At 36.7% G+C, this 57,671-nt stretch carries 47 protein-coding genes, 3 tRNA genes and 3 rRNA genes (2 of these 53 only partly in view); 26 read left to right on the forward strand and 27 right to left on the reverse strand.

Annotation, left to right across the window (positions count from 1 at the left end; genetic code table 11):
• Positions 1 to 580, reverse strand: partial view of a CidB/LrgB family autolysis modulator gene (locus tag DYE19_RS05490; protein WP_115322899.1) — the 5' portion only. 116 nt of this gene lie to the left of the window's left edge; the window shows 580 of its 696 coding nt (coding positions 1-580); the start codon lies at positions 578 to 580; its stop codon lies beyond the left edge, outside the window.
• Complete coding sequence (locus DYE19_RS05495) at positions 577 to 990, reverse strand: CidA/LrgA family protein (RefSeq protein ID WP_115322900.1); 414 nt, start codon at positions 988 to 990, stop codon at positions 577 to 579. Before DYE19_RS05495 ends, DYE19_RS05490 begins: the two co-directional genes overlap by 4 nt.
• Before the next feature lie 129 nt (positions 991 to 1,119).
• Between DYE19_RS05495 and DYE19_RS05500 the strand changes: the two genes are divergently transcribed.
• Genes DYE19_RS05500 through DYE19_RS05510 form a run of 3 tightly spaced genes read left to right on the forward strand, consistent with a single transcriptional unit; the run spans position 1,120 to position 3,181 of the window.
• Positions 1,120 to 1,608 carry a thermonuclease family protein gene (locus tag DYE19_RS05500; RefSeq protein WP_115322901.1) on the forward strand — a complete coding sequence of 163 codons (489 nt, stop codon included), beginning with the start codon at positions 1,120 to 1,122 and terminating at the stop codon, positions 1,606 to 1,608.
• Positions 1,605 to 2,804 carry an aminotransferase class V-fold PLP-dependent enzyme gene (locus tag DYE19_RS05505; RefSeq protein WP_115322902.1) on the forward strand — a complete coding sequence of 400 codons (1,200 nt, stop codon included), beginning with the start codon at positions 1,605 to 1,607 and terminating at the stop codon, positions 2,802 to 2,804. The genes DYE19_RS05500 and DYE19_RS05505 overlap by 4 nt, the downstream gene beginning before the upstream one ends.
• Entirely contained in the window at positions 2,804 to 3,181 is a 378-nt protein-coding gene (locus DYE19_RS05510) for a SufE family protein (protein ID WP_397230733.1), read from the forward strand. Before DYE19_RS05505 ends, DYE19_RS05510 begins: the two co-directional genes overlap by 1 nt.
• 79 nt (positions 3,182 to 3,260) lie before the next feature.
• Here the strand turns inward: DYE19_RS05510 and hldE are convergent, their stop codons facing one another.
• Complete coding sequence (hldE, locus tag DYE19_RS05515; protein ID WP_049215940.1) at positions 3,261 to 4,691, reverse strand: bifunctional D-glycero-beta-D-manno-heptose-7-phosphate kinase/D-glycero-beta-D-manno-heptose 1-phosphate adenylyltransferase HldE; 1,431 nt, start codon at positions 4,689 to 4,691, stop codon at positions 3,261 to 3,263.
• Positions 4,692 to 4,919: 228 nt separating this feature from the next.
• Between hldE and DYE19_RS05520 the strand changes: the two genes are divergently transcribed.
• On the forward strand, positions 4,920 to 5,861 hold the full coding sequence (locus DYE19_RS05520) for a Kdo(2)-lipid IV(A) acyltransferase (RefSeq protein WP_115322903.1): 942 nt from the start codon (positions 4,920 to 4,922) through the stop codon (positions 5,859 to 5,861).
• Positions 5,862 to 5,915: 54 nt separating this feature from the next.
• On the opposite strand, the gene DYE19_RS05525 is transcribed toward DYE19_RS05520, so the two are convergent.
• The 6 genes from DYE19_RS05525 to sstT all read right to left on the reverse strand — a co-directional run bounded on the left by DYE19_RS05525 (position 5,916) and on the right by sstT (position 11,318).
• Positions 5,916 to 6,476, reverse strand: coding sequence for a TorD/DmsD family molecular chaperone (locus DYE19_RS05525; RefSeq protein ID WP_174694533.1), 561 nt, complete (start codon positions 6,474 to 6,476; stop codon positions 5,916 to 5,918).
• Positions 6,476 to 7,084 carry an NAD(P)H-dependent oxidoreductase gene (locus DYE19_RS05530; RefSeq protein ID WP_115322905.1) on the reverse strand — a complete coding sequence of 203 codons (609 nt, stop codon included), beginning with the start codon at positions 7,082 to 7,084 and terminating at the stop codon, positions 6,476 to 6,478. The genes DYE19_RS05525 and DYE19_RS05530 overlap by 1 nt, the downstream gene beginning before the upstream one ends.
• 7 nt (positions 7,085 to 7,091) lie before the next feature.
• Positions 7,092 to 7,541: an NfeD family protein gene (locus DYE19_RS05535; RefSeq protein WP_115322906.1), complete on the reverse strand. Its 450-nt coding sequence runs from the start codon at positions 7,539 to 7,541 to the stop codon at positions 7,092 to 7,094.
• Positions 7,542 to 7,565: 24 nt separating this feature from the next.
• Positions 7,566 to 8,489 (reverse strand): SPFH domain-containing protein, encoded by a 924-nt coding sequence (locus tag DYE19_RS05540; protein ID WP_049215949.1) that lies wholly within the window; start codon positions 8,487 to 8,489, stop codon positions 7,566 to 7,568.
• Positions 8,490 to 8,535: 46 nt separating this feature from the next.
• A complete protein-coding gene (modF, locus tag DYE19_RS05545; RefSeq protein WP_115322907.1) occupies positions 8,536 to 9,987 on the reverse strand; it encodes a molybdate ABC transporter ATP-binding protein ModF in 1,452 nt (483 codons plus the stop codon).
• 89 nt (positions 9,988 to 10,076) lie between these two features.
• Complete coding sequence (gene sstT / locus DYE19_RS05550; RefSeq protein ID WP_049215953.1) at positions 10,077 to 11,318, reverse strand: serine/threonine transporter SstT; 1,242 nt, start codon at positions 11,316 to 11,318, stop codon at positions 10,077 to 10,079.
• Between the two features lie 368 nt (positions 11,319 to 11,686).
• On the opposite strand from sstT, the gene DYE19_RS05555 reads away from it, so the two are divergent.
• Positions 11,687 to 12,136, forward strand: coding sequence for a S24 family peptidase (locus DYE19_RS05555; RefSeq protein WP_049215955.1), 450 nt, complete (start codon positions 11,687 to 11,689; stop codon positions 12,134 to 12,136).
• Between the two features lie 162 nt (positions 12,137 to 12,298).
• Here DYE19_RS05555 and lpdA read toward each other — a convergent pair whose 3' ends face one another.
• The 7 genes from lpdA to rsgA all read right to left on the reverse strand — a co-directional run bounded on the left by lpdA (position 12,299) and on the right by rsgA (position 22,951).
• A complete protein-coding gene (gene lpdA / locus DYE19_RS05560; protein ID WP_049215957.1) occupies positions 12,299 to 13,720 on the reverse strand; it encodes a dihydrolipoyl dehydrogenase in 1,422 nt (473 codons plus the stop codon).
• Between the two features lie 120 nt (positions 13,721 to 13,840).
• A complete protein-coding gene (gene aceF / locus DYE19_RS05565; RefSeq protein WP_115322908.1) occupies positions 13,841 to 15,736 on the reverse strand; it encodes a pyruvate dehydrogenase complex dihydrolipoyllysine-residue acetyltransferase in 1,896 nt (631 codons plus the stop codon).
• Positions 15,737 to 15,805: 69 nt separating this feature from the next.
• Positions 15,806 to 18,469 carry a pyruvate dehydrogenase (acetyl-transferring), homodimeric type gene (gene aceE, locus DYE19_RS05570; protein WP_049215961.1) on the reverse strand — a complete coding sequence of 888 codons (2,664 nt, stop codon included), beginning with the start codon at positions 18,467 to 18,469 and terminating at the stop codon, positions 15,806 to 15,808.
• A gap of 576 nt (positions 18,470 to 19,045) precedes the next feature.
• Entirely contained in the window at positions 19,046 to 19,546 is a 501-nt protein-coding gene (gene crr / locus DYE19_RS05575) for a PTS glucose transporter subunit IIA (protein WP_049215965.1), read from the reverse strand.
• Between the two features lie 58 nt (positions 19,547 to 19,604).
• Positions 19,605 to 21,332 (reverse strand): phosphoenolpyruvate-protein phosphotransferase PtsI, encoded by a 1,728-nt coding sequence (ptsI, locus tag DYE19_RS05580; protein WP_115322909.1) that lies wholly within the window; start codon positions 21,330 to 21,332, stop codon positions 19,605 to 19,607.
• An 84-nt stretch (positions 21,333 to 21,416) separates the two neighbouring features.
• A complete protein-coding gene (ptsH, locus tag DYE19_RS05585) occupies positions 21,417 to 21,674 on the reverse strand; it encodes a phosphocarrier protein Hpr (protein ID WP_049215968.1) in 258 nt (85 codons plus the stop codon).
• A gap of 224 nt (positions 21,675 to 21,898) precedes the next feature.
• Positions 21,899 to 22,951, reverse strand: coding sequence for a small ribosomal subunit biogenesis GTPase RsgA (gene rsgA / locus DYE19_RS05590; protein ID WP_115322910.1), 1,053 nt, complete (start codon positions 22,949 to 22,951; stop codon positions 21,899 to 21,901).
• An 81-nt stretch (positions 22,952 to 23,032) separates the two neighbouring features.
• Here rsgA and orn point away from each other — a divergent pair, with 81 nt between their 5' ends.
• From orn to hflX, 9 genes are all read left to right on the forward strand, one after another.
• On the forward strand, positions 23,033 to 23,587 hold the full coding sequence (gene orn / locus DYE19_RS05595; RefSeq protein WP_115322911.1) for an oligoribonuclease: 555 nt from the start codon (positions 23,033 to 23,035) through the stop codon (positions 23,585 to 23,587).
• Between the two features lie 327 nt (positions 23,588 to 23,914).
• Positions 23,915 to 23,990 (forward strand) — tRNA-Gly (locus DYE19_RS05600).
• 23 nt (positions 23,991 to 24,013) lie between these two features.
• Positions 24,014 to 24,089 (forward strand) — tRNA-Gly (locus DYE19_RS05605).
• Between the two features lie 159 nt (positions 24,090 to 24,248).
• A complete protein-coding gene (gene tsaE, locus DYE19_RS05610) occupies positions 24,249 to 24,734 on the forward strand; it encodes a tRNA (adenosine(37)-N6)-threonylcarbamoyltransferase complex ATPase subunit type 1 TsaE (protein ID WP_115322912.1) in 486 nt (161 codons plus the stop codon).
• A 12-nt stretch (positions 24,735 to 24,746) separates the two neighbouring features.
• Positions 24,747 to 25,982 (forward strand): N-acetylmuramoyl-L-alanine amidase, encoded by a 1,236-nt coding sequence (locus tag DYE19_RS05615; RefSeq protein WP_115322913.1) that lies wholly within the window; start codon positions 24,747 to 24,749, stop codon positions 25,980 to 25,982.
• A 5-nt stretch (positions 25,983 to 25,987) separates the two neighbouring features.
• Positions 25,988 to 27,841 carry a DNA mismatch repair endonuclease MutL gene (gene mutL / locus DYE19_RS05620; RefSeq protein WP_115323583.1) on the forward strand — a complete coding sequence of 618 codons (1,854 nt, stop codon included), beginning with the start codon at positions 25,988 to 25,990 and terminating at the stop codon, positions 27,839 to 27,841.
• Positions 27,842 to 27,845: 4 nt separating this feature from the next.
• A complete protein-coding gene (miaA, locus tag DYE19_RS05625; protein WP_115322914.1) occupies positions 27,846 to 28,802 on the forward strand; it encodes a tRNA (adenosine(37)-N6)-dimethylallyltransferase MiaA in 957 nt (318 codons plus the stop codon).
• Positions 28,803 to 28,920: 118 nt separating this feature from the next.
• Positions 28,921 to 29,214: an RNA chaperone Hfq gene (gene hfq / locus DYE19_RS05630; protein WP_115322915.1), complete on the forward strand. Its 294-nt coding sequence runs from the start codon at positions 28,921 to 28,923 to the stop codon at positions 29,212 to 29,214.
• Between the two features lie 15 nt (positions 29,215 to 29,229).
• Positions 29,230 to 30,609, forward strand: coding sequence for a ribosome rescue GTPase HflX (gene hflX / locus DYE19_RS05635; protein ID WP_115322916.1), 1,380 nt, complete (start codon positions 29,230 to 29,232; stop codon positions 30,607 to 30,609).
• Between the two features lie 61 nt (positions 30,610 to 30,670).
• Here the strand turns inward: hflX and DYE19_RS05640 are convergent, their stop codons facing one another.
• The 3 genes from DYE19_RS05640 to DYE19_RS05650 form a co-directional block, all read right to left on the reverse strand.
• Positions 30,671 to 31,624: a sigma 54-interacting transcriptional regulator gene (locus DYE19_RS05640; RefSeq protein WP_115322917.1), complete on the reverse strand. Its 954-nt coding sequence runs from the start codon at positions 31,622 to 31,624 to the stop codon at positions 30,671 to 30,673.
• An 87-nt stretch (positions 31,625 to 31,711) separates the two neighbouring features.
• Complete coding sequence (locus tag DYE19_RS05645) at positions 31,712 to 32,800, reverse strand: TIGR01620 family protein (protein WP_115322918.1); 1,089 nt, start codon at positions 32,798 to 32,800, stop codon at positions 31,712 to 31,714.
• A gap of 17 nt (positions 32,801 to 32,817) precedes the next feature.
• Positions 32,818 to 34,224, reverse strand: a complete 1,407-nt coding sequence (locus tag DYE19_RS05650; RefSeq protein ID WP_115322919.1) for a YcjX family GTP-binding protein — start codon at positions 34,222 to 34,224, stop codon at positions 32,818 to 32,820.
• A 168-nt stretch (positions 34,225 to 34,392) separates the two neighbouring features.
• Here DYE19_RS05650 and DYE19_RS05655 point away from each other — a divergent pair, with 168 nt between their 5' ends.
• The 5 genes from DYE19_RS05655 to DYE19_RS05675 are packed head-to-tail and all read left to right on the forward strand — an operon-like array spanning position 34,393 to position 39,791.
• Complete coding sequence (locus tag DYE19_RS05655; protein WP_115322920.1) at positions 34,393 to 36,084, forward strand: ABC transporter substrate-binding protein; 1,692 nt, start codon at positions 34,393 to 34,395, stop codon at positions 36,082 to 36,084.
• A complete protein-coding gene (locus tag DYE19_RS05660) occupies positions 36,081 to 37,046 on the forward strand; it encodes an ABC transporter permease (RefSeq protein WP_115322921.1) in 966 nt (321 codons plus the stop codon). Before DYE19_RS05655 ends, DYE19_RS05660 begins: the two co-directional genes overlap by 4 nt.
• Positions 37,036 to 37,923, forward strand: coding sequence for an ABC transporter permease subunit (locus tag DYE19_RS05665; RefSeq protein ID WP_115322922.1), 888 nt, complete (start codon positions 37,036 to 37,038; stop codon positions 37,921 to 37,923). The genes DYE19_RS05660 and DYE19_RS05665 overlap by 11 nt, the downstream gene beginning before the upstream one ends.
• A gap of 8 nt (positions 37,924 to 37,931) precedes the next feature.
• Positions 37,932 to 38,981 carry a peptide ABC transporter ATP-binding protein gene (locus tag DYE19_RS05670; RefSeq protein WP_049214340.1) on the forward strand — a complete coding sequence of 350 codons (1,050 nt, stop codon included), beginning with the start codon at positions 37,932 to 37,934 and terminating at the stop codon, positions 38,979 to 38,981.
• Between the two features lie 12 nt (positions 38,982 to 38,993).
• The gene (locus DYE19_RS05675; RefSeq protein ID WP_115322923.1) at positions 38,994 to 39,791 is read left to right on the forward strand and encodes a peptide ABC transporter ATP-binding protein; all 798 of its coding nucleotides are present in this window, start codon (positions 38,994 to 38,996) and stop codon (positions 39,789 to 39,791) included.
• 19 nt (positions 39,792 to 39,810) lie between these two features.
• On the opposite strand, the gene DYE19_RS05680 is transcribed toward DYE19_RS05675, so the two are convergent.
• The 5 genes from DYE19_RS05680 to DYE19_RS05700 all read right to left on the reverse strand — a co-directional run bounded on the left by DYE19_RS05680 (position 39,811) and on the right by DYE19_RS05700 (position 46,292).
• Positions 39,811 to 40,593, reverse strand: a complete 783-nt coding sequence (locus DYE19_RS05680; RefSeq protein WP_115322924.1) for an SDR family NAD(P)-dependent oxidoreductase — start codon at positions 40,591 to 40,593, stop codon at positions 39,811 to 39,813.
• A 547-nt stretch (positions 40,594 to 41,140) separates the two neighbouring features.
• Positions 41,141 to 41,256: ribosomal RNA gene (gene rrf, locus DYE19_RS05685) — 5S ribosomal RNA — on the reverse strand.
• A 171-nt stretch (positions 41,257 to 41,427) separates the two neighbouring features.
• Positions 41,428 to 44,325 (reverse strand): 23S ribosomal RNA (locus tag DYE19_RS05690).
• Between the two features lie 227 nt (positions 44,326 to 44,552).
• Positions 44,553 to 44,628 (reverse strand) — tRNA-Glu (locus tag DYE19_RS05695).
• Between the two features lie 122 nt (positions 44,629 to 44,750).
• Positions 44,751 to 46,292 (reverse strand): 16S ribosomal RNA (locus DYE19_RS05700).
• Together the 16S, 23S and 5S rRNA genes with 1 tRNA gene alongside form the textbook arrangement of a ribosomal RNA operon.
• Before the next feature lie 411 nt (positions 46,293 to 46,703).
• Between DYE19_RS05700 and DYE19_RS05705 the strand changes: the two genes are divergently transcribed.
• The gene (locus DYE19_RS05705) at positions 46,704 to 47,543 is read left to right on the forward strand and encodes a DUF5718 family protein (RefSeq protein ID WP_115322925.1); all 840 of its coding nucleotides are present in this window, start codon (positions 46,704 to 46,706) and stop codon (positions 47,541 to 47,543) included.
• A gap of 77 nt (positions 47,544 to 47,620) precedes the next feature.
• Here the strand turns inward: DYE19_RS05705 and birA are convergent, their stop codons facing one another.
• Positions 47,621 to 48,559 carry a bifunctional biotin--[acetyl-CoA-carboxylase] ligase/biotin operon repressor BirA gene (birA, locus tag DYE19_RS05710; RefSeq protein WP_115322926.1) on the reverse strand — a complete coding sequence of 313 codons (939 nt, stop codon included), beginning with the start codon at positions 48,557 to 48,559 and terminating at the stop codon, positions 47,621 to 47,623.
• A gap of 169 nt (positions 48,560 to 48,728) precedes the next feature.
• Here birA and guaB point away from each other — a divergent pair, with 169 nt between their 5' ends.
• From guaB to guaA, 3 genes are all read left to right on the forward strand, one after another.
• Positions 48,729 to 50,192 carry an IMP dehydrogenase gene (gene guaB / locus DYE19_RS05715; protein WP_115322927.1) on the forward strand — a complete coding sequence of 488 codons (1,464 nt, stop codon included), beginning with the start codon at positions 48,729 to 48,731 and terminating at the stop codon, positions 50,190 to 50,192.
• A 74-nt stretch (positions 50,193 to 50,266) separates the two neighbouring features.
• A complete protein-coding gene (locus DYE19_RS05720) occupies positions 50,267 to 51,538 on the forward strand; it encodes a hypothetical protein (RefSeq protein ID WP_115322928.1) in 1,272 nt (423 codons plus the stop codon).
• Positions 51,539 to 51,605: 67 nt separating this feature from the next.
• A complete protein-coding gene (gene guaA / locus DYE19_RS05725; RefSeq protein ID WP_115322929.1) occupies positions 51,606 to 53,177 on the forward strand; it encodes a glutamine-hydrolyzing GMP synthase in 1,572 nt (523 codons plus the stop codon).
• Between the two features lie 105 nt (positions 53,178 to 53,282).
• On the opposite strand, the gene DYE19_RS05730 is transcribed toward guaA, so the two are convergent.
• The gene (locus DYE19_RS05730) at positions 53,283 to 53,636 is read right to left on the reverse strand and encodes a c-type lysozyme inhibitor (RefSeq protein ID WP_115322930.1); all 354 of its coding nucleotides are present in this window, start codon (positions 53,634 to 53,636) and stop codon (positions 53,283 to 53,285) included.
• Positions 53,637 to 53,913: 277 nt separating this feature from the next.
• Between DYE19_RS05730 and accA the strand changes: the two genes are divergently transcribed.
• The 3 genes from accA (at position 53,914) to tilS (ending at position 57,190) form a co-directional block, all read left to right on the forward strand.
• The gene (gene accA, locus DYE19_RS05735; protein WP_049215988.1) at positions 53,914 to 54,867 is read left to right on the forward strand and encodes an acetyl-CoA carboxylase carboxyl transferase subunit alpha; all 954 of its coding nucleotides are present in this window, start codon (positions 53,914 to 53,916) and stop codon (positions 54,865 to 54,867) included.
• 84 nt (positions 54,868 to 54,951) lie between these two features.
• A complete protein-coding gene (gene pdxY / locus DYE19_RS05740) occupies positions 54,952 to 55,812 on the forward strand; it encodes a pyridoxal kinase PdxY (RefSeq protein WP_115322931.1) in 861 nt (286 codons plus the stop codon).
• A 55-nt stretch (positions 55,813 to 55,867) separates the two neighbouring features.
• Positions 55,868 to 57,190 (forward strand): tRNA lysidine(34) synthetase TilS, encoded by a 1,323-nt coding sequence (gene tilS / locus DYE19_RS05745; protein ID WP_115322932.1) that lies wholly within the window; start codon positions 55,868 to 55,870, stop codon positions 57,188 to 57,190.
• A 46-nt stretch (positions 57,191 to 57,236) separates the two neighbouring features.
• On the opposite strand, the gene DYE19_RS05750 is transcribed toward tilS, so the two are convergent.
• A protein-coding gene (locus DYE19_RS05750) for an NCS2 family permease (protein WP_115322933.1) crosses the window boundary here: on the reverse strand, positions 57,237 to 57,671 show its 3' end. The gene runs 879 nt beyond the window's last position; the window shows 435 of its 1,314 coding nt (coding positions 880-1,314); its start codon lies off the right edge, out of view; it ends in the stop codon at positions 57,237 to 57,239.

A 57,671-nucleotide genomic window follows, 5' to 3' on the forward strand; every position in this document is an offset into this window, starting at 1 on the left:
TGCAAGTTACTGTACCTAAGGCATGAGAAATAGAGCCTATTGCCAAACCCAATGATTCAGAATGCTTGATTTTTAATGTTCTTAGGACCCATAAACCTAACACAGATCCCTGTAAACCTGCTAATACAACACCTACAGCCGCAATAGAGGGTATTCCACCTAAACTCTCTGCTATTGCCATTGCAATTGGTGTAGTAACGGATTTTGGTAGTACAGTCGCCACTATATCAGGCGTAGCACCTAAGATAAAAGCAAGTATTGCGCCTGATATCATCGAAAATAAAGAAGCCAAAAAAGTAACTGATAAAATCTGCTGCCAATGGCGGCTAATTTGATGAAGTTGTTCATATAAAGGAACAGCTAAAGCAACAATGCTAATTCCTAATAGATTATTTAACGGCGTATTACCTAATAAATATTGATCATAAGAGATATCTAGGCTTAACAATACAATAATTAAGATAATCATCGTTAATACAAAAGAATTAAATAAAATTGACTTCCAATACTGGCTAATTTTAATCGCCATCCCAAAAGCAACTAATGTTAAAACAGAATAAAGATAAATGCTGTAATTCATGGTAACTTCTCCATCCGTCTACGTGTAGCTTTCTTACGTAAATGCGTAAATGATTTACGTGAAAAAAGATAATCAGAGAATAACCCCACAAAAACCAATGTTAAACATGTACTTAAAATATTTGGGATAAGTAAGACCTTCATTTGTGCAAACAATATATCAGCATATTTCACAATCCCAACACTGACAGGAACAAAAAGTAACGCCATATAACGAATCAATAAACTTGAAGACAAAAGTACCCAATCTAATCTAATAACTCGCAGTGTTAAACAGAGAAATAATAACAACAACCCCCAAATACTAGCAGGAATACCTACATGAATATGAGTAGAAATCCTCTCACCCAGCCATAACATGGCGTATAAAATAGCGAATGAACGCATTAAATCAAACACTTTTTGAATCATTTTACTCTATCAGTTTCTGACAATTAAAAATCATTGTTTTATATAAAAATGAAGTAATATTTTACGCTTATTTTTCATATTTTGTTAGTTTTTAGGTAAAATAGCCTGACTTTATCAGGACTTTTTTCTATGTATAAAAAGAAAGCATTCATTGCATTTTATTGTTTACTATTGAGTTACGCTGCAGAAGCAAGCCACACTTTACATTGTAAAGTAGTGAGTATTTCTGATGGCGATACATTTAATTGCTTGTTAAAAAATAATAAACAACTGCGTGTACGTCTTTGGGGTATTGATGCACCAGAAAGAAATCAAGCATTTGGTCAAAAAGCTAAACAATTTTTAGGCAAACTTATTCATAAACAACAAGTCAAACTTGCTGTGACAGGCTATGACCAGTATCAACGGACTCTTGCTGAGGTGTATACATTACAAGGAAAAAATATTAATGTCGCCATAGTTAAAGCAGGCATGGCTTGGGTATATAAAAAATACAATGCTATGCCAATCTACTTACAAGCACAGCATAAAGCAAAACAGCAAAACTTAGGACTCTGGCAAGATCCTCATCCTATTGAACCTGAAAAATGGCGTAAACAAAAGAGAATAGCACAATGACATTTAATCCCACGATATTTCGGCAACATTTTCCTTATTTACAACAGGCTGACTCCGCCATTTATTTAGACAGCGCAGCAACCACATTAAAGCCGCAAACCTTAATTGATAGTACCGTCAATTTCTATCAATCAGCTGGCTCTGTACACCGCAGTCAATATGATGAAAAACAGACCGCACTTTATGAACAAGCCCGTGAACAAGTCAAAAAACTGATTAACGCTGAAAGCAGCGATGCGATTGTTTGGACCTCAGGGACGACGCAAGCGATAAATTTCGTTGCGCAAGGTCTTTTAGATCAAATTACTACCCAAGATGAAATCCTGATCAGTGAAGCAGATCATCATGCTAATTTTGTCACTTGGCATCAAATTGCCCAAAAGTGCGGTGCAAAATTACATATTTTACCCCTCTCTGAACAATGGTTAATTGATGAAACAACTCTACTCAATCTACTAACGAGTAACACCAAATTAGTTGCACTAAATTTTGTTTCGAATGTAACAGGTACACAACAACCTATTGAAAAGCTGATTAAACTCATCCGCCAACATAGTAGTGCATTGGTATTAGTCGATGCAGCACAAGCAATCAGCCATGTAAAAATTGATCTTGCCACGTTAGATGCTGATTTCCTTGTTTTTTCTGCCCATAAACTTTATGGACCAACAGGTTTAGGTGTGTTAGCAGGTAAATTGAATGCTCTTGAACAACTTCATCCTTACCAATTTGGAGGTAAGATGGTTGATAGAGTATCAAAAGAGCAGATTACTTTTAACAAGTTACCTTATCGTTTAGAAGCAGGTACACCGAATATTGCCGCTGTTATTGGCTTTAATGCAGTCTTAACATGGCTACAACAATGGGATTTTATACAAGCAGAGCAATACGCTGTGCAATTAGCAGAACAATGCAAAAAACACTTAATGCATTATCCAAATTGCCAATTATTTAGCTCTCCACAACCAAGTACCATTGTTAGCTTTGTTTTTGAGGGTATTGCTACTGTTGACTTAGCAACATTACTTGCTGAACAAAACATTGCCTTACGTGCGGGAGAACATTGCGCTCAACCTTACTTAGCACAGTTAGGACAATCATCTATATTACGTTTATCTTTTGCCCCTTATAATCAACAATCGGACTTAGATATTTTTTTCAACGCATTAAACAACGCCTTAGAGTTATTAACTTGATGATCAAACAACAATTAATACATAGTAAAACATGGGAAGAACGTTACCGTTTAATTATCCAAGCAGGGAAAAACCTTACCCAACCAACAGAACAACAACTCACCCAAATGCACTTTATTTCAGGTTGTGAAGCGAAAGTCTGGTTCCAAATTTTTGAAAAAAACGACCGCACTTTTGAGTTTACTGCGTTTAGTGAATCACGTATTATCAATGGGTTACTTTGGATTTTATTACAAGAAATCAATGGAAAAACGGCTTCTCAGTTAAAAAGTTTCGATTTTAAAACCTATTTTTCTGAACTAGGTATCGCACAACGTTTAAGTTCAACAAGACTGAATGGCTTAAAACAAATAGAAGCACTCTTACATCAACTATAAAAACACGATTAATTCATCGTTTAATACAATAAAAAATAAAAGCAATCATTTGATTGCTTTTATACTGACTCAAGATAATTTATTCTTTCAATTGTTTAATTTTAGTAATCACATTTGTTGTTGAACAGCCATTCTCGAAGTTAAGCACTTTCACATCTCCTCCATTTGCCCAAACTTCTTTACTCCCAGCAATCTCTTCTGGTTTATAATCCCCACCTTTAACTAATAGATCAGGCAATACTTCACTAATTAAACGTTGAGGCGTATCTTCTTTAAACTCAACTAACCAGTCAACTGAAGATAAACCTGCTAAAACAGCCATTCTTGCTTGTAAATCATTAATTGGGCGTGTCTCACCTTTTAGGCGTTTCACTGAGTCATCACTGTTTACTGCAACAATCAAACGATCACCTAATTTACGGGCATTTTCAAGATAAGACACATGACCTGGATGTAAAATATCAAAGCAGCCGTTGGTCATCACAATTTTTTCACCACGTGCTTTTGCTTGTGCCACAACTGCTTTTAATTCAGTTTCGCTCATAATACCAAACCCCGTATTTGAACGCCCATGAATCGCATTTTCTAATTCCACAGTAGATACTGTTGATGTACCTAATTTACCAACAACAATACCTGCTGCCACATTCGCTAAATAACAAGCTTCCTCAAAAGTACGCCCATCTGCTAACGCTGTCGCTAATACACTGATCACAGTATCTCCAGCACCTGTCACATCAAATACTTCTTTTGCTTCCGTAGCTAGATGGAATGCAGGCTGATCTGGTCGTAATAATGTCATTCCTTTTTCTGAGCGAGTAACTAACAATGCAGTCAATTCAAAATCAGCTATCAGTTTTAATCCCTTTTCAATAATCTCATCTTCAGAATGACAAGCACCTACAACTGCTTCAAACTCAGACATATTAGGTGTTAATAAAGTTGCACCACGATAGCGTTCAAAATCAGTTCCTTTTGGATCAATTAAAACAGGTATATTTGCTTGACGTGCAATTTGGATCATTTTTTGCACTTGATTTAAGGTTCCTTTACCATAATCTGATAACACTAATGCGCCATAATCTTGCACCGAACTAGCTAATTTTTCTAACAAGGCTTCACTCACTACATTGCGAAAATCCTCTTCAAAATCCAAACGTAATAATTGCTGATGACGAGATAAAATACGCAGTTTAGTAATAGTTGGATGCGTACCCAATTGAACAAAATCGCAATCAATACGCTGCTGAGTAAGTAAACGTATTAAAGCAGCACCTGCCTCATCTTGTCCAGTTAAGCCTAATAATTGAACAGGCACATTTAAAGATGCGATATTCATTGCCACGTTTGCTGCTCCACCAGCACGTTCTTCATGATCTTGCACTCTCACAACAGGCACTGGGGCCTCTGGTGAAATACGATTCGTTGCACCAAACCAATAACGATCGAGCATCACATCACCTAATACCAATACTTTTGCTTGATGAAACTCCGCTGAATATTGAAACATTTGACTTCTCTCTCTATGAAAAATTTTGTTAATTTTAACATAGGAGAGGGAGGATTTCCCTTAAAAATTCGATTAAATAGTGTTACTTTTCATGAGATGACTTTTATAATCATCTAAGAACTAGTAATATGCACGCCCTGTTTATACGATAATTTATGCTATTATAAAAAATTAGAGTAATATGCTTGCTCATATTTCATTGTTCACCCAAGATATTAAAACGATTTTATGGTAAATAATAAACTCCCCACATTTCAAAAAGCCTTTTTAAAACCAAAACATTGGGGATTTTGGCTTGGTATTCTTTTTTGGCGCATCATTTTACTGCTACCTTATCCAATTTTACTCAAACTTGGACATGCTCTCGGCTGGTTACTGACAAAATTTAATGTTGGCAAGCGACGAGCTACTATTGCTCGTCGTAACTTACAACTTTGCTTCCCTCATTATTCAGAACAAAAAATAGAACAAATTTTAGCAGCAAACTTAAAAGCGACAGGTATGGCAATTATTGAAACAGGTATGGCTTGGTTTTGGTCTGATGCACGTATCAAAAAGTGGTCAAAAGTGGAAGGGTTAGAATATCTTCAGCAATACAAACAAGACGGTATTATCTTTGTAGGTGTACATTTCTTAACATTAGAACTCGGCGCACGCATTGTTGGCTTACATCAACCTGGCATCGGTGTTTACCGCCCGAATGACAATCCTTTAATGGATTGGCTACAAGTCCGTGGGCGACTACGTTCAAATAAAGACATGCTCGATCGTAAAGATCTCCGTGGTATGATCAAAGCTATTCGCAATGGTGAAATCATCTGGTATGCTCCTGATCATGATTATGGGCGGAAAAATGCAGTTTTCGTACCTTTTTTTGCTGTTCCTGATGCAGCTACAACAACAGGAAGTTACTATTTATTAAAATCATCACCCAATAGTAAAGTGATTCCTTTTTCTCCATTACGTAATCCTGATGGTTCAGGCTATACTGTAAAAATTTCACCACCAGTCGATTTTTCTGATATCAGTGATGAAACTAGTATCGCAATACGTATGAATCAAGTCGTTGAGAAAGAAATCATGCAGGGTATCGAACAATACATGTGGTTACACCGCCGTTTTAAAACTAGACCAGATGATAGTCAGTCTAGCCTATATACTGATAAATAAAAGTGCGGTCAAAAAAAGCAGACTTTTATAGCCTGCTTTTAACATCATCCTTAATTATAGCGCCTCATCTAGTTCATCTGCCATTGCTGCAAGAATATCTTTACACAATATAGCAAGTGCTTTATAAAAAGGTAAGTTAGCTTTAGCTTCTACTTGAGGCAAAAATTTACTCGCACAAGGCAGTAAAAATCGCTCAAATAACTCTCGCTGTGCGACGACAGAATCAACATTATCTTCAATCCAAGATGCCGTAAGTAAAAGCAATGCAAAATGATCCTCATTCTGTACATCATGCATACCACGCATTTGGCGAAAATTAATAAACTCAACAACATCTAGCTGATAAGCTGAAATTTTCGTATTGACTAACGCATTCTCATTTACAAATAACCTTTGATATTCATTATCAAGCGCAGTCAAATCAACTCGCATTTGAATACTCGCAAGTGCTTGCTCGCTTGCCAAGTCTGTCGTTAACGGCCAAAGTTCGCTTAATCCATTTTGCTGTAACCAAGCAAATACATCTGCCAAAATAGGATCTGTTGGTGAACGGTACCATAAGTTACCGAATAAACGAGCAATCATCGAAAAATTATTCAACTGATTTTCTGCTATCATACTTTTTTCTCTAAAAGTGCGGTTAAATTTTGCTGAGTTTTATTAATAGCAATTTGCAACATTTGCTGGCGAGCCTCATCATCAATAATATGAATATCACCAAATAATTCATACTGAATATCAGTAATACCACAGTAGTTAAATAATCCATCAACTAAACAATCTTTTAATGAATCAGCAAAACCAATCTCTTGATAACGCGATACATTATTGCCAATCGTAATAAATTGCTGCATCTTTTTATTCTGTAACAAACCAATAGACACTCCATTTTCAGTCTTATATGCAAAACCATAACTTAAGACACGATCAAAATATCCTTTTAATATGGCTGGAAAGCCCATCCACCACAGTGGATAAATTAGTGTGATTAAGTGGGCACTAGTCATCAGCTTTTGTTCATGCTTTATTTCAGCAGGCACAATCTCTTGATAAGCGGCTTGCATTTCTTCCCATGATAAAACAGGATTGAAATTTAAGGTATAGAGATCTCGTACAATAGTTTCTATGCCTGCATTCTGACTAACGTGAACGACTGCATCTAAAATTGCGCGATTAAAACTATTTTGTATATTAGGATGTGCAAAAAGAATCAAATGTTTCATATCTGCTTTAATTTACTTTATTAACTAATAAAGTAATCCCCTCCACTGCAACCACTTCAACCAGATCACCAACTTGTAATTGACTCCCTTGAATTCGCCAAGTTGTATCACCGAAATGTCCTCGTCCAATACCATTATGACCTATTTCTTTTACTGTGCCTTTCGCACCAAGCATCGCATGATCACGTTGATTTAAAGAAGAGTGAGATTGATCACTTGTATCTTTATTATGTTGATATTTCCACCAAGCCACACTAAATAATAGTGCTAACATTGCATAACTAATTGAAAGGAATGTGAGAGATAACGAGGGAATTAGTGCCATAATACCTGCAATCACTAAAGCCGCTAGCCCCCACCATAATAAAAATACCCCAGGAATAATAATTTCAGCAATAAGTAGTACAAAACCTAACACCAACCAATGCCAAACGCTCCACGTTGAGAACCATTCCATAACCCACCTCACTCTCCGACCAAATTAGGCTTTTTTATCACCTTTTAATAATTCTGCAATACCTGCTATCGAGCCAATCAAATTACCAGCCTCTAATGGCATTAATACGACTTTACTGTTTTCTGAACCACCAATTTCTTTTAATGCTTCAGTATATTTTTGTGCAATAAAGTAATTAATTGCTTTAGTATCGCCACTTGCAATCGCATCTGACACCATTTGTGTTGCTTTTGCTTCAGCTTCAGCTGCACGCTCACGTGCTTCCGCTTGCAAGAACGCTTCTTGACGTTCACCTTCAGCTTTCAAAATACGCGCTTGTTTATCACCTTCAGCACGTAAAATCTCTGCCTGACGTACACCTTCTGCTTCTAAAATATCTGCACGTTTATTACGTTCTGCTTTCATTTGTGCATTCATTGCAGCAATTAATTCTTGTGGTGGACGAACATCACGAATCTCAATACGTGTTACTTTTATTCCCCACGGATTTGTTGCTTCATCTACGATAGACAATAAACGACTATTAATAGAATCACGCTGTGAAAGCATCTCATCTAATTCCATCGAACCCAATACGGTACGAATATTAGTCATTGTTAAATTGATAATCGCTTGCTCTAAATGATTGACTTCATAAGCAGCATTACGTGCATCAATCACTTGAACGAAGCATACTGCATCAATAGATACATTCGCATTATCTTTTGAAATCACTTCTTGTGATGGAATATCTAATACCTGTTCCATCATATTAATACGACGGCCAACACGATCAATAAAAGGTACAACAAAGTTCAAACCTGGTGTGAGCGTGCGAGTATAACGCCCAAAACGCTCAATCGTCCAATGATAACCTTGAGGTACTGTTTTAAGCGTTGAATATAAAACTACAATCACTAATACAATAAAGAAAATAGTTGCGATTGGTAAACCATCAATAAAATCCATTGTTATTCTCCCAAATAAGTTATAATTCATACGAAAGTCTAGCAAACTAAGCCGCACTTTGTATATAAGAATATTGTCCTGATTCAGTAATAAATTCAAGTATATGGGTAATACAGCTAGGGGCGTCCTGATCTTGATGTGAAACAAAAAGTAATTGAGTTTGGTTATTCTTCACTAATTGCTCAATAAAATATTTGACTAATTTGCGATTTAAACCATCTAACCCTTGAAATGGTTCATCTAAAACTAATATCGGTGGATGTTTAACCATTGCTCGAGCAATCAGTAACAAACGCTGTTGTCCCCAAGACAATGAGCGAAAAGGTTTCGTTGCTAAACTACTTAAATGCAAACGTTGTAGCCATTGCATCGCTTTCAACTTCAATATATTAGGTACTTGCTGATAGACACCTATACTATCAAAATACCCTGAGACAATCACATCAAGCGCTGAACAATTCACGCGATAATCCATATGCAACTGGCTGCTCATATAACCTATTTTTTGTTTAATCTCCCATATAGTTTCGCCACTTCCTCGCTGCCTACCAAATAAGACGACGTGATTTGAATATGCTTGTGGATGATCACCAGTTAAAAGAGATAATAATGTAGACTTACCTGCACCATTAGGTCCTTTTACCCACCAATGCTGCCGTTGTGCAACAGTCCAACTTAAATTATTTAAAATTTTTTTATCTCCATATTGAATAGTTACATCTTTTAACTCAAATGGATTTACCCCAGCTGGTAATATAATGGGTTCATTGACTGGCTCAGGGAAAGGAATATCAACGGATGTTTCTGCATGTTTGAGTTGTTGGTACATTGACTGCTGTTCAACTTGCTGTCTTGGTCCCTGTAAAATCAATTCACGATGATCTAATAATGCAATATGGCTTGCTATATCTGGGATATCTGAAAAACGGTTGGCAATGAGTATCAATCCTATATTATTTTTCAATTGGTTAAATAATGTTAACCAATCCTGCACTGATTTTTTATCTAGTCCCTCAAAAGGCTCATCTAGAATTAATAGGTCAGGCTCACTCACTAAGGCTTGGCAAAGTAATACTTTTCGACTTTCACCTGTCGAAAGTTGAATAAAAGGACGATCTAATAAATGTTCGATATTTAGTATATTGGCATAATACGAACAAAGAGAATCCTTTTTAGAATTCTCTAAAATCATCTGTCGTGCTGTTTTGCCAAACTCATCAGGACTGACTGCATCGTTATTACGTAATTTAAAGGTTTCCTCGATAATATCCTGCTGCTTCTCAAAAGATAATGTCGCTATACATTGAAAATGATTCTCATACTCTCCAGACATAAGCTCTAGCTTATTCTGTAACGCTAAAGCAAAAGCACTCTTACCACTTCCATTACTCCCAACGATAGTCCAAAACTCACCTTTTCTCAAAGTAAAAAAAGGGATATTTAGATATTGCCATTTTGCTAGTTTAAAGTGCGTTTTTTCAATATATAATCTGCTCATAAACATCCTTCGTAAGTAACTATTTCCCACATTAGTGATATATAAAAAAAGCGGATGATAAATCCGCTTTTAATATAGTATATATCAAATTATATTTGTTTATTTTCTTCGGCAATACAAGCTGCAGCAGTAAATAAAACATCAGTCGATGAATTTAACGCAGTTTCTGTTGAATCTTGTAAAATACCAATAATAAAACCAACACCGATCATTTGTGCTGCCACATCATCAGAAATACCAAATAGGCTACAAGCTAGTGGAATTAATAATAATGAGCCACCTGCCACACCAGAGGCTCCACAGGCACATATACTTGCAACAACACTCAACAATAGGGCACTAAAGAACGACACTTCCAGATTTAATGTATGAACTGCGGCTAACGTTAAAATCGTCACAGTGATTGCAGCTCCAGCCATATTAATCGTTGCACCTAATGGAATAGAAACAGAATAAGTTTCTTCATCTAAATTTAAACGCTTTGCTAAATTGATATTGACGGGAATATTTGCAGCCGAGCTACGTGTAAAAAATGCTGTCAAACCGCTCTCTCGAACACACGTCCAAACTAATGGATATGGATTACGACGAATTTTCCAATACACTAAAATTGGATTGACAACAAAAGCAACAAATAGCATTGAACCAACTAACACTGCCAATAAATGAATATAACCGCCTAATGCTGCCAATCCTTTATCTGCTAATGTTTCACTTACTAAACCAAATACACCAATTGGGGCAAATGCAATAATCACATAAACAATTTTTGATACAGCTTCCGCTAAATCTGAAACCATTACTTTAGTTGTTTCAGATGCATGGCGTAAAGCTAAACCTAAACCAATAGACCATGCTAGCACGCCCACAAAATTTGCTTTAAATAATGCATTTAAAGGATTATCTACAACGTTAAAGACCAAAGTAAGTAATACTTGCCCAACCCCTTGAGGCGCTGATGTCATGTCTTCTTTTGTTGTTAAAGCTACTTCACTTGGGAATAAAAAGCCTGCGATGACAGCTGTTAATGCTGCTAAGAAAGTACCTAAAAGATATAAAATCACAATGGATTTCATATTACTTTTAGTGCCAATTTTTTTGTTTGCAATCGCCGCCATAACAAGCACAAAAATCAAAATTGGCGCAACTGCGCGTAGTGAACGAACAAAAATCGTCCCTAACACACCCACTTTTTCCGCTAAATTAAAATCTAATACACTCTGTAATGTAGGTGTAATTAATGCCACGATAAGACCTAAAATAAGACCAATAAAAATGCGTTTAACCAAATTGCCTTGGAAAAACAAACTAAGTAAACGAGATGTGTTCATAATTAAATCACATATTTTTGTGCGAATGCACTCATTACCAATATTTAGATCAAATATTTGATCCCCCTAATAAAGCCTAAAGATAGCTTACTTTTTAAGTAAAGAAAATATCAATTTTTATATTTTTGCTATATTGCTGATTCTATATTAAAAATAATGAAGCTCTCATTAGAAAATATTTTATTTCTAGTAGCATTTTTTAGATAAAACTTACATGACTAACAGTCATCGAAACAACAATCAGAACACAACATAAACAAAAAAAGTTCAATTTTTTTACAAAAAATACTAACAACCATTGACAAACTGTATATAAAAACAGTAAACTAAACCTGTATAAATAACCAGTTTAATTTGAGAGGTATATGATGAATTATGCAAATAATGATACCGCACAAAATGATAATGCCTTATCTTATCGCCCTGTACCACTTTATGACGATATCCAGAGCTCACGCTTTAATTTTAGTAAAAAGCTAGATCTAAACCTTTATTGCGTAAAACGTCCACAGCAAACTTGCTTTATACGTGTAACTAATCCCAATATGTTAGCTTGGGGAATTGAAATAGATGATATGCTAGTTGTAGAAAAAAATGAGAGTTTATCATTAGGTGACTTGGTTGTATTAGAAACAGAAAAACAATTCCATATTTATGAATTGATTGCTCATCAAAATAATGAATTTGTTTTCCTTTCTCTTGATTCGAAACAAGCTAATATTAAAACTGAAAATTGGTTATCTTTACCGATTGTGGGAACAGTCACTAATACGATTCATCAAATTAAGCCTAAAAGTAAAATGCGCTTTGCAGCTTAAATAGAATAAAAGTGCGGTTAAAATTTAAAAAACCTCGACATCACTCTTATTCTCTGCTCAAAAATAAACTAACTTATAATAAATTTTCTTATACAGAATATAAAAAAATACCGCACTCTATATAAGTGCGGTAAAATTTTTTATTTTTAATCCAAGTAAAAATTATTTTTTCTTCGCTTTTGGATTTGGTAAATCAGTAATTGAACCTTCAAATACTTCTGCAGCTAAACCAACTGATTCGTGCAATGTTGGGTGAGCATGGATAGTCAATGCAAGATCTTCAGCATCACAACCCATTTCAATCGCCAGTCCAATTTCGCCTAATAGTTCACCACCATTAGTACCTACAATTGCACCACCAATTACGCGGTGAGTATCTTTATCGAAGATCAATTTAGTCATACCATCTGCACAGTCAGATGCAATAGCACGACCTGATGCAGCCCAAGGGAATTTAGCTACTTCGTAGTTAATACCCTCAGCTTTACATTCTTTCTCTGTTTTACCTACCCAAGCCACTTCTGGTTCAGTATAAGCAATTGAAGGAATGACTTTTGGATCAAAGTAATGCTTCATACCTGCAATTACTTCTGCTGCAACATGTCCTTCATGTACACCTTTATGTGCTAACATTGGTTGTCCAACAATATCACCGATAGCAAAAATATGAGATACATTTGTACGCATTTGCTTATCTGTACGAATGAAACCACGATCATCAACTTCAACGCCAGCAATACCCGCATCAATTAATTTACCGTTTGGCACACGACCAATAGCAACAAGTACTGCATCATAGCGGCGAGTTTCTGTCGCAGCTTTACCTTCCATTGAAACATAAATACCATCTTCTTTTGCTTCAACTGCCGTAACTTTTGTCTCAAGTAATAAATTGAATTTTTTAGATATACGTTTTGTATAAATCTGAACCATATCTTTATCAGCGGCTGGAATAACTTGGTCAAACATCTCAACAACATCAATTTTTGATCCTAATGCATGATAAACCGTTCCCATTTCAAGACCGATAATACCACCACCCATAATCAATAAATTTTCAGGCACTTCTTTTAACTTAAGTGCATCTGTTGAATCCCAAATACGAGGATCTTCATGAGGAATAAATGGTAATTGAATTGGGCGTGAACCTGCTGCAATAATGGCATTATCAAATTTAATTGTCGTTTCACCCTCTTCCCCAGCAACGATAATCGTATTTGGACCAGAGAATTTACCATAACCATTCACAACTTGAACTTTACGCTGTTTAGCCATGCCAGCTAGACCACCGGTCAATTGAGCAATTACTTTTTCTTTCCAGCCACGGATTTTATTCACATCTGTGTTCGGTTCACCAAAAACGATACCATGTTCTGCAAGTGCTTTAGCTTCTTCAATCACTTTAGCAACATGTAATAATGCTTTAGATGGAATACAACCAACATTTAAGCAAACACCACCTAATGTTGAATAACGCTCAACGATCACCGTTTCTAAACCTAAGTCCGCACAACGGAAAGCTGCAGAATAGCCTGCAGGACCAGCACCTAATACCACAACTTGAGTTTTAATTTCTTTATTCATTTTAACCTCGTTAAACGATGTGATGTGATTCTGTAAAATATTGCGATTTGTTACCGCACTTTCACCACATTTAGAGTTGATAAATAATCCGTTCAATTCTTTATTGAACGGATTACAGGATTACATAACTAAGCGGCGAAGATCAGACAAGACACCATTAATAAATGTGATAAATCTCGCACCATCCGCACCATCAATCACACGATGATCGTAAGATAATGATAGCGGTAACATTAAACGAGGCGTAAAGTCTTTACCATTCCAAACTGGTGTCATTTCAGATTTAGACACACCTAAAATTGCCACTTCTGGCGCATTCACAATTGGTGTGAAATGAGTACCACCAATTCCACCTAAGCTTGAAATAGTAAAACAGCCGCCTTGCATGTCAGAAGCAGTCAGTTTACCTGCACGGGCTTTTTTAGAAATTTCTGCTAACTCACGAGAAAGCTCAATAATCCCTTTCTTATTTACATCTCTAAAGACAGGTACTACTAAACCATTCGGGGTATCTACTGCAACACCAATATTGATATATTTTTTCAATGTTAAGCGTTGACCATCTTCAGATAATGAACTATTAAAACGTGGATATGCTTCTAATGCTTTAGCGACTGCTTTCATAATAAACACTAATGGCGTAATTTTAACATCCAATTTTTGTTTTTCAGCTAAAACATTTTGTTCTTTACGGAATTGCTCTAAATCAGTGATATCCGCTTTATCCCATTGAGTAACATGTGGAATCATCACCCAGTTACGGTGTAAATTAGCACCAGAGATTTTTTGAATACGTCCTAACTCAACTTCTTCTGTCTCACCAAATTTGCTGAAGTCTACTTTCGGCCAAGGTAATAAGCCTAGACCCGCACCATTTGCAGCACCATTTGATGCTGGTGTTGCAGATACTGAACCAGACTCAACAGCTTTAATTGCCGCTTTCACATACGCTTGAACGTCTTCTTTTAAGATACGACCTTTACGACCAGTACCTTTTACTTTATCTAAGTTAACACCAAATTCGCGTGCTAAACGACGAACTACTGGTGTTGCATAAGCAAATACTGAGCTACCTGTTACTTCCGCATCACCCGCTGGTGCAGTTGCTGCAACTGGTGCTGCTGGCGCAGACGCTTGTGGAGCTGGCGCAGCTTGTGCTGGAGCCGCTGCTACTGCGGGTGCTGCACCAGCAATTTCAAAGCGCATAATTAATGAGCCAGTTGATACTTTATCACCTGATTTCACTAAAATTTCTTTCACCACTCCACCGAATGGAGCAGGTACTTCCATTGATGCTTTATCGCCTTCAACGGTAATTAATGATTGTTCTTCAGTGATGGTATCACCTACTTTCACCATAATTTCAGTGACGTTTACCTCATCGCCACCGATATCAGGAACATTTACATCTTTAACCGCACTTTGTGCCGGTACTGCTGGAGCAGCCACCGCTGGTTGTGCTTGAGTTGATGCTGCAGGTGCTGCACCAGTTTCAAATTTCATAATTAATGAACCAGTTGAAACCTTGTCACCTACATTAATTAAGATTTCTTTTACAACACCTGCGATTGGTGCTGGAACTTCCATTGACGCTTTATCACCTTCTACATTGATGATAGATTGTTCAACTTCAACTTTATCGCCTACTTTCACCATTATTTCAGTTACGTTGACTTCATCACCGCCGATATCTGGCACGTGAACTTCAACTACTGCGCTTGCTACTGGCGCCGCAGCAGGTGCTGGAGCGGCTTCTGTTTTTGGTGCTTCTGCTGGTTTTGCATCTCCAGCTTCTAATACAAACATTGGCGAGCCAGTAGACACTTTATCACCAACTTTAACTAAAACTTCTTTGATCACACCCGCTTCTGGAGAAGGCACTTCCATTGACGCTTTATCACCTTCTACATTGATTACGCTTTGATCTACTGCAACTGTATCTCCAGCTTTTACCATTACTTCTGTAACGGTAACTTCATCACCACCAATATCTGGCACTTGAATTTGTTTTGACATTTATTTCATCCTCCAGTCATTCCTCAAAACGCTCCCTAAATTCAGGGAGCGAGAAATGTTAATCGTAAATTAGGCGTAAAGTGGGTTCACTTTATCTGCATCAATACCGTATTTAGCAATTGCTTCTGCAACAACTTTCTTATCGATAGTACCTTGTTTTGCTAACTCAGATAATGCAGCGATTGCAACATAACGCGCATCTACTTCAAAGTGTTCACGTAAGTTCTCACGGCTATCTGAACGACCGAAACCGTCAGTACCTAATACACGATAGCTTGTAGCTGGTACGTATGCACGAACTTGTTCTGCGAATAATTTCATATAGTCAGTTGCAGCAACTGCCGGTGCATCATTCATGACTTGTGCAATGTAAGGAATACGAGCTTCCGCTTCTGGGTGTAATAAGTTCCAACGATCTGCATCAGCACCTTCACGAGCCACTTCAGTGAATGACGGTACGCTGTACACATCTGAAGTTACGCCGAAGTCGTTAGCTAATAATTGAGCAGCTTCACGAACGTGACGTAAGATTGCGCCAGAACCTAATAGCTGAACTTTACCTTTACCTTGACCAGTTACAGTTTCAAATTTATAGATACCTTTACGGATACCTTCTTCAGCACCTTTTGGCATTGCTGGTTGATCATAAGTTTCGTTCAAGGTTGTGATGTAGTAGTAAACGTTCTCTTGCTCTGGACCGTACATACGGCGTACACCATCTTGCATAATTACAGCCACTTCGAATGCAAATGCTGGGTCATAAGAGATACAGTTAGGAATTGTTAATGATTGAATATGGCTGTGACCATCTTCGTGCTGTAGCCCTTCACCGTTTAACGTTGTACGACCAGATGTACCACCAATCATGAAACCACGAGCTTGTTGGTCACCGGCTGCCCACATTAGATCACCAATACGTTGGAAACCAAACATTGAGTAGTACACATAGAATGGAATCATTGGAAAATCATTGGTTGAGTAAGATGTTGCAGCAGCTAACCAAGATGCTGTTGCTCCTTGTTCATTAATCCCTTCTTGTAAAACTTGGCCATCAATTGCTTCACGATAGTAAGAGACTTGCTCACGATCCTGTGGAGTATAATTTTGACCATATGGATTGTAGATACCAATTTGACGGAATAAACCTTCCATACCAAATGTACGAGCTTCATCTGCAAGAATAGGCACAATACGTTTACCCACAGATTTGTTTTTCAATAATACGTTTAATGAACGAACAAATGCCATAGTGGTTGAAATTGGACGTGCTTGCGCTTCAAATAATTGAGCAAATTCTTCTAATTCTGGTACTTCTAACTGTTCAGTAAAGCGTGGCAAGCGAGTTGGTAAATAGCCTTGTAACGCTTGGCGACGCTCATGAAGATATTTATATTCCTCTGACCCTTCTGCAAACTTGATATAAGGTAAGTTTTCAACTTCTGCGTCAGAAATATCGATGTTAAAACGATCACGGACATGTCTTACGCCTGACATATCCATTTTCTTCACTTGGTGAGCAATATTTTTACCTTCAGCAGCATCACCCATACCATAACCTTTGATTGTTTTCACAAGTAATACAACTGGTTTGCCTTTAACTTGTTTCGCTTTGTTAAATGCTGCAAAGATTTTTAATGGATCATGACCACCACGATTAAGTGCCCAAATTTCATCATCTGTCATTTCAGCAACTAATGCTTCTGTTTCTGGATAACGACCAAAGAAATGTTTACGGACATAAGCACCATCTTTTGATTTCATCGTTTGGTAATCGCCGTCAACAACTTCCATCATTAGTTGTAATAATTTACCTGAAGTATCGCGTTGTAATAAACGATCCCAACGACGTCCCCAAATAACTTTAATCACTTCCCAACCTGCACCATTAAACAGACCTTCTAATTCTTGAATAATTTTACCATTACCTGTTACTGGCCCATCTAAACGTTGTAAGTTACAGTTGATGACAAAGACTAAATTATCAAGCTTCTCACGTGCAGCAACAGAAATCGCGCCACGTGATTCTACTTCGTCCATTTCACCATCACCTAAGAAGGCATAAACAGTCTGATCTGCTGTATCTTTTAAACCACGATTATGTAAATATTTTAAGAAACGAGCTTGATAGATTGCATTTAATGGTCCTAGTCCCATTGAAACTGTTGGGAATTGCCAGAATTCAGGCATTAATTTAGGATGCGGATAAGAAGAAAGACCTTTACCATGAACTTCTTGTCGGAAATTATCCATTTGTTCTTCAGTCAAACGTCCCTCTAAGAAAGCACGAGCATAAATTCCTGGAGAAATATGACCTTGGAAGAAAACTAAATCGCCACCATTTTTTTCTGAGCGAGCTTTAAAGAAATGATTAAAGCACACTTCATAAATAGTTGCTGAGGATTGGAAAGAAGACATATGTCCACCTAATTCCAAATCTTTTTTCGAAGCACGTAATACCATCATAATTGCATTCCAACGAATAGCACCACGAATACGTCTTTCTAAATCTAGGTTACCTGGATAATTAGGTTCTTCAGAGGTTGGAATAGTGTTGATATAGTCGGTAGTAATACCTGTCGGTAAAGAAACATTATTTGCACGAGCATGTTGCATGAGTTGTTCAATAATAAATTGTGCTCTTTCAACACCCTCTTCGCGAATGACCGCATCAATAGCTAACAACCAATCATTAGTTTCGACTGGATCTACGTCATTCTTTAACATATCTGACATAGTCTTTTCCTTATTTTGTTAAGTTAAAAGTAAGCTTAATCTTAGTTAAGATTAAGCGATGAGTTAATAACTAAATTGATAAAATTGAATACAATTTGCAAAGGAGCAATTAAGAAGAACCGCTTCACAAATTTTTAACAAATTTTATAAATATTATTAGATTTTTTTAGATAAAGATAGTGATTTCTCTCACAAAACAGAAAAAAGAATACTTTTGAGGTAGCTTTTTTCTTATCTAAATGAGCTTTTCTAATACAATAATGAAATTCGAAATATCTCTCTTTTAATACAATGAAGAAAATGAAAACTATTCTCATATTATAACCTTCATTTTATAAAATACGTATAGTTGTATCAAAAAATGAATAAATGAATCTTAATTAAGGAGAATAATAATGATATATCGACCCAAGCACAGTAAATATTAGCAAGATCTTTTAAGTGAGAGAAACGTTGTTACCTATATCAGATTACAATTTATCTATTGACTACAATATAAATTTCAAAAGATTTTAGTACAAATAAAAAAGTCTGCCTTATAATTAGACAGACTTTTCATTTAGAAAATTTCAAAGATTATTTTTTCAATACTAAAACAACAGATTCACCAGCAACAACTTCACCAGTTTTCTTTTCAATATTACTTATTTCATCCATATTTGAAATCACAACTGGAGTAAGTACTGATTTTGCTTTTGCCTCCAGCATTTCCAAATCAAATTCAATAACAGTATCACCACGCTTTACTGTTTGACCTTCTTGGGCAATGCGTTTAAAGCCTTCACCTTTTAATTCAACAGTATCAATACCGAAGTGAACAAATAATTCTACGCCATCTTTTGACTCCATCGAAAACGCATGATTAGTTTCAAAAATTTTACCAATCACACCATCAACAGGAGCAACCATTTTATTGCCTGTAGGACGAATAGCGATGCCATCCCCAACAATTTTTTCAGAAAAAACAACATCTGGTACATCTTCAATATTCACAATTTCACCAGAAAGCGGAGCAAAAATTTCCACTTCAACGGCTTTTTTGTCTTTTGAACCAAATAATTTGTCGAATAAACCCATTTTAGTCTCCTACTAAGTAAATGCGTTTATATTTTAGCGTAAAATTTTAAACTTGTATCTAATTTAATGCTTTTTCAGCTAAAAAATCTTCTACTAATTGTTCAATTTCTGCAGCCGTCGGCAGCTGTAACGCTTTAGCTGCTAATGTCTTCGCATCTGCATAGTCGACATTACGGATCAATTTTTTGATACGTGGTACAGAAATAGCACTCATACTAAATTCATCTAATCCCATGCCAAGTAACAAAATAGTTGCTTTTTCATCGCCCGCTAGCTCTCCACACATCCCCGTCCATTTCCCTTCAGCATGTGAGGCATCGATCACTTGTTTAATTAAACTTAAGACAGGTGGCGACATTGGATTATAAAGATGAGAGATTAATTCATTACCACGATCTACAGCTAAAGTATATTGTGTTAAATCATTTGTACCAATACTAAAGAAATCAACTTCTTTTGCTAAGAATTTCGCATTTACTGCAGCGGCTGGTGTTTCTACCATTACACCTATTTGAATCTCATCATCAAAAGTTTTGCCTTCACTACGTAATTCTTGTTTTAATGTATCAATAACCGCTTTTAATTCACGAATTTCTTCAACAGAAATGATCATTGGGAACATAACAGCTAGTTTACCAAATGCTGAAGCACGTAATACAGCTCTTAGTTGTGCATGTAGAATCTCTCGACGATCTAATGCGATACGTACTGCACGCCAGCCTAAAAAAGGATTCATTTCTTTTGGCAAATTTAAATAAGGTAACTCTTTATCACCACCAATATCCATCGTACGCAACACAACTAATCGTCCATTCATTGCTTCAACAACGTCTTTATAAGCGATGAACTGCTCTTCTTCTGTTGGTAATTGGTCACGATCCATAAATAAAAATTCTGTACGATATAACCCCACACCTTCAGCACCATTACGATCCGCACTTTCAACATCACGAATTGTCCCAATATTGGCAACAACATCAACACGGTGTCCATCTAAAGTTAATGCGGGCAAATCTTTTAATTTCGCTAACTCTGCTTTTTCTTCCGCGAGTTTTTGTTCTAATGCTTTTAAGCGTGTAATTTCTTGCTGTGAAGGATTTACATAAATCGCATTATTTACAGCATCAAGGATCAAGTAATCGCCTGTATTTACACGCTCGGTAACATTATTTGTACCAACAATCGCTGGAAGTTCTAAAGAACGAGCCATAATCGAGGTATGTGAAGTTCTACCACCAATATCAGTAATAAAACCTAATACTTTCTCTAAATTTAACTGTGCGGTTTCAGAAGGTGTCAAATCATAAGCAATCAGAATTGCTTCTTCATTAATATCGCCGAGATCAACAATATGCATGCCTAAGATATTTTTGATCAAACGATTACCAATGTCTCGAATATCTCCAGCACGTTCTCTTAAATATTCATCATCAATTTCAGAAAGCATTACAACTTGTTGATCTATAATCTTACTTGCTGCCACACCAGCATTTACTTTATTTGTTCTTATATAATCAATGATTTCTTCTTCTAATTCCTCATCTTCTAAGATCATTAAATGACCTTCAAAAATAGCGGCTTTCTCTTCACCTAATGTTTTTTCTGCGCGATCTCGAATTGTGCTTAGCTGCTCAACAGCAGCCTCACGTCCTTGATAAAAACGTGCTATCTCAGCTTCAATTTGAGCCTCACTAATTTTTTGCATATCAAGTACAATTTTTTCTTCTTTAAGCACTAATGCTTTACCAAAAACAATACCTGGTGAAGCTGGAATACCTGAAATCATATATAACCCTTCCGAAATATATTTAATTTTGATGATAAAAGAAAAGAATAGCCATAATATTCATGACATTATGGCTATAAACAATTATTCTAATGTTGGGATAAGAGCAACTAAATGTTCCACTGCTTTTTGCTCATCCTCACCTTCAGCTGAAATTGTAATAACTGTACCTTGTGTTAATGCTAAAGTTTGTAATTTAAATAAACTCTTCGCACTTGCACTTTTACCCGCTGAAGTCACAGTAATGTCAGATGCAAATGCTTTTGCTTCTTTTACAAACTGTGCCGCTGGACGAGTATGTAATCCATTTGGCGCAATAATTTCAACTTCTTTTGAGTACATGATTTTTTCCTCTAAACAAAATAATTAAAGTAAAATAAACAATAAATGATTATTTGCTCATTCTTTGCATATCACATTTATTTTTAAATAAAAAATAAATATATAGCTAGTATCAATCTTAGCAAGTAAATAATCAAGGTTAATCAAATAAAAACTTGAGGAAGATCACAAAAAAACACTCAAAAAGAGTGTTTTTTAGTCCTTTATTAACATTCAATTAACGACTATAGGTCGGCAGCAAAATGACGCTGGGATTTTGTTTCATTGAGGCTAGCAATAAGACGGTGATAATTATCAAAACGCACCGAATGAATCTTGCCTAATGCTACTGCTTCACGTAATGCACAACCAGGATCGGATAAATGTTTACAATCCCTAAATTTACATGTTCCTAGAAAATATTGAAACTCACGATATCCTCTCGTAATTTGCTCTTGTTCTAAATGCCATAATCCAAACTCACGTATACCTGGAGAATCAATTAAATTTCCTCCCTGAGGCAAATGATATAAACGAGAAGATGTTGTAGTATGCTGTCCAAGTCCTGAGTTTTCACTAATGCCTCCAATCTGTGCGTTAACATCAGGCAAAATATGATTAATCAAACTTGATTTTCCTACACCAGATTGTCCAACAAAAATAGATGTACCTTCAGATAAAAGAGCGGTGAGTTTTTCCATATTCTCACCTGATTGTGCTGACAAGATTATCGTTTGATAGCCAATTTTCTGATAAATTTTCAATTGTTCTTCCACTTGTTGGTATTCTGATTCTGTCAACAAATCTGACTTATTCACAATAATTACAGCTGGAATATTCGCAGTTTCACAGATCACTAAATAACGATCGATAATATTTAACGATAATGTAGGTAGCACCGCGGAAACAATGATGATACGATCAATATTCGCCGCAATTACTTTTAAACCATCATAGTAATCAGGACGTGATATTTCATTTTGGCGTGGTTTAATTGCTTCAATAACTCCGCTAATTCCTTGTAATTGTTCATTTCCTTTTCGCCAAACAACCCTATCGCCCACAACAACATTGGATAAAGTACGACGTAAATTACAACGAAATACTTCACCATGAGTATCTTCAACATCAGCATGAATCGAGTAACGAGTGACAATTATCCCATCTTGTGACTCACTTAACATATCATCTTGCCACTCAACCACTTGCTTTTCTTTACGTTGATGGCGATGTAAGGCTTTTATATTGTTTGATTGAATGCGACGTTTTTGATTCTGCGTTAATTTACGTTTACTCAATGGCTTATCCTTTAAAGTGCGGTCGTTTTTTTACAAGTTTTCCGCTAAAATACAGAAAAAGTATTTTCATAGGATAACATTATGCAATTAGATAAACAAAATCTCATTTGGATTGATTTAGAAATGACAGGCCTAGATCCTGAAAAAGAACGTATTATCGAAATAGCGACAATTGTAACAGATAAGGAGCTAAATATTTTAGCTGAAGGTCCTGTTTTAGCCATCCACCAATCTGATGAATTACTCAGTAAAATGAGTGAATGGTGCATAAAAACACATACAGCAAATGGTTTAGTTGAACGTGTTAAAAACAGCCAGTTTACTGAACGTGCAGCGGAGTTACAAACTATTGACTTTCTAAAAAAATGGGTTCCGAAAGGCGCTTCACCTATTTGTGGTAATAGCGTTTCTCAAGACAAACGTTTTTTATTTAAGTATATGCCTGAACTTGCAGAATATTTTCATTACCGTCATTTAGATGTCAGCACGCTAAAAGAGCTTGCTTCCCGCTGGAAACCCGAAATACTCAAAACATTTCAAAAGAAAAATACTCATCTTGCTTTAGATGATATTCGAGAATCGATTGCTGAATTGGCCTACTATCGAGAACATTTCATTAAGTTAGAAGAAAAATGATCTTTAAATATCACCTAACAAGTACCCTAGTACAACAATAGTTGATAAAACATTATTGCAGTCGTTTGTTATCAAACAATTCTTCTGGAATCATACAGAAATTGTGCGAAGATAACATTGCAATACAAACTATCACTACAGATATTGAACTGGAGATAAACATATCAAATAAAATATAGCGACACGATAATAATGTCCTATTTTTTTATTACCTCGTTGAATATCTAAGCAAACCGACTTTTTTCTACATTTTACACTTGCTCCTTCAAAAATTTTTCGTATAATACAGCCCTATATATCACTGTTAAGCAGTTTTGATAATGTGATGCGGGAATAGCTCAGTTGGTAGAGCACGACCTTGCCAAGGTCGGGGTCGCGAGTTCGAGCCTCGTTTCCCGCTCCAATTACAATATTTTACTCTTCAATGCGGGAATAGCTCAGTTGGTAGAGCACGACCTTGCCAAGGTCGGGGTCGCGAGTTCGAGCCTCGTTTCCCGCTCCAAAATTATATTTTTCTTAAAAATAAACTTTATTCCTTATTATTCTTTTACTTGTATTTTTATTAAAGAAAATACGCTTTTAGTCTATGTTATCCAATAAAAGTGCGGTACAATTTTGGGCTATTTTGAAATGTAATTTAATAGTAAAAAAGCATAAATCTATGACTAAAGTATCTTGCTATACCCAGTATATCCGCGATGAAAATGCAATGTGTCAATTTGGTGCCCAACTTGTCAATGCAATTCATGAGCTTGATATACCAAAAGCAATCACTATCTACTTAAATGGCGATTTAGGTGCAGGTAAGACGACGTTAAGTCGTGGAATTATTCAAGCACTAGGCCATCGCGGTAATGTAAAAAGTCCTACTTATACTTTAGTTGAAGAATATCATTTACCCACTAAAACTGTTTATCATTTTGATTTATATCGTTTAAGTGATCCTGAAGAGCTCGAGTTTATGGGAATTCGTGATTATTTTAATAATAATTGCTTGTGTTTAATCGAATGGGCCGAAAAAGGTCAAGGTTTGCTTGCAGAAGCTGATTTATTAATCAATATTATCTATGTAGAGAGTGCTCGTAATATTGAATTAGTGGCAAACACCATAGTAGGTGAACAAATTATTGGCAAATTAACACAATAACACTGTAATACGATGAGAAAGCATAATTTTATTTCATTTTTCTTAGTTATTTTCTTTTTTATTTCAATACCATCATTTGCTAATAATGTGTGGATTATTGCAATTGATCCTGGTCACGGAGGAACCGATCCTGGTGCCATTAGCCGTAATTTAAAAATGTATGAAAAAAATGTGACGTTATCTATTGCGAGAGAATTAAAAATATTACTTGATAAGGATCCAAATTTCCGTGGTGTATTAACTCGAACTGGTGACTATTTTATTTCTGTTCCCAAACGATCTGAAATTGCGCGTAAACATAAAGCGAATTTACTCATCTCTATCCATGCAGACTCTAATTTATCCCCTAATTTACGGGGAGCCTCTGTATGGGTTTTATCCAATCGCCGAGCTAATAGTGAAATGGGGCAATGGTTAGAAGATCATGAAAAACGCTCAGAGTTACTTGGCGGTGCTGGTACAGTACTTTCCTCACATAACGAAAAATACTTAGATCAAACAGTGCTTGATTTACAATTTGGTCACAGTCAACGTGTTGGCTATGAACTAGGTTCAATTGTGCTAAAACGTTTTGCTAAAATCACGGCTTTAAACCGTAGCACACCTCAGCACGCAAGTTTAGGTGTATTACGCTCACCTGATATACCTTCAATATTAGTAGAAACAGGTTTTTTATCAAATACAGATGAAGAAAAGAAACTCAGCTCGCTAGCCTACCGTAAGAAAGTTGCTTACATGATTTATGAAAGTCTAGTCGAATATCGCAAAAAAAATGTAGTCAATGAACCTAAAATACCAACGAAAACAGCATCTGGAAAAACAACTGAGAATAAATCAACCATCGCTGATAGTGGTATTCGTCATAAAGTAAAAGCAGGCGAAACCTTAAATGGCCTTGCTAAAAAATACGGCGTAAAAGTGAATGATATTACTGCATTAAATCAATTAAAACGCCGTGAATTATGGATTGGTGAAACGTTAAAAATTCCAGGAGATACAAAAAATACAAGTCAATCCGATAAAGTAAAAAAGAAAGCTGCTGAAACTAAACATGAGAAGCCTACACAAGGAAAAATCGGTTCTCAAACAAGCTCGAATACCCCGAAATATCATACCGTGAGAAAAGGACAAACATTGTATGCTATTGCACGAGAATATAATATTCCACCAACACAATTACTGAAATTAAACCCGAATTTAAAAAATGGGAAAGTCCTGATAGGACAAAAAATTAAGTTAAGAGATTAATGCCTATGCCGATTCAAGTTCTCCCTCCGCAATTAGCTAACCAAATCGCTGCTGGTGAAGTGGTGGAGCGTCCTGCTTCGGTAGTAAAAGAACTAGTAGAAAATAGTTTAGATGCTGGTGCAACACATATTCAAATTGATATCGAAAATGGCGGTAGTACATTAATACGTATTCGAGACAATGGAATGGGTATACCTAAAGCAGAACTTTCTCTTGCACTGGCTCGTCACGCCACGAGTAAAATCACTAGTTTAGAAGATTTAGATGCAATTTTAAGTTTAGGTTTTCGTGGTGAAGCATTAGCTAGTATTAGTTCAGTTTCTCGCTTAACACTCACTTCACGTATAGCTGAACAAAATGAAGCATGGCAGGTTTATGCGCAAGGACGAGAAATGGAAACGACTATTAAACCAGCCTCACATCCAGTAGGTACAACAGTTGAAGTAGCAAACTTATTTTTCAATACACCCGCACGCCGAAAATTTTTACGTACAGATAAAACCGAATTTTCACATATTGATGAAGTTATTCGTCGTATTGCTCTTGCTAAACCCAATATTACTTTTAGCTTAAGTCATAATGGAAAAACCTTGCGTCAATATAAAAATGCACAGAATGGACAAATGCTAAAACGTGTTGCTGCAATTTGTGGTAATGATTTTGTTCAAAATGCATTGCAAATTAATTGGATACATGATGATCTACATTTATCAGGCTGGGTAGCATTACCTAGTTTTGTACGCACACAAAATGACCTAAGCTATTGTTATATCAATGGTCGCATGGTGCGTGATAAAATCATAAACCACGCTATTCGTCAAGCTTATGCAGACTATTTAACCACTGAGCAATATCCCGCTTTTATCTTATTTCTTGATTTAAATCCTCATGAAGTTGATGTTAATGTTCATCCAACCAAACACGAGGTCCGTTTTCACCAACAGCGCTTAATTCATGATTTTATTTACCAAGGTATAACTCATGCCCTCAGTTCTGAACAAGCTGAGAAGAATACTTCAGAATTGAAATATGCCGCAACCAAGCCAAATCAAATTCAAGAACCAATACCACATTGGGCAACTTCAACACAAATTAGGCCGAATCGAGCTACTGCTGGGCAAAATATCTTTACATCTACTAATAGGACTGGGAATCATATCTCACTAAATAACACTCAAATTAGTGAAAATCGACCGCACTTTCTACCTAAATACTCACAAGAAAAAACAGCTAAAACGGAACGACTAGCATACAATGAACTCCTAAAGTCAACCAACACGGATTCAATCAGTACAATTCATCTTGTAGACTCCACTAAAGAGTATACAGGAAGTTATATTTTAAAAGCTCTCGCTTTAGTAGCAGAAAAAGCATTATTACTTCAGCAACATCAGCAATTCTATTTATTATCATTAACTAAACTTCAACAGTTAAAAATAGAGTTTTTATTACAACAACAGCCAATATCACAACAACCCTTGCTTATTCCCATCATATTTCGTTTGAATGAAGCACAGCTTACTCACTGGCTACAACAAAAAAACTTTTTTACACAAGTGGGCTTTGAATTTAGTGAAAATCTTAGTCAGAAACGGATTACTTTAATTAGAGTCCCGACCTGTTTGCGTGAACAAAATTTACAAAAATGTGTGATTGCGGTGTTATCACAATCAATCTGTGAATTTTCCTTATTTTTGACCGCACTTTATAAAACGCTAAGATCACATCCTATCAGTATATTTGCTGATGCTGTAAGCTTACTCACTGAAACAGAACGATTGCTAAGTCCTCAACAAACAAATAGATTATCAGAGCTGTTAATCCCTATTGATTGGCAACCTTATTTAGAGCAAATTTAAACAAATGTCTTTAACAAAACCAACTGCAATTTTCTTAATGGGGCCAACTGCTTCTGGAAAAACTGACTTGGCAATTAAATTACGCCAAGTATTGCCTGTAGAAGTAATCAGTGTCGATTCTGCTTTAATTTATAAAGGGATGGATATTGGTACAGCAAAACCAAACGATGAGGAGCTTGCTTTAGCTCCTCATCGTTTGATTAATATTTGTGATCCTTCAGAAAGTTATTCCGCCGCAAACTTTCGGCAAGATGCACTACGTGAAATGGAACAAATTACTGCACAAGGTAAAATCCCACTGCTTGTTGGCGGTACAATGCTGTATTACAAAGCATTACTTGAGGGCTTATCCCCCCTTCCTTCTGCGGATGAAAATATACGAGCAGAAATTGAGAGTAAAGCACAGCAATTAGGCTGGGCTGCTTTACATCAAGAGCTAACTAGAATTGATCCAATCTCTGCACAACGTATTAACCCTAATGATTCACAACGAATTAACCGAGCTTTAGAGGTTTTTTATATCACGGGTAAAACACTTACAACGCTCACTGAGCAAAAAGGAGATGCTTTACCTTATCAAATATTACAATTTGCAACCACTCCAAAAGATCGCCAGATACTACATGAACGCATAGCGATACGTTTTAAAAAAATGATTCAATTAGGTTTCCAACAAGAAGTAGAGAAACTCTATCAACGTGGTGATTTACATGCTGATTTACCAGCTATTCGCTGTGTTGGCTACCGCCAAATGTGGGAATATTTACGTGGCGATTACTCGCATGAAGAAATGATTTTCCGAGGCATTTGTGCAACACGCCAGCTTGCTAAACGCCAAATTACTTGGCTTCGTGGTTGGAAATATCCTATTGAATGGCTAGATAGCCTAGAAATAGAAGAAGCAAAGCAAAAAATCATAAACTCGCTGATTAATATTGATTATTCTCTGCACGAAAAATAATTGAGGTTCAATGATGACAATAAATTAATTTATTGTTATATTGGCATTTGGAGGGAAGACAGAGTTATCTGTATTCGGCTTTTTATATTCATTTTTATTTATACAGAAGGAAAAAAAAATGGCAAAAGGACAATCTTTACAAGATCCTTATTTAAATGCGTTACGTCGTGAACGTATTCCTGTATCTATTTACTTAGTAAACGGCATTAAATTACAAGGTCAAATTGAATCGTTCGACCAATTTGTAATCTTATTAAAAAACACAGTTAATCAAATGGTGTATAAACACGCAATTTCAACTGTTGTTCCAGCACGTTCTGTATCTCATCATAATAACAATAATTCTAACCAACAGAATTATCAGCAAGCTCAAGAGCAACAAGCTGAATCAAATACAGACAAAACTGAATAATCATAAGTTGAATTAATGTTAAATAAATCAATTTCAAGTGCGGTGGATTTAAACCAAGAATCCACCGCACTTTATTATCTTAAAACGTTATCAAAACAGTCTCTCAATATTAAGCATTCGATTGCTGATCAAGCAATTATTGTCCATTGCTTTTTATCCCAACAACATGATGAAGATGATCTCGCCGAGTTTTGCTTACTTGCCCAATCAGCAAACGTTGATATTCGTTCAATTATCACAACTACAAGAGCAATACCACAAGCAAAATATTTCGTTGGGCAAGGTAAAGCTGAAGAGATTGCGAATGCAGTCAAAGAGCATAATGCTGATGTTGTACTCGTAAATCACAGTTTAACACCTGCTCAGACACGTAATCTAGAAACGCTTTGTCAGTGTCGTGTAGTAGATCGCACAGGCGTCATTTTAGATATTTTTGCACAACGTGCTCGCTCACATGAGGGTAAACTCCAAGTTGAATTAGCACAACTAAAACATTTATCAACACGTTTAGTACGTCGAAAAACAGGTTTGGATCAACAAAAAGGTGCCGTTGGTTTACGTGGTCCAGGTGAAACACAACTGGAGACAGATCGTCGCTTAATTAAAGTACGTATTGCTCAATTACAAAATCGCTTGGCTAAAGTAGAAAAACAGCGCAATCAAAACCGCCAAACACGGCAAAAAGCAGATATTCCCACTATTTCATTAGTCGGCTACACTAATGCGGGTAAATCCACTCTATTTAATCTCATGACACAAGCAAATGTCTATGCAGCTGATCAACTTTTTGCCACACTTGATCCCACATTACGCCGTTTACAAATCCAAGATGTTGGCACAACTATTTTAGCTGATACAGTTGGTTTCATTCGCCATTTACCACATGACCTCATATCTGCCTTTAAATCAACTTTACAAGAAACAACAGAAGCCTCTCTGTTATTACACGTAATTGATTGTGCAGACCCACACAAACAAGAAAATATTGAGGCAGTTAAAGCTGTATTAGAAGAAATCAAGGCTCATGATATTCCAACTTTATTCGTCTATAACAAGATCGATCAAATAGAAGAAGTAGAACCGCATATTGAATATGATCATGAAAATAGACCAAGTGCGGTCTATATTTCAGCACATTCAGGACAAGGTTTAAATTTGTTACTCAAGGCAATAAGAGAACTATTAAAAAATGACATTTTAACTTTATCCCTCACTTTACCACTTTATTGCGGAAAAATTCGTCATCATTTATACCAGTTAAATTGTATTCGAGATGAAAAAATGAGTGAACAAGGCGAGTTCCTGCTACACATTCAAATTGATAAAGTCGAATGGCTAAAATTAGTTAAACAATTTACAGAACTAGAAAATTTCGTAAATTCAAGCGCATTTTGATTCTATGAGTAAGCCTAGTTGTTATAAAGAGAAAGCTAAAGTCTAAATTGTCCTTTATACGTTACTTGCTAATACCGTATTGTCTTAATTTATTAGCAATAGCAGTATGTGAAATCCCTAAACGTACTGCTAGCTTTCTGGTACTTGGATATTGTTCATAAAATTTTCGCAAAACACTTGCTTCAAATTTATTCATAATCTGTTCTAATGTTTCATGGCCAAATTGATCTAATATGACTGGCACAATTTCTTGCTCTACTAAATTCAAGCCAGCAATTGTTAATTCATCATTTTCAGCTAAACTACATGCACGATATAACGCATTATGCAATTCTCTAACATTACCAGTCCATGGATAACCTTGTAAATATTGAATAAATTTCTCACTAAAATATGGCTTATTTATTTGTAGTTGTTCACTAATTTGTGCAACAAAAATATTGACTAAATCAGGTATATCTTCCTTTCGCTCCCGTAAAGAAGGGATATTGAGTGTCAATACATTAAGGCGATGAAACAAATCACTACGCATTTTTCCTTCATCAACGTAATGTTGTAAAGGTATCTGAGAAGTACAAATAACACGTACATTAGCGTAGTGTTCCTGTTCTTCGCCTACTCGTCTAAAAGTACCATCATTTAAAAAACGTAATAATTTTGCCTGTAATTCAAGCGATAACTCAGCAATACTATCAAGTAATACTGTTCCACCATTAGCATATTCAAAAAAGCCAACATATTCTTTATCATTATCTCGACGGCCAAACATTTCGCTTTCAGCATCTTGGCTTGGTAATCCTGCACAATTCACTGCAATAAATTTATTTTGAGATCGAGGTCCTGCAAGATGACAAGATTTAGCAATCAAATCTTTCCCCGTTCCAGTTTCACCTTGAATAAGCAACGGAGCATCACTTGCAGAAAATTTAATCGCCTGTGCAAGTAAATTTTCCATTTTAGGACTTTTCGCAACAATCTCAGTAAATGCTGAATTATTCACATTATTCAAGGACATCTGTTTTCCTCATTAAGCATAGATAGGCTTATCATATCATTAAAATATGTAAACTTTAAACAATGGTGGAAATAAAAATTTACACGGCTAAACTTTTTGTTTCTCTTTTGATTTAGTTGAAGAAAAAATAGTTGTTTTTAAATGGCTTAATAAAGTTTGGTGAATATGTTTAATACGAGGTTTCTCATCTTGGCGAAATGCTAAAGGGCGACAAAACTCCATTGCTTTGACACCTAATCTTGCAGTTAATAAACCTACACCAATACCTTGTGCTGCTCGAGCTGAAAGTTTAGCAGTGAGATCCTGTGATAACCAATCCATACCAATATCTTGTACAATTTCTGTAGCACCCGCAAAAGCAAGATTAAATAACACCATTTTTAATAAACGTAATCGGCTCCAATAACCTAGTTCAATACCATAAAGTTGTGCAATTTGATTAACTAGACGGATATTACGCCAAGAAAGAAAAAACATATCAACAATTGCTAAAGGACTCACTGTCACAATCATTGTAGCCTCCACTGCACTTTTACTAATGAGCTTTTTTGCCTGTTTATCAAAAGATTGAAGTACCGTCTGGCTGAATAAATAAGCTATCTCTTGTGCAGAATGTCCATCTTGAATTTGTTGTTGCCATAACATCAGTTTTGGATCTTGTGAGGATAATTTCAACATTTTTGCCATTGATAAACAAAGCTGCTTTGCTTGTTCATGTTTATTTGCTGAAAAATTTTGCTCAAAACTTACCGCACTTTCTAGCAGTAATTGTTCGCTTTGCTGCTGTAAATTTGTTCTTTGTTTTAATCTAAGTAAACGGAACCATTCACGGCTAATTGCCAATACACCAAATACCACAGCAAAACAAGCTACTAACGAAAAAGCGAAATAAATCCATTGATTTTGTTGCCAAGTATTGATTAGCCATTGAACTGATTGAGCTATAGTCGCAATAAGAAATAATAATACCGTTAACCCTATCCCTTTTTTCCACCAAGTTGATTTTGGCGCGACAATGTGTTCAAACTGCTTATCTAACAACTCTCCCTCTATCTCTATAGGATCTGAATTATCAATTTCAATTTCTATGTCTTGTTCAATAAATTCACGTTTCGGTGAAAATTGGTGCACAAAATCAGCTTGTTCTGTTTCTGTAAAAATACGTTTTTCGGTCATTTATTATTACTCTACAATTAAAATTTATCACCTAGCAAGAATTGTAACACTGAATCCATACGTAAATGAGGTATGTTTTCTCCCAATACTAACTGTTGTGGCTCAAATTGATCAAATTCAAATTGTTGATTTTGCCAAAATTCTGGCTTTGGTAATTTACTCGGCACAGAACCTGGATAAACAGTCACTTTCTGTTTATCACTTGAGCGTACTCCTCTTAATGCTTTAAAGCTATGTCCATTTTGGTTAACCAATACTTGCTGTGTAGCACGGATAGCTGCTATTGCAGTATACTCAGTATGAATACCCTCATATTCCACATGGCGCCCACCTTCTTGTACTAATTGACGCAGCAAGCTGACTAAATTTGGTAACTGATCATTTGTAATATGATCAGCTTTAGTAGCAATAAACATCAGTTTATCAATACGTGGTGAAAATAAACGATTAAGTAATGTGCGTTTACCATAGTGAAAATTCTTAAATAATTGCTGTAACCCTATTTGCATATCAATAAATGCTTGATCGCTATGATTTAATGGCGTTAAACAATCTGCTAAGATCACTTGACGATCAAAAGTGGAAAAATAATCTTGATAAAATTTTTTCACTATATGTTGACGATAATATTCATAACGCTGAGTCAAAACCCTAAAATAACTGTTCACTCTTTTCTCATTTTTTAGTTGCTGCCATTCTGCATCATTTAAATGGATAAGAGGGAAAAATTGTAATACTGGCGCTCCCTCTAATTCACCTGGTAAAACAAAACGCCCAGGTTGAATAAAATGTAATCCTTGTTGCTTACAAGCTAATAAATAGTTTGTATAGTCTTGTGCTAATTGTGCCAAAACATCTTCATCAGCTACTGCTTTTAAATCCAATTTTTTGACTTTATCTAACCATAATTTAGCAAATTCTGACCGTTGACTCTCGATAATATTTTGTGACTCTTGTGACCATTGCTGATAGTTCGAGGATAATAAAGGCAAATCAAGCAGCCATTCACCTGGATAATCAAAAATATCAAGATAAAGTGTCGTTTTCTCTTTCAAATGACGCATTAAGCCAGTATGACGCTGATAACGAATGGCCAAACGAGTTTCACTTACTCCCCGAGTAGATTGAGGCCAAACAGGAGGCTGTTGCATTAAAGATTGTATATTTGCCTCATAATCAAACCGAGGAATGCTTAAATTTAGCTGTGGCACACGTTTCACTGCAATAATAGATTGATTTCGGGCTGCTTCAAAGAGTGGAAGATGATGATTATCTACACGATTAATATGTAATAACTGATTAATTAAACTAGTAATAAATGCTGTTTTTCCACTCCGACTTAGCCCAGTAACCGCAATACGTAAAGTGCGGTCAAATCCACGATTAATTATTTCATTTACTTCTTTCTGTAGATAATTCAACATATTAGTATTCTTTTATAGATTAATAATATCACTTAACTCAAGATAACATAGAAACCTTAATTTTTACTTAAAGTTTTTCATACTCAATTCTACTCAAAGTAAAAAGGATAGCTTATCAGAACAATATATTTTACAATCCCTCGATAATTTATCACAAATGCACTAATTATGTTGATGAGAAAAGTCATATTTACTGGTTTCCTACTACTATTATCACATTTTGTTACTGCGGCGCCGAGAGTGCCAAAAGAATTAACACAAAATGGATTGATTTACTGTACTCACTCTACAGGACTTTCATTTAACCCACAAACAGCCGATGCAGGCACCAGTATGAATGTGATTACAGAGCAAATTTACAATAAACTATTTGAGGCAACTAATAATAGTGCAACAATTATACCTTCACTTGCCGAATCTTATTCTATCTCTAATGATGGAACACTTATTACGATTAACCTACGCAGAGGTGTCAAGTTTCATCATACAGAATGGTTTAAACCAACGCGTGATTTTAATGCCGATGATGTGGTATTTTCTATTAATCGTATGTTAGGTCATAATTCTTATTTACCTACATTAGAAGATGAATCAACTCACTATTCAAATCCCCAGCACAGTATTTTCCATAAACAGGCAAAAAAAGTACGCTTCCCCTATTTTGAAAGTATTAAATTAAATCAAAAAATAGAATCGATAAAAGCACTCGATCCTTATCGAGTTCAAATAAAACTTTTTAAGTCTGATGCTTCAATTTTGTCTCATTTAGCAAGTCAATACGCTATCATCTTTTCACAAGAATACGCGCTGCAGCTCAATGCAGACGATAACCTTATGCAACTTGACTTGTTACCTGTAGGTACAGGCCCTTATAAAGTGCAGAATTACTTTCGTAATCAATATGTTCGCTTTATACGTAATGAACATTATTGGAAAAAAGAAGCACAAATTGAGAATATTATTATTGATCTATCAACAGATCGCACTGGGCGGTTAATTAAGTTCCTTAATGGCGAATGCCAAATTGCCTCTTATCCCGAGGTGAGTCAATTAGGTTTATTACAAGATAAAAATGAACATTTTTATATTAATTCTGTTGAAGGCATGAATTTATCTTACCTTGCTTTTAATTTTAAAAAGCCTGAGATGAAAAATACAAAATTACGCCGTGCCATATCACAAGCAATTGACAGAAAACGTATTGTTCAAACTATATACCACAACACTGCAACAGTTGCGAATAATATTATTCCTAATATTTCATGGGCTTCTAGTGTTAATACGCCTGATTTCGCTTATGACTATAATATAGAAAAAGCAAAAATGTATTTACAAGATAGAAAGCTTGATTTAACAATGTGGGTGATTAATGAAGAGCAAGTATATAATCCTGCTCCACTCAAAATGGCAGAATTAATAAAAAGAGATCTTGCTAAAGTTGGGGTTAAAATTACTATCCAACCTGTTACACGAACTTATTTAATTAAACGCTTAAAAGATCATTCAGAAGATTATGATATGATTTTAGCTGGCTGGCTTGCAGGAAATTTAGATCCTGATAGTTTCATGAGACCTATTCTAAGCTGTAGCACTGTTAATGAGATTACTAATTTTTCTAACTGGTGTGATCCTCTATTTGACCATTTTATGGATAATGCTCTTAATACATCTCATTTACGATTAAGGGCAAGCGAATACAATTTAGCTCAAGAATTAATTTTATCTGAAGTACCAATTGTCCCTATCGCAAATGCAAGAAGAATGTTAGTGATCAATGCTAATGTTCATGGTGTCAAAATGAGTCCATTTGGCAGTATCAACTTCGAAAATTTATCGTTGCAAAAAGGTATAAAACCATGATTGTTGCTTTATTACGCCAAGTTTTTCTGATTATTGTTACTTTACTTATTTTATCTTTGGTAAGCTATATCATTCTAATTCAAGATCCCCTTAATGAAGAACTCACTAATCCAAATTTTTTTCAAAGTTACATTAATTATATTCAACATCTTATCAAGTGGGATTTAGGTATTACTTACAATGGTGGGGATTCATTAAATGAAATTATTCAAACTGTTTTACCACCAACCTTAGAACTCTGTTTTACTGCTATTTTATTAGCAATTCTTTTTGGCATTCCATTAGGATTAATAGGAGCTATGAATCGCCATAATATCATGGGCAAAAGTATTCATACCATTGCTGCATTAGGACTATCAATGCCTGTATTTTGGATTGCGCCTATTGCTCTCTACTTTTCTGCAATCCATAGCTGGGAAATTTCTGCAATTGGGCAGTATAACTTGTTATATGCGATCAAACCCATTACTGGGTTTCCAATGATTGATGTTTGGTTTATGGAGGAGTTCTATAAAACAAAAGTTATTCAGAATGTACTACAGCACCTCGTTTTACCAACACTCGTTTTAACAATTCTACCGACTATGGAAATTACACGAATTGTTCAACAACGTGCTGAAGAAGTTGTCATGAAAAACTATGTAAAAACCGCAACAACACGTGGTTGGTCACAACATAAAATTTTACGCAAGTATATATTACGCAATACACTACCTCTTTTAATCCCACAAGCAACACGTTTATTCACATTGGTACTTACTCAATGTATGCTCGTTGAAAGCACATTTGGTTGGCCTGGTATTGGCCGTTGGCTCATTGATGCGGTTACTCAACAAGACTATAATAGTATCTCTGTTGGGGTTATTGTTATAGGTTTATGCATTATTATCGTTGATATTTTCTCTGATACTGTAGCGTTTATCCTTGATCCATTTAATAAGAAAGGCTGGTATGCAAGATAAAGAACCTGATGAGTTTCGCGATAGTGCAACACTAAAGAACATTTGGTTGTTATTTCGCCAAAATCGTATTGCATTATTTAGTTTTTATCTCTTTGTTATATTTATTTTAACCGCGCTTTTTAGCCCATGGATTGCACCTTATCCAAGTAATATGCAATTTGTTGGTAGTGAACTCATGCCACCATCTTGGGTAGATAAAGGACAAATATCCTTCTTCTTTGGCACGGATGATTTAGGTAGAGATGTATTTAGTCGAATTATCATAGGCACAACTTATACTATAGGAGCCTCCCTGATTGTCGTATTTTTTACTCTCATTATTGGTAGTGTAATAGGTATTTGGGCTGGTATTTCACATAGTATTAAATCAAAAATTCTCAGTCATTTTCTTGATACATTTTTATCTATTCCAAGCCTACTTATAGCGATCATTATTGCAACATTAATGAAACCGAGCCTAATGAATGCAATCATCGCCACAACATTAGCTCTCCTCCCTTATTTTATTCATGAAATATACCAAGCAACACAACAAGAATTAAAAAAAGAATATGTACTCATGCTAAAACTGGATGGCATATCAAATAGTGCTCTACTTAAAGAAATTGTACTCCCAAATATCTCCATCCGTTATATCCAAGAAATTGCTCGAGCTTTCGCTGTGGCAATCTTAGATATCAGTGCATTGAGCTTTATTTCATTAGGCGCTCAACGCCCTGTACCTGAATGGGGAGCCATGATTAAAGACTCTCTAGAGTTAATATATTTAGCACCTTGGGCTGTTATATTACCAGGAATTGCAATTGTTATGGCAATTCTTGTAGTCTTCATTTTTAGTCAAGGTCTCTGTAAAGCAATAGAGAAATATTACGAGTAGGTGGAAAAATGGCATTATTAGATATTCGTAATCTTTGCATTGAAATTGACACACCAAATGGCCGAATAAAAATTGTTGACAATGTTAATCTCACTTTAAATGAAGGTGAGATTTGTGGTTTAGTCGGTGAATCAGGTTCAGGTAAAAGTTTAATTGCTAAAGTCATTTGTAATGCATTCAAAGACTCTTGGATTATTAGTGCAGATCGTTTTCGCTTCGACAATATCGAATTATTAAAACTCACACCAACACAAAGGCGAAAATTAGTCGGGGAAGAAATTTCCATGATCTTTCAAGATCCCTTGACTTGCTTAGATCCAAGTAAAAAAATTGGCAAACAAATTATCCAAAATATCCCATCATCGACTTTTAAAGGTCGTTGGTGGCAGTGGTTTGGCTGGAAGAAACGCCGAGCAATAGAATTATTGCATAAAGTAGGTATTAAAGAGCATAAAGATATTATGCAAAGCTATCCTGAAGAAATCACTGAAGGAGAAGGGCAAAAAGTCATGATTGCAATTGCCGTCGCTAACCAGCCTCGCTTACTGATTGCTGATGAGCCGACGAACTCAATCGAGTCTATTACTAAAGTACAAATTTTCCGCTTGCTTTCCAGTATGAATCAAAATCAAGGAACAACTATTTTATTAACAAGCAACGACATTAATAGTATTAGTGAATGGTGTGATAGCTTTTCTGTATTATATTGTGGGCAAAATGTAGAATCAGGTCCTAAAGAAGATATTTTAGAACACCCACACCACCCTTATACACAAGCATTACTCCACTCAATTCCTGATTTTAGTCAACCATTGCCACTTAAAAGCCGTTTGAATACATTAAAAGGGACGGTTCCTCTATTAGAACAAATGCCTATTGGTTGTCGCCTTGGGCCTCGTTGCCCTTTTGCACAAAAAAAATGTATTATCAAACCAACAAGATATAGAATCAAGCAACATGAATTTTCTTGCCACTACCCACTTAATTTACGAGAAAAGCAGTTTAAAGAGAAAAATATTAAAACTCCTTTGATACTTCAAAATATAACATCAGAATAATGAGAGAGACAAATGACATTATTACAGGTTGAAGATCTTTCTAAGCATTTTACTGACTCGATTAATTTTTTTGGTACCAGTTATTTTACAGCAGTCCATAAAATTAGTTTTAGCTTAGACAAGAAAAAAACACTTGCAATCATTGGGAAAAATGGTTCGGGTAAGTCAACATTAGCTAAAATGATTGTTGGTATAATTCCCCCAACTTCAGGCTGTATTTTATTCAATAACCAACCATTGGAATTTGGTGACTATCACTATCGTGCGAAACATATTCGTATGGTCTTTCAAGACCCAAATACAGCTTTTAATCCACGCTTAAATGTAGGTCAAATATTAGATGCACCACTACGCTTAACAACTTACTTAGACGAACAAGATCGTAATGAAAAAATTTTCAATACATTAAAATTAGTTGGTCTATATCCTGATCATGCAAATGTCAAAATAAAGACTATGTCAGCAAGCCAAAAACAACGTGTTGCCCTAGCTCGTGCACTTATTTTAGAACCCGAAGTTATTATTGCTGACGATGCTTTAGGTTCACTAGATGCTACTGTTAAAACTCAGCTTACTAATTTAATGTTAGACTTACAAGAAAAGCTAAGTATTTCTTATATTTATGTAGGACAACATTTAGGAATTATCAAACATATCGCTGATGATGTCTTAGTTATGGACGAAGGAAAAATGATTGAATATGGTCCAACACAAACACTCTTTACATCTCCTCAAACTGAAGTAACTAAACGCCTTGTTGAAAGCCATTTTGGTAAATTACTAGATAATAGGTCATGGGTTATTAAATAAAATGATGATAAAAAGTAGATTATTTCTTTAAACTTTGAATACGATTCACTAAAAATAATACCCAGGATTTAGGAGCAATATAGCTGGAATATACCATTATTTTATTTAAAACACCTGGAATAATGAGCCTTTTTTTCTTCTTTAAATACTTATCTGCATATTTTGCCACTTCTTCTGCTGTCTGAAACTTTAATGTATCAAATAAAGTTGTATCTTCTTGCTGCGTTGCTGTTTTTACAAAATTCGTAAGTGTTGGTCCTGGCGCTAAAATTGAAACATGAACTCCCGAATTTCTTAATTCATAACTTAGCCCTTGAGAAAAAGAAGTAACAAATGCTTTCGTTGCATAATAAACTGACATTTGTGGTCCACCTGGCATTTCTCCTGCAACTGATGAAACATTTAAAATATAACCATGATTAACTTCAAGCATATGCTGTAAGTACAGCTTTGTCAGAATCATCAAAGATTGAATATTTAAATTAACCATTTCAATTTCAGTTTCCAGTTCTGTACTCAAAAAATCACCTAATAAGCCAATACCAGCATTATTAATTAGCATATGGATAAATAACCCTTTTTCTTGAGTTAAACTATATACTTTTTTAGCACTATCTAAACAAGACAAGTCAGCTTGAATAACTTCGATATTTTCTTCTCTATATTGCTCTTTCAATGCTAACAAAGGAGATAAAGTTCTTGCAACTAATACTAATTTGAGCCCTTTATGAGCATATAGTTTAGCCAATTCATATCCAATACCTGAACTAGCACCTGTTATTAAAATATATCCTTTATCCATTAATCCTCTTTATCAAATAATAAAATATTTATTCTATCGTTATTTCAGTTCCAGTTAAAAGTAAAAAATATTTTCTCGCTTAATAGATAATATTTTACTATTAAAACTTACTAAAACTACACCCTACGTTACTTGCTTTTATATTAAGCCTTGATTACAGAACATCCTAACAGTCTCCCAATCCTCATAATAGCTCTTTATTCATCATAACCTCAAAAAGGAAAAGGAAAGCAAAAGAAGGAAAAAAGAAGGAAAAAAAAGGAAAATAAAAGTAAAGATAAGAAGGTAAAGGTAAAGAGAAAAAGAAGAAAAGATAAACTAAGGGATGTAAAATGACAAACGAAGAGATATAAAGAGATATAAAATGAAGTAAGCTGAAGTAAAAAGAGGCTGAGCTTTGTTTTAGTTTGATTTGGTTTGCTTAGTCTTGTCTGCTTTAGCTTTATCTGATTTTATTCCAGCTAGATTTTTTCCGCTGCCACTTTATCTCACCCTCCTTCCCATAACAAAAAACCCCAGGTATCTCTACCTAGGGCCTCTCATTTCTACCTGGCGGTGTCCTACTCTCACATGGGGAAGCCCCACACTACCATCGGCGTTACAGCGTTTCACTTCTAAGTTCGGCATGGAATTAGGTGGGTCCACTGCACTATCGCCGCCAAGATAATCCTGTTTGATGATTTACTCTCATCTCGTTCTTCACATCTTCATACTCTACCCTCATCCAGTACAGTATAAGATTCTCAATTGTCAACAAGCTGAACTACTATCCTTTCTCTCCAACCCCTACAGTCAGAAACATGTCGTCTTGTATTAAAAATACTTGAGCGTTGTATAGTTAAGCCTCTCGGGCAATTAGTATCTGTTAGCTCAACGTCTCGCAACGCTTACACACCAGACCTATCTACGTCGTAGTCTACAACAACCCTTACTGACTCTAAGTCAGGGATGACTCATCTTAAGGCAAGTTTCGTGCTTAGATGCTTTCAGCACTTATCTCTTCCGCATTTAGCTACCCAGCAATGCCTCTGGCGAGACAACTGGAACACCAGTGATGCGTCCACTCCGGTCCTCTCGTACTAGGAGCAGCCCCTTTCAATCATCCAACGCCCACGGCAGATAGGGACCGAACTGTCTCACGACGTTCTAAACCCAGCTCGCGTACCACTTTAAATGGCGAACAGCCATACCCTTGGGACCTACTTCAGCCCCAGGATGTGATGAGCCGACATCGAGGTGCCAAACACCGCCGTCGATATGAACTCTTGGGCGGTATCAGCCTGTTATCCCCGGAGTACCTTTTATCCGTTGAGCGATGGCCCTTCCATTCAGAACCACCGGATCACTATGACCTGCTTTCGCACCTGCTCGACTTGTCTGTCTCGCAGTTAAGCTTGCTTATACCATTGCACTAACCTGACGATGTCCGACCGTCATTAGCAAACCTTCGTGCTCCTCCGTTACGCTTTGGGAGGAGACCGCCCCAGTCAAACTACCCACCAGACACTGTCCGAGTACCCGTTTCAGGCACTTCGTTAGAACATCAAACGTTAAAGGGTGGTATTTCAAGGACGCCTCCAACAACACTGGCGTGTCATCTTCAAAGGCTCCCACCTATCCTACACATCAAAATTCAATGTTCAGTGTCAAGCTATAGTAAAGGTTCACGGGGTCTTTCCGTCTAGCCGCGGGTACACCGCATCTTCACGGCGATTTCAATTTCACTGAGTCTCGGGTGGAGACAGCCTGGCCATCATTATGCCATTCGTGCAGGTCGGAACTTACCCGACAAGGAATTTCGCTACCTTAGGACCGTTATAGTTACGGCCGCCGTTTACTGGGGCTTCGATCAGGAGCTTCTCTTTCGATAACACCATCAATTAACCTTCCAGCACCGGGCAGGCATCACACCCTATACGTCCACTTTCGTGTTTGCAGAGTGCTGTGTTTTTAATAAACAGTTGCAGCCAGCTGGTATCTTCGACCGGTTCAACCTTCAATCGCGAGGATTTACAATCTACGCCGGCGCACCTTCTCCCGAAGTTACGGTGCTATTTTGCCTAGTTCCTTCACCCGAGTTCTCTCAAGCGCCTGAGTATTCTCTACCTGACCACCTGTGTCGGTTTTCAGTACGGTTTAGATAAACCTGAAGCTTAGTGGCTTTTCCTGGAAGTGTGGTATCAGTTACTTCAGTGCCGTAGCACCTCGTCATCAGCTCTCAGTGTTGTATAAGAGACCGGATTTGCCTAATCTCTCCACCTACCACCTTAAACGACCATCCAACAGGTCGATAACCTAACCTTCTCCGTCCCCACATCGCAGTTTATCCAAGTACGGGAATATTAACCCGTTTCCCATCGACTACGCTTTTCAGCCTCGCCTTAGGGGCCGACTCACCCTGCCCCGATTAACGTTGGACAGGAACCCTTGGTCTTCCGGCGAACGAGTTTTTCACTCGTTTTATCGTTACTTATGTCAGCATTCGCACTTGTGATACGTCCAGCAAACCTCTCGATTCACCTTCATCCGCTTACACAACGCTCCCCTACCCAACAGAATAAAATTCTGATGCCGCAGCTTCGGTGCTATATTTAGCCCCGTTACATCTTCCGCGCAGGCCGACTCGACTAGTGAGCTATTACGCTTTCTTTAAATGATGGCTGCTTCTAAGCCAACATCCTAGCTGTCTAAGCCTTCCCACTTCGTTTCCCACTTAATATAGACTTTGGGACCTTAGCTGGCGGTCTGGGTTGTTTCCCTCTCCACGACGAACGTTAGCACCCGCCGTGTGTCTCCTGAGTATCACTCTTCGGTATTCGCAGTTTGCATCGGGTTGGTAATCCGGGATGGACCCCTAGCCGAAACAGTGCTCTACCCCCGAAGGTGTCCGCTCAAGGCTCTACCTAAATAGATTTCGGGGAGAACCAGCTATCTCCCGGTTTGATTGGCCTTTCACCCCCAGCCACAAGTCATCCGCTAATTTTTCAACATTAGTCGGTTCGGTCCTCCAGTTAGTGTTACCCAACCTTCAACCTGCCCATGGCTAGATCACCGGGTTTCGGGTCTATACCTTGCAACTAAAACGCCCAGTTAAGACTCGGTTTCCCTTCGGCTCCCTTATTCAGTTAACCTCGCTACAAAATATAAGTCGCTGACCCATTATACAAAAGGTACGCAGTCACCCTTTCGGGCTCCCACTGCTTGTACGTACACGGTTTCAGGTTCTATTTCACTCCCCTCACAGGGGTTCTTTTCGCCTTTCCTTCACAGTACTGGTTCACTATCGGTCAATCAGGAGTATTTAGCCTTGGAGGATGGTCCCCCCATCTTCAAACAGGATTTCTCGTGTCCCGCCTTACTTATCGTAAACTTAGTACCACAACCTGGACTTCGAGTACGGGATTATCACCCTCTGTGATTTGGCTTCCCAGCCAATTCCTCTGTCTCTGTTGTTATCACTTACTGGCTCCTCCGCTTTCGCTCGCCGCTACTTACAGAATCTCGGTTGATTTCTTTTCCTCGGGGTACTTAGATGTTTCAGTTCTCCCGGTTCGCCTCATTATCCTATTTATTCAGATAATGATAGTAGATTCTTCATCTACTGGGTTTCCCCATTCGGACATCTTGGATTAAACGCTTCTTATCAACTCATCCAAGCTTTTCGCAGATTAGCACGTCCTTCTTCGCCTCTGATTGCCTAGGCATCCACCGTGTACGCTTAGTCACTTAACTATACAACCTCAAGTACTTTTCTATACTTAATGTTGCTATTAACTACTAAACACTTGACTGCCTTTTCTCAGTCAAGATTTTTTCTACTCAGACTTCATGTTATTCATCACTTTATATTTACATTACTTACTTCTAAATACAAAGCAATAAACTTGAAAGTCTCTTCAGTTTTTCAGCTTGTTTCCAATTTTTTAAAGAACTAATAGACAATAAAAATCATCTTCAGATGGCGTCCCCACGGGGATTCGAACCCCGGTTACCGCCGTGAAAGGGCGATGTCCTAGGCCTCTAGACGATGGGGACAACATTTAAAGATGCTTTCCGCTTTGCCATTACTTATCAATTTTATCTTGATAACCTTTACCTTCTTTTTACACAATTCATCAAACAATCTGTGTGAACACTTGCTGTCGTCCCATTTTAGGTAAGGAGGTGATCCAACCGCAGGTTCCCCTACGGTTACCTTGTTACGACTTCACCCCAGTCATGAATCATACCGTGGTGAACGCCCTCGTTTCCGTTAAGCTATCCACTTCTGGTACAACCCACTCCCATGGTGTGACGGGCGGTGTGTACAAGGCCCGGGAACGTATTCACCGCAACATTCTGATTTGCGATTACTAGCGATTCCGACTTCATGGAGTCGAGTTGCAGACTCCAATCCGGACTTAGATGCACTTTCTGAGATTCGCTCAACGTCGCCGTCTCGCCGCCCTCTGTATGCACCATTGTAGCACGTGTGTAGCCCTACTCGTAAGGGCCATGATGACTTGACGTCATCCCCACCTTCCTCCAGTTTGTCACTGGCAGTCTCCTTTGAGTTCCCGACCAAATCGCTGGCAACAAAGGATAAGGGTTGCGCTCGTTGCGGGACTTAACCCAACATTTCACAACACGAGCTGACGACAGCCATGCAGCACCTGTCTCTAAGTTCCCGAAGGCACAAGCTCATCTCTGAGCTCTTCTTAGGATGTCAAGAGTAGGTAAGGTTCTTCGCGTTGCATCGAATTAAACCACATGCTCCACCGCTTGTGCGGGCCCCCGTCAATTCATTTGAGTTTTAACCTTGCGGCCGTACTCCCCAGGCGGTCGATTTATCACGTTAGCTTCGGGCACCAAACATAAAGTCCAATCCCCAAATCGACAGCGTTTACAGCGTGGACTACCAGGGTATCTAATCCTGTTTGCTCCCCACGCTTTCGCACATGAGCGTCAGTACATTCCCAAGGGGCTGCCTTCGCCTTCGGTATTCCTCCACATCTCTACGCATTTCACCGCTACACGTGGAATTCTACCCCTCCCTAAAGTACTCTAGACTCCCAGTCTGAAATGCAGTTCCCAAGTTAAGCTCGGGGATTTCACATCTCACTTAAAAGTCCGCCTGCGTGCCCTTTACGCCCAGTTATTCCGATTAACGCTCGCACCCTCCGTATTACCGCGGCTGCTGGCACGGAGTTAGCCGGTGCTTCTTCTGTAATTAACGTCAATGATATTATCTATTCAATAATACCCCTTCCTCATCACCGAAAGAACTTTACAACCCGAAGGCCTTCTTCATTCACGCGGCATGGCTGCGTCAGGGTTCCCCCCATTGCGCAATATTCCCCACTGCTGCCTCCCGTAGGAGTCTGGGCCGTGTCTCAGTCCCAGTGTGGCTGGCCATCCTCTCAGACCAGCTAGAGATCGCAGGCTTGGTAGGCCTTTACCCCACCAACTACCTAATCCCACTTGGGCTCATCTTATGGCAAGTGGCCTTACGGTCCCACCCTTTCATCTCTCGATTATACGCGGTATTAGCTGCAGTTTCCCACAGTTATCCCCCTCCATAAGCCAGATTCCCAAGCATTACTCACCCGTCCGCCACTCGTCAGCAAAAAAAGCAAGCTTTCTTCCTGCTACCGTTCGACTTGCATGTGTTAAGCCTGCCGCCAGCGTTCAATCTGAGCCATGATCAAACTCTTCAATTCAAAGTTCAATCGCTCAATAAACTGCTTAGCTAAAGTTTACACTTCTATTTAATATTAAGCTCTTAATATTAAATCAGTATGAATTTTCAGTTATAAGCACCTATTAAGACTTCAATAATTAAAATTTTTTTCAAAATGAAATCAATCAACAAGTGCCCACACAGATTGTCTGATAAATTGTTAAAGAACAAAACAACGACGCAACTTGTAATCTCTTATCCCATACAACGTCGCGTCGTTGTGTGCCGCGTATTATAGGCAAAAATAAATATCGCGCAACCCCTTTTTATACTTTTTTTTAAAATTTTTTACAACCGCTTACAAAGCAATCAAAAATAATTGTTTTAGCTTAAATTTAATACTAAAGTAATATTAATTTTACATTTTAATTGTCTAAAGTGAGGAAAAAATATGGATTTCAAAAAAATGATTGGCTTTGGGGTCGCTGGTAATTTTGCTGGGCATTTAGAACAAGCTGGTGAAGCCGCAGATTTTATATCCGTACAAACCGAAGAAGCTATTCAACCTAAAGCAATTTTTCCTTTTTATATACCAAGCACGACGTTAAACTTAGAACATCAATTTCTCTCAACTTATCCTATTAGTAATCAGTATATTTCATTTCCAAACGAAATTGGGGCTGATAATCTACAAATTGAACCTGAAATCGCACTTATTTGTGATATTGAATATTCCAATAAAAAAGTAGCTAAACTTACTCCTCGTTTTTTTGCGGCTTATAATGATTGCTCGATTCGACGCCCTAATGCGAAAAAAATTAGTGAGAAAAAAAATTGGGCCCCTAAAAGTAAAGGTCTTTCATCTAATTTACTCGCAATTACATCTTTTGAGCCTGGCAGCGAAATTGATCAATTTCATATTGCCTGTTTTCACAAACGGGGTGAGCAATTTAATGAATATGGGATTGATAGCCCAGCCTTAGGTTATAGCTATTTCCACAAAAAACTTTTAGATTGGGTTATTGATAAAATGAACACACAACCAGATCAAGGTCCAATGAATAACATTCCTGAATTAATTGAAAAGGCAAATTATCCTAAACAAGCAATTATTGCTATAGGTGCTACACGTTATACTGATTTTGGAGAACATCATTTTTTGCAAGTTGGTGATACAAGTATTGTTGTTGTTTATAATGCACAAAAATATACTCATACCGATATTGTTGCTATGGCAAAAGAAGGAGACTTCGCTGAGGATATTTCAGCTCTTGTGCAAACAGTGATTTAATCCCTTACACATAAAGTGCGGTGAAAATATTAAACCTTTTTACCGCACAACTGTTTTATCTTGCTATGCTGAAAAATTTATATTTTTCTCAACGACACTTCTCCCCCATTAAAATATTGAGGGCCTTCAGGTGTCATAATTTTGATATATCCTCGCTCATCAATGCCTTGTTCAATACCTATCGTATGATGATTCTCACTTATAATACAGACTTCTTCACCAAAATAAGCATCAAGCTCTAACCAGCGTTGTTTAAGCTGTTCATCAATTCCTTTATCTTTGAAATGATTCAAATAAAAATTCAGATTCTTAACTAGCATTACTACTAATTGATTACGATCGACATTTGGTAATACTTCGACTAATTCTGCCCATGGCTGATCAATTAAGTTTTTCTGTTTAGACAATGAAAGATTAATTCCTAACCCAATAATTAGGTTATGTAATTCATTAGAACTATTTGCAATTTCAATTAAAATCCCAGCAAGTTTCTTATTATTTAACAAAACATCATTTGGCCATTTTAATTTTACGCCAATAGCGCCCAATTGTCTCAATGTATCAGCAATTGCTACACCAATGACTAAACTTAATCCTTCTAAATTTCTTGTTCGCTCTATAGTCCAATACATACTCATGATAATCTGACCAGCAAAGGCTGATAGCCATTGGCGACCTCTTCGACCTCGTCCTGCTGTTTGATATTCAGCCAAACAGATTGTACCGACTTCAAGTTGATGAATATGCTCTAACAAGTATTGATTAGTAGAATGGATAACAGGTTTTATGATGAACTTCTGTGGGGCTAACATATGACTTAAATAGACATCATCTAAGCGCTCCAATTGTGGAATTAACTTAAAACCCACCGCACTTTTTTCTATAATAAAACCTTGCTCTTCCAGATCTATAATTTGCTCTAGTATTGCTTGCGTAGAACATTTGCAAAGTTCAGCTAATTCAAATAATGATATTTCTTCATTCTTTTGCGCCAAAATATCGATCAAATATCGCATAAAAAATCCCATTTATATAACTTATTGTTGCTTTTAATTTATCCTATGCATTTTGTACTAAATCCATAAAAAAATCCATTTTCAAATAAGAATGAAATCTGTATAATGCGACCGCAATATTTTTTACCCTTTTTTATTTTCAACATTAATTTAAGAGAGAATATTGCAAATGTTACGAGTAATAAAAGAAGCTTTAACCTTCGATGATGTACTTCTTGTCCCTGCACATTCCACCGTGCTTCCAAATACTGCAGACCTATCTACTCAACTCACGAAAACAATCCGCTTGAATATTCCTATGTTATCCGCAGCTATGGATACCGTAACAGAAACAAAATTAGCAATATCTCTTGCTCAAGAAGGGGGTATTGGCTTTATTCATAAAAACATGTCTATTGAACGCCAAGCTGAGCGTGTTCGCAAGGTGAAAAAGTTTGAAAGTGGAATTGTTTCTGATCCAATTACTGTTACACCTGATTTAACTTTAGGTGAATTAGCTGAAGTTGCTAAAAAAAATGGCTTCGCTGGCTACCCTGTTGTGAACAAAAATAAAGAATTAGTCGGTATTATTACAGGTCGTGATACTCGCTTTGTTTCTGACTTAAACAAAACTGTTTCTGAATTTATGACGCCCAAAGAACGTCTTGTCACGGTAAAAGAAGGTGCCAAGCGTGATGAGATTTTTACTTTAATGCACGAACATCGTGTGGAAAAAGTATTAGTAATTGATGATAGCTTTAAACTAAAAGGTATGATCACGTTAAAAGACTATCAAAAAGCGGAACAAAAACCCAATGCATGTAAAGACGAGTTTGGGCGTTTACGTGTTGGTGCTGCTGTTGGTGCAGGTCCAGGCAATGAAGAGCGTATTGATGCGTTAGTCAAAGCTGGCGTTGATGTTTTATTAATCGACTCCTCACATGGTCACTCAGAAGGTGTATTACAACGTGTACGTGAAACTCGCGCTAAATATCCTAATCTACCAATCGTAGCAGGCAATGTAGCTACAGCTGAAGGCGCTATTGCGCTGGCTGATGCGGGAGCCAGTGCAGTAAAAGTGGGGATTGGTCCTGGTTCAATCTGTACAACACGTATCGTTACGGGCGTAGGTGTACCACAAATTACCGCTATTGCTGATGCTGCTGAAGCGTTAAAAGATCGTGGTATCCCTATTATTGCTGATGGTGGTATCCGTTTTTCAGGTGATATTTCAAAAGCAATTGCTGCAGGCGCATCTTGTGTGATGGTCGGTTCAATGTTTGCTGGTACTGAAGAAGCACCTGGTGAAATTGAGCTTTATCAAGGTCGTGCATTCAAATCTTATCGTGGAATGGGATCATTAGGTGCAATGAGCAAAGGTTCAAGTGATCGCTATTTCCAATCAGATAATGCCGCTGACAAATTGGTGCCAGAAGGGATTGAAGGTCGTATTCCTTATAAAGGTTATTTAAAAGAGATCATCCATCAACAAATGGGTGGATTACGTTCTTGTATGGGCTTAACGGGGTGTGCCACTATCGAAGAACTACGTACAAAAGCACAATTTGTTCGTATTAGTGGTGCAGGAATCAAGGAAAGCCATGTTCACGATGTAACCATTACTAAAGAAGCACCTAACTATCGAATGGGGTAATAATTTATTAAGGTGGGTAAACCCCACCTAAGTTTATATTTCAAATGATGACTTTAGTAGAGAAGGTTATTTGTATGTATAGCATTAAGATTAAAAATGTTATCAAACTGTTTTTATTAAAGTTTTTAAGAAATAAATATCAATATAAGATAAATATTAAAAATAATATTATTAGTATCGAAAGAAAATGCGATGAATTTGATTTAAACCAGCTAAAGTATGTTTACTTAGTTAAAGATCCTGGAATAAGAAACAATCGTCTTACATTATACTTGAATGATTTTTTCAAAATTGGCGTAAATTACACTGGATTTATAGCATTTTATCAGAAAATATCAGCTCAATTTGGTTTTGATGATAGTCTATTTTTTGAGTATCTTTATAAAAGAGGACCTTTCTCTATACAGATTTGGCGGAAAAAACAAATACAGAATTATGACATTCTGGATGAAAAATATAACGACTATACACAAGGTTTTGAAATTCAATCACCCCAAAAAAAATTTATTCCTTGGGGTACTACTTATGAGGCATTATTTCAACAAACACAATTTAAAGAAAAATGGATTCACTACGGTTTTGTCTATCCTATTCGAGTAGGGCGTTTATTACTCAAAGACGTTTGGATAACACCAAGTGTCAGGAAAGATGTACCTGTTTTAGAACTATATACTGATTGCTATCACGCATCAGCGACAGACAAAAGTTACTTAGAATTAAAATCCTTATTAACTGAAAATAAAAAGTTAATAACATCTTTTATTGAAGAGAGGAACAATCCTAAATTATACAAATCTGTTATAAATTTTAATTATATCGAATTTGAATTATATTACCACCGCCACTTTAAAGGCTATTTTGATAAAGGATATAGTAAATTCATAATTAAAAATAACACTGAGTATTTAGAATATGTCATCAATGAACCTTATGAAAGCCAATTAGTCATTAGTAGTTATTTAATTATCGATCATCAAGATTTAATCAAAATAGATTATACATGTAATTCAAACATAAAAAGGCGTCCTCCTAAATTAAAAGAAAAATTTCAAGATGACCAAGCTGTCATTTGGATAGATGATGTTAATCATAAGATAGGATTTACATGTAATGATCGTTCAATCGTCTTTGATAAAAATGAAATTGAGTGCTTTACACTTGCAAATACACAAACAGCAAGAAGAAATAACGAGAGTTCACTGACGATATGTTTTGTTGATAAAAATAAAGAAGCGATCACCATATTTTCAGCTGAATATCATTTTTTAACTCAATATGTAGAGAAAATAAGAGCACTTACTCAAAAAGAAGTTCGGTATATTGAACAATATATCGAAGATGTTTAAAAAACCTTTTGTATAGAACACGTTAACACTATTTGATATTTACCTAAAGACAACGAAGAGAACTTAAATGAACAACATTCATAATAATAAAATTCTAATTTTGGATTTCGGTTCACAGTATACTCAACTGATTGCGCGTCGTGTGCGTGAAATCGGTGTTTATTGTGAACTTTGGGCTTGGGATGTTTCCGAAGCAGATATTCGTGAATTTAATCCAACGGGTATCATTCTTTCTGGTGGTCCTGAAAGTACCACTGAAGAAAATAGCCCTAGAGCACCAGAATATGTTTTTAATGCGGGTATACCTGTGCTTGGTATCTGCTATGGCATGCAAACTATGGCAATGCAATTGGGTGGCTTAACAGAAACATCAAACCATCGTGAGTTTGGTTATGCATCTGTTGATTTAAAAACAACTGATGCACTATTTGCAAAATTAAATGATGATTTAACCAATACAACACCAAAATTAGACGTTTGGATGAGCCACGGAGATAAGGTCACTCGTTTACCAGAAAATTTCCAAGTCACAGGTGTGACTCCAACTTGTCCAATAGCGGCGATGTCGGATGAAAGCCGCCGTTTCTATGGCGTACAATTCCATCCTGAAGTTACTCACACGAAAAGTGGCTTAGAGTTATTAACCAACTTTGTAGTAAATATTTGTCGCTGTGAACGTAATTGGACAGCAGAAAACATCATTGAAGATGCGGTTGCACGCATCAAAAAACAAGTAGGTGATGATGAAGTAATCTTAGGTTTATCAGGTGGCGTTGATTCGTCTGTCACAGCTCTCTTATTACATCGTGCTATTGGTAAAAATCTACATTGTGTTTTTGTTGATAACGGTTTATTACGCTTAAACGAAGCAGAACAAGTTATGGATATGTTTGGTGATAAATTCGGTTTAAATATCATTCATGTTAACGCAGAAAATCGATTCTTAGAAGCATTAAAAGGAATTGATGAGCCAGAAGCAAAACGTAAAACGATTGGTAAAGTCTTTGTTGATGTATTTGATGACGAATCGAAAAAATTATCCAGTGTCAAATGGTTAGCACAAGGCACAATCTATCCTGATGTGATTGAATCTGCTGCGAGCAAAACAGGTAAAGCACATGTGATTAAATCACACCATAACGTAGGCGGTTTACCTGATTACATGAAATTGGGCTTAGTCGAACCATTACGCGAATTATTCAAAGATGAAGTACGTAAAATTGGCTTAGCATTGGGCTTACCTGCTGAAATGTTAAATCGTCACCCATTCCCTGGCCCTGGCTTAGGCGTACGTGTATTAGGTGAAATTAAAAAAGAATATTGTGATTTAGTACGTCGTGCTGATGCAATCTTTATGGAAGAATTACATGCTTCAGGTTGGTATTACAAAGTGAGTCAGGCGTTTACTGTGTTCCTACCTGTAAAATCAGTTGGTGTGATGGGAGATGGACGCAAATATGATTGGGTTGTTTCCTTGCGTGCAGTTGAAACTATCGATTTTATGACCGCACATTGGGCACATCTGCCTTATGATCTTTTAGGTAAAATCTCAAATCGTATTATCAATGAAGTCAATGGTATTTCTCGTGTTGTTTATGATGTCTCTGGCAAACCACCAGCAACAATAGAGTGGGAATAATTTTTCTTTTATTGATTTCAAATAATAAAGCCCTGATAGTTTTTTCAGGGCTTTTCATTTAATTCGAGCTATTTTTAATAACATTCATAGCAGCAACTTAAATTATTACTCAGTCACACATTCGCCTAGAATAAGTTTATCATCACCAAATAACATCGCCTGATTTCCTTTGGTTTGAAGTTGATAAGTATAATTTTTATTAATCGCTTTATAATTTGCACCAGAAGCTGATTTCACTAGTTCCATTGGAATCATTTCATCTACTTGATTAATAATCGCAAAGGAATCTTGTGCTGTATTGATAAAAATCACATCTAATGTATTCTTTCCCTCACAGCTATAAACAACTTTTGTTAACTCTCCTTTTGAACTTGATTCAATGATAGTAGCTTGTGCTGTAATCGCGGTGGTTAAAGGAAGTATAGCTAATACTAACAATGTTGCTTTTTTCAATTTCATAAATACTCCTAATTTAGTTTTATTACGTTTTACTACGCACTCCTTTTGACAAATATAAAAGAATAAAAGTTCAGTTAAATATTTTTTTAATAAAAAATATAGCCTAAATAATAAGATTTATTTGCCAATAGTTAATTACAAAACAATGGTATAACAAGTAAAACAGAACATGATTTTTTACAAAAAAAAGCATACAATATGGGCTATATTTGCACCTTGAAAAAAATCTTGATAAAGTGCGGTACAAATTTGTGCTAATTTGAAAACAGGAAGAAAAATGAGCCAAGAATATTTAGATTTTGAATTACCTATTGCGGAACTTGAAGCCAAAATTGAATCACTTCGTTCTGTCGCAAGCCAAGATAATGAAATTAATCTTGATGATGAAATTGCGCGATTGCAGAAGAAAAGTGCAGAGCTTACTCAAAAAACCTTTGCTAATTTAGATGCCTGGCAAGTTTCAAAAATGTCTCGTCACCCAAATCGCCCTTACACTTTAGATTATATTGAACGTATTTTCACTGAGTTTGAAGAGCTTGCAGGCGATCGTGCTTTTGCTGATGATAAAGCGATTATTGGTGGTTTAGCTCGTTTAGATGGTAAACCTGTTATGATTATTGGGCATCAAAAAGGACGTACAGTAAAAGAAAAAGTTAAGCGCAATTTTGGTATGCCCGCGCCAGAAGGCTATCGCAAAGCATTACGTTTAATGCAAATGGCAGAACGTTTTAATTTACCTATCATTACTTTTATTGATACACCAGGCGCATATCCTGGTGTAGGTGCAGAAGAACGAGGACAATCAGAAGCTATTGCTCGTAACTTACGCGAGATGTCGATGTTAAAAGTTCCTGTGATTTGTACTGTCATTGGTGAGGGTGGTTCAGGTGGAGCTCTCGCAATTGGTGTTGGCGATAAAGTGAACATGCTACAATATAGCACCTATTCTGTTATTTCACCTGAAGGTTGCGCATCAATTCTTTGGAAAAGTGCGGATAAAGCATCAACTGCTGCTGAAGTAATGGGGTTAACTGCAAATCGTTTAAAAGAACTTAATCTGATTGATAATATCGTTGAAGAGCCTTTAGGTGGAGCACATCGTGATTTTGATATCATGGCACAAAACTTAAAACAACGCTTACTGGCTGATCTTGCTGATTTAGATATGTTAGATCAAGATAATCTGCTTCATCGACGTTATCAACGATTAATGGATTATGGTTATATATAAATAATCATCTATTTAACGGCATAATACATTCCCATGTATTATGCCGTTTTTGATCACAAAATAATTTTTATTTTAGGAGTCATCATGAAACATATTTTATCAATTCAATCACATGTTGTTTATGGTTATGCTGGTAATAAATCAGCAACCTTTCCTATGCAACTTTTAGGAGTTGATGTTTGGGCACTCAACACGGTACAGTTTTCTAATCATACCCAATACGGCAAATGGACTGGTATGGTTATCCCAAAAGAACAAATTGGTGAAATTGTACGTGGTATAGATGCGATTGATGCAATACATTTATGTGATGCAGTTGTTTCTGGTTACATTGGTTCTGCTGAACAAGTAGAGGAAATTATCAATGCTGTTCGCTTTGTCAAATCAAAAAATCCAAATGCCCTTTATTTATGCGATCCTGTAATGGGACATCCAGATAAAGGCTGCATTGTTGCAGATGGCGTGAAAGAAGGTCTAGTGAATTTAGCTATGGCAGAAGCTGATTTAATTACACCAAACCTAGTCGAATTACGTGAGTTGAGTGGTTTACCTGTTGAAAATTTTGAACAAGCATTAGAAGCAGTGAAAGTAATCTTATCTAAAGGACCTAAAAAAGTACTCGTTAAACATTTAAGTAAAGTAGGTAAAGATACGACACAATTTGAAATGCTATTAGCGAACCAAGAAGGCATGTGGCATATCAGCCGACCATTACACCAATTTAAAAAAGAACCTGTAGGAGTAGGCGACTTAACGGCTGGCTTGTTTATCGCAAATCTACTTAATGGGAAATCTGATATTGAAGCTTTTGAACACACAGCAAATGCTGTGAATGATGTCATGACAGTGACACAGCAACAAGATAATTATGAATTACAAATTATCGCAGCCCGAGAACATATAGTACATCCTATCAGTCAATATAAGGCTGTAAAAATCGCTTAATATGAAATCGAAAGGGCGTTACAATTAACGTCCTTTTATTTCAATTAATGAGCTTATGTTATTAAACAGATTCCAAACCCAAATTGACAATTACGCTGCAACACAAATCCACTTTTTAATTGGGTTCAGTGGAGGATTGGATTCCACAGCTTTGCTACGCTTATTCACAAAACTTCGTGAAAAACGACCGCACTTACAACTAAGAGCTATTCATATTCATCATGGACTAAGTCCTCATGCTGAGAATTGGGCAAAACACTGCCACAAAATTTGCAGCCAACTAGAAGTACCATTGCTAATAGAAAAAGTCCAAGTAAATCCTCAGCGTGGTATTGAAGCTGGGGCACGAGAAGCACGTTATAAAGCTATTGCACAACATATTTTACCTAACGAAATCTTAGCAACAGCTCACCATTTACAAGATCAAACTGAAACCTTCTTCCTTGCCTTAAAACGTGGGAGTGGTTTACAAGGACTAAGTGCAATGCAAATGCAGGGAAATGTCTATAACGTGCCTGTTCTTCGTCCTCTTCTTGCTTTTTCTCGTCCAGAGTTAGAACAATTTGTGCAATCTGAAGAGCTCGACTGGGTGGAAGATGAAAGTAACAACGATAACCGCTATGAGAGAAATTTTCTACGTAATGAGATTTTACCTACATTACGTCAACGCTGGACATATTTTGATTCCGCAGTACAACGTTCAGCACTGCATTGTTTTGAACAACAGCAATTAATCAATGAATTATTAGCAGATGAATTTGCTCAAAACTTTGATAAAACTGACCGCTCTTTCAATATTCAGCCATTCGTACAATACTCAGTTAGCAAACAAAAAGCATTGCTACGTCTATGGCTCAATGAATGGCAATTACCAATGCCGTCGTTAGCTCAACTTGAACAGATTATTCAAGACGTCATCTTTGCCAAAACTGACAGTAATCCATTATTCCAATTAGGTGAAAAGGTTGTTCGTCGTCATCAACAAAAATTGTATTTGACGCCACAATTTACTGATATTTCAACACATAAAATCGATGTTAAAGTAGGTGAAAAAATTTGCTTACCTGATAATTTAGGTACATTAACGCTTACTCAGCAAGCCGATAAATTTCTGCTGCAATGGAAAAATGAACAGCTTGTGACACAAGAGTTACCTTTCACAAATGCCCCAATTCAAGTACGTTTTAGCTACGCTGGTAAAGTACGTTTAACGGAAAAATCCGCTAATAAAGAAATGAAAAAAGTTTGGCAACATTTCAACGTACCAGTGTGGCAACGCCAGCGTATTCCACTGATTTTCTATGGTGATAAGCTGAAAAGTGCGGTGGGTTTTTTTGAAGTTTTGGATGATAAAAATAAGAATGAAAATAAAAATTAAGAGCAGAATATTCTGCCCTTAATTTTATATGCTCGGCGTAAACAAATTAAATTGCCCAACCACCTACATAGAATGCGACTAAAGCAACAGCGATCACGATAGTACCGATATTTAATTTTTTATATTCACCAGAAACTAAACGACCAATCACTAATGTTGCGAAACCTAACATGATACCCGTTACAATATTTGCAGTTAATACGATAAATACTGCACAAACTAAACCACTCATCGCTCCGATGAAATCATTGAAGTCTAATTTACTCACATTACTTAACATTAACAAACCTACATACATTAACGCTGGTGCAGTTGCATAACCTGGTACTAGAAATGCTAATGGCTGGAAGAATAACATTAATAGGAATAATACGCCTACAACAACTGCAGTGATACCAGTTTTACCGCCTGCCGCCGTTCCCGCTGCAGACTCAATATATACTGCTGCTGGCGCGGTACCGAACACACCAGAAAAAATGCT

It is taken from the genome of Pasteurella canis, assembly GCF_900454865.1.
Taxonomy (GTDB): domain Bacteria; phylum Pseudomonadota; class Gammaproteobacteria; order Enterobacterales; family Pasteurellaceae; genus Pasteurella; species Pasteurella canis.

Coding starts and splice junctions, on each gene's coding strand:
- modF (WP_115322907.1), bottom strand. CDS start 9,987: ATGAGCAGATTATATATTGAAAAAACGCACTTTAAACTAGCAAAATGG.
- tilS (WP_115322932.1), top strand. CDS start 55,868: ATGTTATTAAACAGATTCCAAACCCAAATTGACAATTACGCTGCAACA.
- DYE19_RS05520 (WP_115322903.1), top strand. CDS start 4,920: ATGGTAAATAATAAACTCCCCACATTTCAAAAAGCCTTTTTAAAACCA.
- DYE19_RS05530 (WP_115322905.1), bottom strand. CDS start 7,084: ATGAAACATTTGATTCTTTTTGCACATCCTAATATACAAAATAGTTTT.
- DYE19_RS05660 (WP_115322921.1), top strand. CDS start 36,081: ATGATTGTTGCTTTATTACGCCAAGTTTTTCTGATTATTGTTACTTTA.
- DYE19_RS05495 (WP_115322900.1), bottom strand. CDS start 990: ATGATTCAAAAAGTGTTTGATTTAATGCGTTCATTCGCTATTTTATAC.
- ptsH (WP_049215968.1), bottom strand. CDS start 21,674: ATGTACTCAAAAGAAGTTGAAATTATTGCGCCAAATGGATTACATACT.
- DYE19_RS05540 (WP_049215949.1), bottom strand. CDS start 8,489: ATGGATTTTATTGATGGTTTACCAATCGCAACTATTTTCTTTATTGTA.
- accA (WP_049215988.1), top strand. CDS start 53,914: ATGAGCCAAGAATATTTAGATTTTGAATTACCTATTGCGGAACTTGAA.
- DYE19_RS05670 (WP_049214340.1), top strand. CDS start 37,932: ATGGCATTATTAGATATTCGTAATCTTTGCATTGAAATTGACACACCA.
- orn (WP_115322911.1), top strand. CDS start 23,033: ATGCAATTAGATAAACAAAATCTCATTTGGATTGATTTAGAAATGACA.
- DYE19_RS05640 (WP_115322917.1), bottom strand. CDS start 31,624: ATGTCCTTGAATAATGTGAATAATTCAGCATTTACTGAGATTGTTGCG.
- DYE19_RS05505 (WP_115322902.1), top strand. CDS start 1,605: ATGACATTTAATCCCACGATATTTCGGCAACATTTTCCTTATTTACAA.
- DYE19_RS05655 (WP_115322920.1), top strand. CDS start 34,393: ATGTTGATGAGAAAAGTCATATTTACTGGTTTCCTACTACTATTATCA.
- DYE19_RS05680 (WP_115322924.1), bottom strand. CDS start 40,593: ATGGATAAAGGATATATTTTAATAACAGGTGCTAGTTCAGGTATTGGA.
- DYE19_RS05730 (WP_115322930.1), bottom strand. CDS start 53,636: ATGAAATTGAAAAAAGCAACATTGTTAGTATTAGCTATACTTCCTTTA.
- tsaE (WP_115322912.1), top strand. CDS start 24,249: ATGACTAAAGTATCTTGCTATACCCAGTATATCCGCGATGAAAATGCA.
- birA (WP_115322926.1), bottom strand. CDS start 48,559: ATGCGATATTTGATCGATATTTTGGCGCAAAAGAATGAAGAAATATCA.
- DYE19_RS05615 (WP_115322913.1), top strand. CDS start 24,747: ATGAGAAAGCATAATTTTATTTCATTTTTCTTAGTTATTTTCTTTTTT.
- mutL (WP_115323583.1), top strand. CDS start 25,988: ATGCCGATTCAAGTTCTCCCTCCGCAATTAGCTAACCAAATCGCTGCT.
- ptsI (WP_115322909.1), bottom strand. CDS start 21,332: ATGATTTCAGGTATTCCAGCTTCACCAGGTATTGTTTTTGGTAAAGCA.
- DYE19_RS05500 (WP_115322901.1), top strand. CDS start 1,120: ATGTATAAAAAGAAAGCATTCATTGCATTTTATTGTTTACTATTGAGT.
- DYE19_RS05705 (WP_115322925.1), top strand. CDS start 46,704: ATGGATTTCAAAAAAATGATTGGCTTTGGGGTCGCTGGTAATTTTGCT.
- DYE19_RS05675 (WP_115322923.1), top strand. CDS start 38,994: ATGACATTATTACAGGTTGAAGATCTTTCTAAGCATTTTACTGACTCG.
- hflX (WP_115322916.1), top strand. CDS start 29,230: ATGTTAAATAAATCAATTTCAAGTGCGGTGGATTTAAACCAAGAATCC.
- guaB (WP_115322927.1), top strand. CDS start 48,729: ATGTTACGAGTAATAAAAGAAGCTTTAACCTTCGATGATGTACTTCTT.
- hldE (WP_049215940.1), bottom strand. CDS start 4,691: ATGTTTCAATATTCAGCGGAGTTTCATCAAGCAAAAGTATTGGTATTA.
- aceE (WP_049215961.1), bottom strand. CDS start 18,469: ATGTCAGATATGTTAAAGAATGACGTAGATCCAGTCGAAACTAATGAT.
- pdxY (WP_115322931.1), top strand. CDS start 54,952: ATGAAACATATTTTATCAATTCAATCACATGTTGTTTATGGTTATGCT.
- DYE19_RS05535 (WP_115322906.1), bottom strand. CDS start 7,541: ATGGAATGGTTCTCAACGTGGAGCGTTTGGCATTGGTTGGTGTTAGGT.
- DYE19_RS05720 (WP_115322928.1), top strand. CDS start 50,267: ATGTATAGCATTAAGATTAAAAATGTTATCAAACTGTTTTTATTAAAG.
- DYE19_RS05650 (WP_115322919.1), bottom strand. CDS start 34,224: ATGTTGAATTATCTACAGAAAGAAGTAAATGAAATAATTAATCGTGGA.
- lpdA (WP_049215957.1), bottom strand. CDS start 13,720: ATGAATAAAGAAATTAAAACTCAAGTTGTGGTATTAGGTGCTGGTCCT.
- DYE19_RS05665 (WP_115322922.1), top strand. CDS start 37,036: ATGCAAGATAAAGAACCTGATGAGTTTCGCGATAGTGCAACACTAAAG.
- aceF (WP_115322908.1), bottom strand. CDS start 15,736: ATGTCAAAACAAATTCAAGTGCCAGATATTGGTGGTGATGAAGTTACC.
- miaA (WP_115322914.1), top strand. CDS start 27,846: ATGTCTTTAACAAAACCAACTGCAATTTTCTTAATGGGGCCAACTGCT.
- crr (WP_049215965.1), bottom strand. CDS start 19,546: ATGGGTTTATTCGACAAATTATTTGGTTCAAAAGACAAAAAAGCCGTT.
- DYE19_RS05510 (WP_397230733.1), top strand. CDS start 2,804: ATGATCAAACAACAATTAATACATAGTAAAACATGGGAAGAACGTTAC.
- guaA (WP_115322929.1), top strand. CDS start 51,606: ATGAACAACATTCATAATAATAAAATTCTAATTTTGGATTTCGGTTCA.
- DYE19_RS05555 (WP_049215955.1), top strand. CDS start 11,687: ATGAATTATGCAAATAATGATACCGCACAAAATGATAATGCCTTATCT.
- sstT (WP_049215953.1), bottom strand. CDS start 11,318: ATGAACACATCTCGTTTACTTAGTTTGTTTTTCCAAGGCAATTTGGTT.
- hfq (WP_115322915.1), top strand. CDS start 28,921: ATGGCAAAAGGACAATCTTTACAAGATCCTTATTTAAATGCGTTACGT.
- DYE19_RS05645 (WP_115322918.1), bottom strand. CDS start 32,800: ATGACCGAAAAACGTATTTTTACAGAAACAGAACAAGCTGATTTTGTG.